At 63.3% G+C, this 54,848-nt stretch carries 55 protein-coding genes (1 of these 55 running past the window's edge); 20 read left to right on the top strand and 35 right to left on the bottom strand.

The window, feature by feature from the left end:
• Window positions 1–520, top strand: the 3' portion of a protein-coding gene (locus AC1DYW_RS26810) for an MBL fold metallo-hydrolase (RefSeq protein WP_457154591.1). It extends 119 nt beyond the left edge of the window; only the last 520 of its 639 coding nucleotides appear in the window; its start codon lies beyond the left edge, outside the window; the stop codon is at window positions 518–520.
• Window positions 521–690: 170 nt separating this feature from the next.
• On the opposite strand, the gene AC1DYW_RS26805 is transcribed toward AC1DYW_RS26810, so the two are convergent.
• From AC1DYW_RS26805 to AC1DYW_RS26795, 3 genes are all read right to left on the bottom strand, one after another.
• Window positions 691–1,119 carry a BA14K family protein gene (locus AC1DYW_RS26805; protein ID WP_477228198.1) on the bottom strand — a complete coding sequence of 143 codons (429 nt, stop codon included), beginning with the start codon at window positions 1,117–1,119 and terminating at the stop codon, window positions 691–693.
• Between the two features lie 188 nt (window positions 1,120–1,307).
• Entirely contained in the window at window positions 1,308–1,520 is a 213-nt protein-coding gene (locus AC1DYW_RS26800) for a cold-shock protein (protein WP_013530020.1), read from the bottom strand.
• Between the two features lie 343 nt (window positions 1,521–1,863).
• Window positions 1,864–2,076, bottom strand: a complete 213-nt coding sequence (locus tag AC1DYW_RS26795; RefSeq protein WP_006202520.1) for a cold-shock protein — start codon at window positions 2,074–2,076, stop codon at window positions 1,864–1,866.
• 510 nt (window positions 2,077–2,586) lie between these two features.
• On the opposite strand from AC1DYW_RS26795, the gene AC1DYW_RS26790 reads away from it, so the two are divergent.
• Window positions 2,587–3,000 (top strand): Kazal-type serine protease inhibitor family protein, encoded by a 414-nt coding sequence (locus AC1DYW_RS26790; RefSeq protein WP_477228197.1) that lies wholly within the window; start codon window positions 2,587–2,589, stop codon window positions 2,998–3,000.
• Between the two features lie 59 nt (window positions 3,001–3,059).
• Here AC1DYW_RS26790 and AC1DYW_RS26785 read toward each other — a convergent pair whose 3' ends face one another.
• The 5 genes from AC1DYW_RS26785 to AC1DYW_RS26765 all read right to left on the bottom strand — a co-directional run bounded on the left by AC1DYW_RS26785 (window position 3,060) and on the right by AC1DYW_RS26765 (window position 4,450).
• Complete coding sequence (locus tag AC1DYW_RS26785) at window positions 3,060–3,284, bottom strand: hypothetical protein (protein WP_095091701.1); 225 nt, start codon at window positions 3,282–3,284, stop codon at window positions 3,060–3,062.
• Between the two features lie 99 nt (window positions 3,285–3,383).
• On the bottom strand, window positions 3,384–3,521 hold the full coding sequence (locus AC1DYW_RS26780; protein ID WP_477228196.1) for a hypothetical protein: 138 nt from the start codon (window positions 3,519–3,521) through the stop codon (window positions 3,384–3,386).
• Between the two features lie 41 nt (window positions 3,522–3,562).
• Entirely contained in the window at window positions 3,563–3,829 is a 267-nt protein-coding gene (locus AC1DYW_RS26775; protein ID WP_457153413.1) for a hypothetical protein, read from the bottom strand.
• Window positions 3,826–4,095: a hypothetical protein gene (locus AC1DYW_RS26770; protein WP_095090880.1), complete on the bottom strand. Its 270-nt coding sequence runs from the start codon at window positions 4,093–4,095 to the stop codon at window positions 3,826–3,828. Before AC1DYW_RS26770 ends, AC1DYW_RS26775 begins: the two co-directional genes overlap by 4 nt.
• Before the next feature lie 148 nt (window positions 4,096–4,243).
• The gene (locus AC1DYW_RS26765; protein ID WP_023809797.1) at window positions 4,244–4,450 is read right to left on the bottom strand and encodes a cold-shock protein; all 207 of its coding nucleotides are present in this window, start codon (window positions 4,448–4,450) and stop codon (window positions 4,244–4,246) included.
• 784 nt (window positions 4,451–5,234) lie between these two features.
• Between AC1DYW_RS26765 and AC1DYW_RS26760 the strand changes: the two genes are divergently transcribed.
• Window positions 5,235–6,869 (top strand): tetratricopeptide repeat-containing sulfotransferase family protein, encoded by a 1,635-nt coding sequence (locus AC1DYW_RS26760; protein WP_477228195.1) that lies wholly within the window; start codon window positions 5,235–5,237, stop codon window positions 6,867–6,869.
• 232 nt (window positions 6,870–7,101) lie between these two features.
• Here AC1DYW_RS26760 and AC1DYW_RS26755 read toward each other — a convergent pair whose 3' ends face one another.
• The 10 genes from AC1DYW_RS26755 to AC1DYW_RS26710 all read right to left on the bottom strand — a co-directional run bounded on the left by AC1DYW_RS26755 (window position 7,102) and on the right by AC1DYW_RS26710 (window position 17,364).
• Window positions 7,102–7,455, bottom strand: a complete 354-nt coding sequence (locus AC1DYW_RS26755; protein ID WP_457153411.1) for a DUF1428 domain-containing protein — start codon at window positions 7,453–7,455, stop codon at window positions 7,102–7,104.
• Window positions 7,456–7,558: 103 nt separating this feature from the next.
• Window positions 7,559–7,981, bottom strand: coding sequence for a VOC family protein (locus tag AC1DYW_RS26750; RefSeq protein WP_457153410.1), 423 nt, complete (start codon window positions 7,979–7,981; stop codon window positions 7,559–7,561).
• A 157-nt stretch (window positions 7,982–8,138) separates the two neighbouring features.
• The gene (locus AC1DYW_RS26745) at window positions 8,139–8,321 is read right to left on the bottom strand and encodes a hypothetical protein (RefSeq protein ID WP_095091704.1); all 183 of its coding nucleotides are present in this window, start codon (window positions 8,319–8,321) and stop codon (window positions 8,139–8,141) included.
• Window positions 8,322–8,454: 133 nt separating this feature from the next.
• Window positions 8,455–8,754, bottom strand: a complete 300-nt coding sequence (locus AC1DYW_RS26740) for a HigA family addiction module antitoxin (protein WP_457153409.1) — start codon at window positions 8,752–8,754, stop codon at window positions 8,455–8,457.
• Between the two features lie 8 nt (window positions 8,755–8,762).
• Window positions 8,763–9,044: a type II toxin-antitoxin system RelE/ParE family toxin gene (locus tag AC1DYW_RS26735; RefSeq protein WP_095090884.1), complete on the bottom strand. Its 282-nt coding sequence runs from the start codon at window positions 9,042–9,044 to the stop codon at window positions 8,763–8,765.
• Between the two features lie 100 nt (window positions 9,045–9,144).
• The gene (locus AC1DYW_RS26730; RefSeq protein WP_457152797.1) at window positions 9,145–10,671 is read right to left on the bottom strand and encodes an ABC-F family ATP-binding cassette domain-containing protein; all 1,527 of its coding nucleotides are present in this window, start codon (window positions 10,669–10,671) and stop codon (window positions 9,145–9,147) included.
• Between the two features lie 253 nt (window positions 10,672–10,924).
• Window positions 10,925–11,830 (bottom strand): DMT family transporter, encoded by a 906-nt coding sequence (locus tag AC1DYW_RS26725; RefSeq protein ID WP_477228194.1) that lies wholly within the window; start codon window positions 11,828–11,830, stop codon window positions 10,925–10,927.
• 168 nt (window positions 11,831–11,998) lie between these two features.
• A complete protein-coding gene (gene uvrB, locus AC1DYW_RS26720; RefSeq protein WP_477228193.1) occupies window positions 11,999–15,022 on the bottom strand; it encodes an excinuclease ABC subunit UvrB in 3,024 nt (1,007 codons plus the stop codon).
• A 128-nt stretch (window positions 15,023–15,150) separates the two neighbouring features.
• Complete coding sequence (locus tag AC1DYW_RS26715) at window positions 15,151–16,797, bottom strand: DUF2778 domain-containing protein (protein WP_477228192.1); 1,647 nt, start codon at window positions 16,795–16,797, stop codon at window positions 15,151–15,153.
• Between the two features lie 213 nt (window positions 16,798–17,010).
• Window positions 17,011–17,364, bottom strand: a complete 354-nt coding sequence (locus AC1DYW_RS26710) for a hypothetical protein (RefSeq protein WP_457152802.1) — start codon at window positions 17,362–17,364, stop codon at window positions 17,011–17,013.
• A gap of 31 nt (window positions 17,365–17,395) precedes the next feature.
• Here AC1DYW_RS26710 and AC1DYW_RS26705 point away from each other — a divergent pair, with 31 nt between their 5' ends.
• From AC1DYW_RS26705 to AC1DYW_RS26695, 3 genes are read left to right on the top strand one after another with little or no spacing between them, the layout of a single operon-like run.
• Complete coding sequence (locus tag AC1DYW_RS26705; protein ID WP_457152803.1) at window positions 17,396–18,181, top strand: protein-L-isoaspartate O-methyltransferase family protein; 786 nt, start codon at window positions 17,396–17,398, stop codon at window positions 18,179–18,181.
• Between the two features lie 49 nt (window positions 18,182–18,230).
• On the top strand, window positions 18,231–20,933 hold the full coding sequence (locus AC1DYW_RS26700) for a spermidine synthase family protein (protein ID WP_477228191.1): 2,703 nt from the start codon (window positions 18,231–18,233) through the stop codon (window positions 20,931–20,933).
• Window positions 20,933–21,865: a hypothetical protein gene (locus tag AC1DYW_RS26695; protein ID WP_477228190.1), complete on the top strand. Its 933-nt coding sequence runs from the start codon at window positions 20,933–20,935 to the stop codon at window positions 21,863–21,865. The genes AC1DYW_RS26700 and AC1DYW_RS26695 overlap by 1 nt, the downstream gene beginning before the upstream one ends.
• Before the next feature lie 7 nt (window positions 21,866–21,872).
• Here AC1DYW_RS26695 and AC1DYW_RS26690 read toward each other — a convergent pair whose 3' ends face one another.
• Entirely contained in the window at window positions 21,873–22,799 is a 927-nt protein-coding gene (locus tag AC1DYW_RS26690) for a LysR substrate-binding domain-containing protein (RefSeq protein ID WP_477228189.1), read from the bottom strand.
• Window positions 22,800–22,900: 101 nt separating this feature from the next.
• On the opposite strand from AC1DYW_RS26690, the gene AC1DYW_RS26685 reads away from it, so the two are divergent.
• Entirely contained in the window at window positions 22,901–24,106 is a 1,206-nt protein-coding gene (locus tag AC1DYW_RS26685; RefSeq protein ID WP_477228188.1) for a clavaminate synthase family protein, read from the top strand.
• 16 nt (window positions 24,107–24,122) lie between these two features.
• Here AC1DYW_RS26685 and AC1DYW_RS26680 read toward each other — a convergent pair whose 3' ends face one another.
• Complete coding sequence (locus AC1DYW_RS26680; protein ID WP_477228187.1) at window positions 24,123–25,379, bottom strand: hypothetical protein; 1,257 nt, start codon at window positions 25,377–25,379, stop codon at window positions 24,123–24,125.
• A gap of 153 nt (window positions 25,380–25,532) precedes the next feature.
• On the opposite strand from AC1DYW_RS26680, the gene AC1DYW_RS26675 reads away from it, so the two are divergent.
• Together AC1DYW_RS26675 and AC1DYW_RS26670 are read left to right on the top strand one after the other, a co-directional pair.
• Window positions 25,533–26,591 (top strand): CapA family protein, encoded by a 1,059-nt coding sequence (locus AC1DYW_RS26675; protein WP_477228186.1) that lies wholly within the window; start codon window positions 25,533–25,535, stop codon window positions 26,589–26,591.
• A 65-nt stretch (window positions 26,592–26,656) separates the two neighbouring features.
• Window positions 26,657–27,628, top strand: coding sequence for a hypothetical protein (locus AC1DYW_RS26670; RefSeq protein WP_477228185.1), 972 nt, complete (start codon window positions 26,657–26,659; stop codon window positions 27,626–27,628).
• A gap of 14 nt (window positions 27,629–27,642) precedes the next feature.
• Here AC1DYW_RS26670 and AC1DYW_RS26665 read toward each other — a convergent pair whose 3' ends face one another.
• Entirely contained in the window at window positions 27,643–28,137 is a 495-nt protein-coding gene (locus AC1DYW_RS26665) for a YegJ family protein (protein WP_477228184.1), read from the bottom strand.
• Window positions 28,138–28,581: 444 nt separating this feature from the next.
• On the opposite strand from AC1DYW_RS26665, the gene AC1DYW_RS26660 reads away from it, so the two are divergent.
• The 3 genes from AC1DYW_RS26660 (at window position 28,582) to AC1DYW_RS26650 (ending at window position 31,291) form a co-directional block, all read left to right on the top strand.
• The gene (locus AC1DYW_RS26660; protein WP_095090895.1) at window positions 28,582–28,824 is read left to right on the top strand and encodes a DUF1344 domain-containing protein; all 243 of its coding nucleotides are present in this window, start codon (window positions 28,582–28,584) and stop codon (window positions 28,822–28,824) included.
• 202 nt (window positions 28,825–29,026) lie between these two features.
• The gene (locus tag AC1DYW_RS26655) at window positions 29,027–30,649 is read left to right on the top strand and encodes an FAD-binding oxidoreductase (protein WP_477228183.1); all 1,623 of its coding nucleotides are present in this window, start codon (window positions 29,027–29,029) and stop codon (window positions 30,647–30,649) included.
• Between the two features lie 18 nt (window positions 30,650–30,667).
• On the top strand, window positions 30,668–31,291 hold the full coding sequence (locus AC1DYW_RS26650; RefSeq protein ID WP_477228182.1) for a hypothetical protein: 624 nt from the start codon (window positions 30,668–30,670) through the stop codon (window positions 31,289–31,291).
• An 85-nt stretch (window positions 31,292–31,376) separates the two neighbouring features.
• On the opposite strand, the gene AC1DYW_RS26645 is transcribed toward AC1DYW_RS26650, so the two are convergent.
• The 4 genes from AC1DYW_RS26645 to AC1DYW_RS26630 all read right to left on the bottom strand — a co-directional run bounded on the left by AC1DYW_RS26645 (window position 31,377) and on the right by AC1DYW_RS26630 (window position 34,650).
• On the bottom strand, window positions 31,377–31,898 hold the full coding sequence (locus AC1DYW_RS26645; protein ID WP_457153642.1) for a hypothetical protein: 522 nt from the start codon (window positions 31,896–31,898) through the stop codon (window positions 31,377–31,379).
• Between the two features lie 165 nt (window positions 31,899–32,063).
• Entirely contained in the window at window positions 32,064–33,062 is a 999-nt protein-coding gene (locus AC1DYW_RS26640) for an alpha/beta fold hydrolase (RefSeq protein ID WP_477228181.1), read from the bottom strand.
• A gap of 15 nt (window positions 33,063–33,077) precedes the next feature.
• On the bottom strand, window positions 33,078–34,208 hold the full coding sequence (locus tag AC1DYW_RS26635) for a hypothetical protein (protein WP_477228180.1): 1,131 nt from the start codon (window positions 34,206–34,208) through the stop codon (window positions 33,078–33,080).
• A 7-nt stretch (window positions 34,209–34,215) separates the two neighbouring features.
• Window positions 34,216–34,650, bottom strand: coding sequence for a DUF4383 domain-containing protein (locus AC1DYW_RS26630; RefSeq protein ID WP_095792823.1), 435 nt, complete (start codon window positions 34,648–34,650; stop codon window positions 34,216–34,218).
• Window positions 34,651–35,495: 845 nt separating this feature from the next.
• On the opposite strand from AC1DYW_RS26630, the gene AC1DYW_RS26625 reads away from it, so the two are divergent.
• A complete protein-coding gene (locus AC1DYW_RS26625) occupies window positions 35,496–36,434 on the top strand; it encodes a diacylglycerol/lipid kinase family protein (RefSeq protein ID WP_477228179.1) in 939 nt (312 codons plus the stop codon).
• 80 nt (window positions 36,435–36,514) lie between these two features.
• Here the strand turns inward: AC1DYW_RS26625 and AC1DYW_RS26620 are convergent, their stop codons facing one another.
• From AC1DYW_RS26620 to AC1DYW_RS26610, 3 genes are read right to left on the bottom strand one after another with little or no spacing between them, the layout of a single operon-like run.
• A complete protein-coding gene (locus tag AC1DYW_RS26620) occupies window positions 36,515–37,432 on the bottom strand; it encodes an NAD(P)-dependent oxidoreductase (RefSeq protein WP_477228178.1) in 918 nt (305 codons plus the stop codon).
• On the bottom strand, window positions 37,429–38,643 hold the full coding sequence (locus AC1DYW_RS26615; protein WP_477228177.1) for a mandelate racemase/muconate lactonizing enzyme family protein: 1,215 nt from the start codon (window positions 38,641–38,643) through the stop codon (window positions 37,429–37,431). The genes AC1DYW_RS26620 and AC1DYW_RS26615 overlap by 4 nt, the downstream gene beginning before the upstream one ends.
• A complete protein-coding gene (locus tag AC1DYW_RS26610) occupies window positions 38,640–40,256 on the bottom strand; it encodes a GMC family oxidoreductase (protein ID WP_477228176.1) in 1,617 nt (538 codons plus the stop codon). The genes AC1DYW_RS26615 and AC1DYW_RS26610 overlap by 4 nt, the downstream gene beginning before the upstream one ends.
• A 202-nt stretch (window positions 40,257–40,458) precedes the next feature.
• Between AC1DYW_RS26610 and AC1DYW_RS26605 the strand changes: the two genes are divergently transcribed.
• A complete protein-coding gene (locus AC1DYW_RS26605) occupies window positions 40,459–41,400 on the top strand; it encodes a phosphoribosylaminoimidazolesuccinocarboxamide synthase (protein ID WP_477228175.1) in 942 nt (313 codons plus the stop codon).
• A gap of 91 nt (window positions 41,401–41,491) precedes the next feature.
• Entirely contained in the window at window positions 41,492–41,887 is a 396-nt protein-coding gene (locus AC1DYW_RS26600) for an acyl-CoA thioesterase (protein WP_095090906.1), read from the top strand.
• A 256-nt stretch (window positions 41,888–42,143) separates the two neighbouring features.
• Here AC1DYW_RS26600 and AC1DYW_RS26595 read toward each other — a convergent pair whose 3' ends face one another.
• Window positions 42,144–42,512 (bottom strand): winged helix-turn-helix transcriptional regulator, encoded by a 369-nt coding sequence (locus AC1DYW_RS26595; RefSeq protein ID WP_167392347.1) that lies wholly within the window; start codon window positions 42,510–42,512, stop codon window positions 42,144–42,146.
• Between the two features lie 89 nt (window positions 42,513–42,601).
• On the opposite strand from AC1DYW_RS26595, the gene AC1DYW_RS26590 reads away from it, so the two are divergent.
• Window positions 42,602–43,207 carry an NADPH-dependent FMN reductase gene (locus tag AC1DYW_RS26590; RefSeq protein WP_477228174.1) on the top strand — a complete coding sequence of 202 codons (606 nt, stop codon included), beginning with the start codon at window positions 42,602–42,604 and terminating at the stop codon, window positions 43,205–43,207.
• A gap of 56 nt (window positions 43,208–43,263) precedes the next feature.
• Here AC1DYW_RS26590 and AC1DYW_RS26585 read toward each other — a convergent pair whose 3' ends face one another.
• Window positions 43,264–43,776 (bottom strand): winged helix-turn-helix transcriptional regulator, encoded by a 513-nt coding sequence (locus AC1DYW_RS26585; RefSeq protein ID WP_477228173.1) that lies wholly within the window; start codon window positions 43,774–43,776, stop codon window positions 43,264–43,266.
• On the opposite strand from AC1DYW_RS26585, the gene AC1DYW_RS26580 reads away from it, so the two are divergent.
• Window positions 43,775–44,755 carry a quinone oxidoreductase family protein gene (locus AC1DYW_RS26580; protein ID WP_477228172.1) on the top strand — a complete coding sequence of 327 codons (981 nt, stop codon included), beginning with the start codon at window positions 43,775–43,777 and terminating at the stop codon, window positions 44,753–44,755. The genes AC1DYW_RS26585 and AC1DYW_RS26580 overlap by 2 nt on opposite strands.
• Window positions 44,756–44,794: 39 nt before the next feature.
• On the opposite strand, the gene AC1DYW_RS26575 is transcribed toward AC1DYW_RS26580, so the two are convergent.
• Window positions 44,795–46,876 (bottom strand): ABC transporter ATP-binding protein/permease, encoded by a 2,082-nt coding sequence (locus tag AC1DYW_RS26575; protein WP_477228171.1) that lies wholly within the window; start codon window positions 46,874–46,876, stop codon window positions 44,795–44,797.
• Window positions 46,877–47,300: 424 nt separating this feature from the next.
• Between AC1DYW_RS26575 and AC1DYW_RS26570 the strand changes: the two genes are divergently transcribed.
• Genes AC1DYW_RS26570 through AC1DYW_RS26560 form a run of 3 tightly spaced genes read left to right on the top strand, consistent with a single transcriptional unit; the run spans window position 47,301 to window position 50,546 of the window.
• Window positions 47,301–47,855 (top strand): winged helix-turn-helix transcriptional regulator, encoded by a 555-nt coding sequence (locus AC1DYW_RS26570; RefSeq protein WP_095090912.1) that lies wholly within the window; start codon window positions 47,301–47,303, stop codon window positions 47,853–47,855.
• Window positions 47,852–48,976 carry an HlyD family secretion protein gene (locus AC1DYW_RS26565; RefSeq protein WP_477228170.1) on the top strand — a complete coding sequence of 375 codons (1,125 nt, stop codon included), beginning with the start codon at window positions 47,852–47,854 and terminating at the stop codon, window positions 48,974–48,976. The genes AC1DYW_RS26570 and AC1DYW_RS26565 overlap by 4 nt, the downstream gene beginning before the upstream one ends.
• 7 nt (window positions 48,977–48,983) lie before the next feature.
• Window positions 48,984–50,546, top strand: a complete 1,563-nt coding sequence (locus AC1DYW_RS26560) for a DHA2 family efflux MFS transporter permease subunit (protein WP_477228169.1) — start codon at window positions 48,984–48,986, stop codon at window positions 50,544–50,546.
• A 55-nt stretch (window positions 50,547–50,601) separates the two neighbouring features.
• Here AC1DYW_RS26560 and AC1DYW_RS26555 read toward each other — a convergent pair whose 3' ends face one another.
• The 4 genes from AC1DYW_RS26555 to AC1DYW_RS26540 form a co-directional block, all read right to left on the bottom strand.
• On the bottom strand, window positions 50,602–51,912 hold the full coding sequence (locus AC1DYW_RS26555) for a hemolysin family protein (protein WP_477228168.1): 1,311 nt from the start codon (window positions 51,910–51,912) through the stop codon (window positions 50,602–50,604).
• A 157-nt stretch (window positions 51,913–52,069) separates the two neighbouring features.
• Window positions 52,070–52,777 (bottom strand): LssY C-terminal domain-containing protein, encoded by a 708-nt coding sequence (locus tag AC1DYW_RS26550; protein ID WP_477228167.1) that lies wholly within the window; start codon window positions 52,775–52,777, stop codon window positions 52,070–52,072.
• An 85-nt stretch (window positions 52,778–52,862) separates the two neighbouring features.
• Window positions 52,863–53,669, bottom strand: a complete 807-nt coding sequence (locus AC1DYW_RS26545) for an extensin-like domain-containing protein (RefSeq protein ID WP_477228166.1) — start codon at window positions 53,667–53,669, stop codon at window positions 52,863–52,865.
• A gap of 117 nt (window positions 53,670–53,786) precedes the next feature.
• Complete coding sequence (locus AC1DYW_RS26540) at window positions 53,787–54,818, bottom strand: extensin-like domain-containing protein (protein WP_477228328.1); 1,032 nt, start codon at window positions 54,816–54,818, stop codon at window positions 53,787–53,789.
• Between the last annotated feature and the right edge of the window lie 30 nt (window positions 54,819–54,848).

Here is a 54,848-nt window from a genome sequence, read left to right as displayed (position 1 = left end):
GGTGCTGGCGGCGCTGAAGGACAACGCGATATCAGCCGGGGCGATCTGGATAACGCATGGCCATATCGACCATGCCGGCGGCGCCATGGAGTTGAAGGAGGCGCTCGGCGTCGAGATCATCGGCCCGCATGAGGCCGACAAACCGTTGCTCGACAATCTGGAAAACCAGGGCAGGCGGTACGGCATCGCCGGCGCGCGCAACTGCGTGCCCGACCGGTTCCTGACCGAAGGCGAGACCGTGTCATTCGGCTCGCATGTGTTCGAGGTGTTGCATTGCCCTGGCCACGCGCCTGGCCATGTCGTCTACTACAACCGCGCGGCCAAGTTCGCCCATGTCGGCGATGTGTTGTTTCGCGGCTCGGTCGGCCGCACCGACCTGCCGGGCGGCGACCACGCGGCGCTGATCGCCTCGATTAAGGACAAGCTCCTGCCGCTCGGCGACGACATCGGCTTCATCTGCGGCCATGGTCCCGGCGGACGCTTCGGCGAGGAGCGGCGGACCAACCCTTTTCTGACCTAAGAGCGCCTGTGCTGCAGCCAATGGCTTCTCCCCGTACTTCACTGGAAAGGTGCCGGCAGGCTGATGAGGGGCGGCGCCGATCTCAAGAGAAATCCGGGACGATCAAACCAACAACAAAAAGCGCCGACCTTGCGGTCAGCGCTTTCGTTGGGGCAGGGATGCCTTAGGTCTTAGTTCGCCGTGCAGAAATGCTGTTCGCCGTCATTGCCGGTGAACGTGCCGGTGCGGTCGTTGAAGGTACGGTAGCGGTCCGAGCAATAGTCGTACCAGTCACGCGTCCAGGGCTGAGCGTAGCCTTCATTGTAGACGACCCTCGGTTCTGCATAGTAGCGGCGCACCGGTGCCGGGCGGACCACGACGTCACGCTCGTAGTAACCGTCATCATAGTAGCGGTCAGCATAGGGCGGGGGCCCGTCATTGGCCAACGCACCACCGATCAGCGCGCCGGCCGCGAGTCCGAGGACGCCGGCGGCGATTGCATCGCCGTTGTCGTGATGCCCGTGATGGCGCCAGTCACCCGCGTACGCAGCGGGCAAGGTCGCGAGCGTGGTTGCGACCACGGCAGCGGACAGGACAGCGGTCTTGAAAATTCGATTCATGTCGGTCTCCTTCGTGCCGGCCCGCGCAAGTTTCGGGGGATGCGGTCCGGCTTTACCAAAGACTAATACACGACCATGGCTGAACGGGGGCTGAACGGATTTCGACGCACAATATCCAAAACAGGCGTCAAGACCCCTGCAGGGAACAGGGGCTATTCAGCCGGAGCCGTCGCCGGTCTGGAGCCGGTTCAGCCAACCGATAGGTTGACGGCCTTCGGGCCCTTGCCACGTTTGTCCGGTTCCGTGTCGAAGGACACTTTCTGGCCATCCTCAAGACCAGGAAGGCCCGACGCCTGCACGGCTGAAATATGGACGAAAACATCCTTCGCGCCATCATCGGGCGTGATGAAGCCGAAGCCTTTGGCATGGTTGAAGAATTTGACGGTGCCGGTCTGCGGCATGGGAAGCTCCTTTGGTCCCATAAAGTCCAGTCTCGGGCCGGCAAATGCCCGAATGGAAATTTGTCCTTTATTTTAGCGCCATCGGCAAGAGAAAGTTTTTGGGGCTGCTAAAGTGCGTCGCGTTTGAAGGGATTCAGACGACGCCCGTTTAAGTCTTTGTTTTTATGAATGTCGTTTGTCTAAAGACCACCGCGCACTTTGAGCGACATGCATCTGGCAGACCTCGCGGCATGAAAAAGGCGCGACGAAAACCGCCGCGCCTTTCAAATTCAAATCCCTCTCCAAGCCAGGTCCAGGCATTGGAGCCTCCGTCATGCGTCAGGGACGCACGGCGCCCGATGGTTCAGGCAGCGCGGAGGTTGACCGCCTTGGGGCCCTTGCCCATGCGATCCGGCTCGACGTCGAAGGTGACCTTCTGGCCGTCGACGAGTGTGCGCAGGCCGGAGGCCTCGATCGCGGAAATATGGACGAACACATCCTTGGCGCCGCCATCGGGCGTGATGAAACCGAAGCCTTTGGTCGCGTTGAAGAATTTAACGGTGCCGGTCTGGGCCATTGGGGAAACTCCTTCACCCGTTCAGTCTGGTGGTCCTGCCCGCCGCCTGGCGCAATGGGCAAGTCCCGGTGGTTGCTTCGGCAGTCATGCATTGGCGCATGGTCAAACCCCCCGCCGAAAACGGGGCCGTCAGAGATTCACAGTATCGGGGAAAGGTCGTCCAAAACGTTCCGCTCTCCGGGTCGCAAATGCCCGAACACGGAATTTATCGCACGGAAACGTGAAGGTTGCAAGATAGCGCCGCGGGCCGCCACAATGGGCGCATCCCGACGCATGGATCGACTGACCTGAGCATCCGATGCGGCCCGACATAGGCTTGGTTGCCGGCCGGGTCATCGGCCCAGAGCGCGGCCACGAATGGGCCAGATGTCGTGGCCGCCAGCGGGATGGGGCTGATGGGTGCCATGGCTCCGCGCATCGTTTCCGGCGGGAGGCTGCAAACGGGGGTTGCATTTGGCAATGGAATGGCAAGGATCGTCTTCCCGGGACGGGATCGAGGGAGAGATCAACATGAAGTTTCTGGCGACAGTCTTTTCGCGGCAAGGTTTTGCCATCCTGTTCCTGTCGGCAATTCTTGCCGCCTGCACTGTCGTCGTCGATGAGGGACCAGGGCCGCGTCCGCATCCGCCCCGGCCCGAACCGCAGTATTGCAGCAGGCAGTACGAGCCGGTCTGCGCCCGGCGCGGCGGCGACCGGCAGACCTTTGCCAATGCCTGCCTTGCCGACCGGGCCGGCTACCGCATCGTGCGCGACGGTCCATGCCGCGACGGCGGCGGTGGCGGTGGCGGTGGCGAGGAGCAGACGTTCTGCACCCGCGAATATGCTCCCGTGTGCGCACGCCGGCATGGCGAACTGCGCACCTTCCCCAATGCCTGCGAAGCCCGCGCCGCGGACTATCGCGTCATCGACGGCGGACCGTGCTGACGGGAACTGGGCGTGTTTAGCGTTTTCCCACAATGGGAAGGGAAAACCGAGGCGTTCGCTCACACCTCCGCTGGATACGCCCCGTCGGCCGGGCCAGCGTAAAGCTCGCTGCCGTCCTCGTCGGAAATGCGCAGGCGATCGGGGATTTGCGGCATGGCCAGCGTGTGGAACAGCGCGGTTGCGCCCTGCAGGGCGGCGCGCAGGTTCGGCGCTTCCAGCGATACCTTGTCGAGCGTGGCTTCGTCGGCGTCGCGCGACCGGTAGAACTCGATGACGAAGTTCAAGCGCGCCTCCGTGTGCGGGGTGTTGCGCAAACGTGTCGTGTCAGTCCGTCGCCTCACAAAGTGGGCGACGGGGGGACGCACGAGGCGCCCCTGGGCTGGTCAGCCCTTCGACTTCGGCTTCAGGCTACTCTCTGCCTGCTTGACCGACGAGCCGAACGGGGAGGCTGGCTTGGCCACGACCTTGTCCTTCTTCGGCTTGCGCATTTCGCGATTGCTTCGCTGTTGACCTTTGGACATGTCGTGCTCCTGTTGCGTGTTGGCGTGGCTTTGCTGGGCGCTCAGACGACCGGGTTGTCAGTAACGACCGGGTTGTCGGCCGGTTCGAGATTGTCTTCCGTGGTGACCCGCTCATGGGTCTCCTGCTCGCTGCGGATGCGGTATTGCGGCGAGCCGTCCTTGACCGGCAGCCTGCTCTTGATCTGGAACAGTTCCGCGGTTTTCTGGACGAGGCCGGTGCGGCTCTTCATGCGGACAGTCTGACCGATCGCAAACTGGTGCGAGGGCGTGTCGGTGCGCGGGCGCGCATTCTGCTGGAAACGGATCATGCTGCATTCTCCCTGTCGCGCTTCAGCGCTGTTTCGAGTTCGAGGTAATCGATGGCGACAAGCTGGCTGGTGGTCGGGTTTTTCACGGCCCTTGCCGGCAGATGGATGAAGGTGGCGACGCGTCGCCAGGCAAGCCGCGACATGCCCTCGATCACCTCTTCGTCGTGATCGATGTCGTAGTCGCCGGCCGGCAGCTGTCCTTCCAGTCCGCCGAGCACGAAGGGTGCCGCGAAATGGGCGATGGAGTGGGTGGTGCGATCGGTCATTGTCTTGCCTTGATGCTTCCGCAGCGGCCCTGAAAAGCAAAAAAGCGGGGACGAGCCCCGCTTTCCTATTTCCGGCAATTGCTGGAAATAAGCCGCTTTCGAGAGCTGCCAGTACATCCGTGGTCAGCGTTCATCGAATTCGGCCGGATCAGATCAGTTGCAAATTGGCGGCCGATTCGCGGCCCTTGGTGTCACGCTCCAACTCGAACTGCAGCTTCTGGCCTTCGGCGAGGCCAGGAAAGCCGGCGCGCTCCAGCGCGCTGACATGGACGAAAACGTCCTTGCCGCCATCGGTCGGCTGAATGAAGCCGAAGCCCTTCTGGCCATTGTAGAACTTTACGGTCCCGGTGTTCATGTGGGTCTTTCGAGGGGTGAGATGAGGTCGCGAAACGCGGCCAGTATCGGTGATTTGGAATGAGATTGGCGGGTCGAGAACCTCTGACGCCGCGAGGTGCCAATTCTACCCAAAGCGATCCTGTACATATAGGCCTTTGCCGCAATTTAATCAAGGCGATTTAAAATAAAAATCGGGCTTCGCTCAGAAAATTGCTTTCTGTAACTTTCAGGAAAACGATGATACAAGCCCATAGATATCAAAAATTATTTGAAGTCTGGCGGGAACATTTCTCCCGGTATTTTTGTTTTATTTACGTATGAAAGGACGAGATTTCATGATTAACGAAACAACATCGGCAGGAGCTACAGTCGCGATCGGCCCATTGGCTAAACAAGCGACGGCAACGCCCATCCTGTCGCCGCGGCTGACCGTCAGGAGTGACGAAGCGGCAAAGCGAAGGGTCGCCGATACCGACGGAACGCTCCGGCGTGCCAGGCAAGTTGCGGAGGCCAACCGGCTGATTTGATCGCTTCTGCGCTGACGGATACCAAGCGAGCCTTGAACCTGAAGCGCCGATGGCCTAGATCGGTTCATCGTTTCACTGAAACGCCGAACCGATCTATCTCCTTGTTTGGCGCAATTCCGGACGGAAAACCGTTTCATACCTTTCCCGGAATTGCTTAGATCGCGGCCGGCGGAAAAACACGGCAGGTTTCCCATTAACAGAGATCAGAGAAGAGCGGCGGGCGCGGGAGCCAGATCTGGCGCTGGAGGACAGCCACCGCTGGGGCTGGACCAGTATGTGCAGCAGGCCCTGCAGCTGCACCAGGCCGGGCGACGGCAGGAAGCCGAGGCGCTTTACCGCCAGGTACTGGCGCGCAAGCCCAATCATGCGGCCGCGGCGCATTTCCTCGGCCTGCTGCTTCACCAGACCGGGCGCAGCGAAGAGGGGCTCGATCTCATCGAACAGTCGGTGAGCCTGCAGCCCACAAATCCTGATTTCCTCAACAATTTCGGCACGGTGATGCGCGATCTCGGCCGCATCGCAGCCGCCATCGATTTCTTTCGCGGTGCGGTGGATATCCGGCCGGACCAGCTCGCGGCGCGCGACAATCTTGGCTCGTCGCTGAAGCAGCTCGGCCAGTTCGAGGAGGCCGAAGCGATCTATCGCGGCACGGTCAGTCGCAATCCCTTCCATGTCCGCGCCCGCATCGGACTTGCCGAAACGCTGCAAGAAGCCGGACGTCTGGACGAGGCGCTCGCCGTCTTCCGCGAGGCGCTGACGATCCGGCCGAAGGACGCGGACCTGCTGCACGGGCTGGGCGTCGGGCTGATGGAAAAGGGCAAGCTCGATGAAGCCGCCGACCTGTTTCGGCAGGCGCTGGCGGTCGACCCCGGCATGGCCAGAGCCTGGCTGATGCTGACGCAGGTCAAGCGCCAGAAGGAGCGCGACAGCGAATTGACCGGCATGGAGGCTCAGCATGCCAAGGCGCCGCAGGATAGCCTGGCGCGCATGCAGTTGTCCTTCGGCCTCGGCAAGGCCAATGACGATCTGAAGGATTACGGCAGGGCCTTCGATTATTTCGCCGAAGGCAACGCGATCCGCCGCAAGGGCATCGACTACGATGCGGCCAGGACGCGCGCCGAATTCGAGGCCATGAAAGCAACCTTCGATGCCGGCTTCTTCGAGAAACACAAGCCCAGCTCGATTGCCGACGACACGCCGATCTTCGTCGTCGGCATGCCGCGCTCCGGCACGACGCTGATCGAGCAGATCATCGCCAGCCATCCCCAGGTCTATGGCGCCGGCGAGCTCAACATCCTGAAGATGGCGGTAGGCAAGCAGTTTCCGTTGACCATGAAGGGCGGCTTTCCGGCCGGGATCGCCGACATGCCCGACAAGGCTTTTGCCGAGGCTGGCGAAGCCTATCTCGACATGCTGCACGCCCGCTTTCCCGGCTTCAAGCATGTCACCGACAAGATGCCGGGCAATTTCCTGCTCGTCGGCTTCCTCCATCTGATGTTGCCGAAAGCCAAGATCGTCCATTGCGCCCGCGACGCGGCGGCGACGTGCCTGTCGATCTACAAGGTGCATTTCCGCGGCGACAGCCATCGCTACGGCTACGACCTCGGCGAACTCGCCGATTTCCACAACCTCTACACCGACATCATGGCGCATTGGCATGCCGTGCTGCCTGGGGTGGTGCATGATGTGCGCTATGAGGATTTCGTCGCCGACCAGGAAGGGCAGACGCGGGCGCTTATCGCCCATCTCGGCCTGCCGTGGAACGATGCGGTGCTGTCGTTCCACGAGACCGACCGGCCGGTGCGCACGGCATCCGCCGCGCAGGTGCGCCAGCCAATGTATCAGGGCTCGGTCGATCTATGGAAGCGCTATGGCGATCGGCTCAAGCCGCTGCTGGATAGGCTGGATTAGCGCGCGGGTGGCAGATTAACCCCAGCTTCGTCATGCACGGGCGGAGCAGCCGCGAAGCGGCGTCGCGCAGACCCGAGGATCCATTCCGGGACCTCGATCGAAGGATGCGGCGGAACGGAATTCTTCACCGTTTTCAATGCTTTAACGTGACGGCATGGATCCTATGGTCTGCGCCGCGTCGCTTCGCTCCTTGCTCCGCCATAGGATGACGAAGCGATGGGGGCTCAGTTGCTCAAAGCTCGATGAAGGGCTGGAAGCCGCCGAAGATCATGCGCTTCATATCGAACGGCATGGGGCCCCAATCGGGTGTCAAACGCGGGTCGGCCATCACCTTGGCCATCACCGTGTCTCGGCTTTGCCTGGATTCATAGACCGCCCAGGCGAAGACGACGATCTCGTCGTCAGTTGCCTGAACGGCACGCGGAAACGAGGTGACCTCGCCATAGGGCACGTCGTCGCCGATACATTCGACATAGGCGAGCGCGCCGTGTTCCATCCATATGGGGCCTGCGAGGTTGGCCAGCCTCTTGTAGTCTTCGAGTTTGGCCTTTGGCACGGCAAGCACGAAACCATCGACATAGGACATGGCATATTCCTCTTGCTGAAAATCGGGCGCCGGGCCGGCAGGGATGCGACCCGGCGCAGATGAGCGCATCACTCCTGGGGAAAGAGGTGCTGTTGCTCGCCTATTACTTCACCGGGGCGTTCATCGCCCAGGCAACACCAAAGGGGTCACGCAGTTGGCCCCAGCGGTCGCCCCAGAACATCACCTGCAGCGGCACCACTTCTTCGCAGCCGGCGTCGATGGCGCGCTGCCACCAGCTTTCGATGGTGTCGTCCTGGAGATGCAGCTGCATGGTGTAGCCCTGCGGGTTCTGATGCGGGTGGCCGTGCTCGGGGTAGGCGTCGCCCAGCATCAGCGTCGAGCCATTGATGTAGAGATGGATGTGCATGGTGCGGCCTTTTTCGTCCGGCGGATAGGCAAACACCTGCTCGGCGCCGAAGGCCTTCTTGTAGAATTCAGCGGCCTTGAAGGCTCCGTCCACCTGCAGATAGGGGGTTAATCCGCCGAGCACTTTCGGCGCGGGCTGAACGGGGGTCTGGTCAGTCATGTCTTGCTCCTCTTTGCGTTTGGCTTGGCCTTGCCAACCATAGGACGCATGAGGTGACGGCAATCCTACAGGGCCGCGAAATTTTTCTCGGCCGGGCCCGGACAGACCGGGCAACCGGCGGGATTGAGCGACAGAGGCAGAGGCAGGCTGGTCGCGGTCATATGACCTTGGCCGAGAAGGTGGCCGCGCGGCGGCTGTTCTGCGCGTCGAAGAGTTCCGGAAAGCCGATGTCCTTGCGCAATTCGGCGGGCAGCGAGAGCAGGATGCGTTCGCTGCGATGGCGGGCACGTGCCGCCGCATATTGGGTTGCGATGCGACCGATGGATGAAAGAACCGACATGACATGATCTCCCTGGGTTGGCGCCGACATCATCGTGTCGGCATCCCAAGGACGCGGCAGGCTGAGGCGATCCGACAGATCGTCGGAACCTTTTTTCGCTGCACCGTCGGTGGCTCGAGGCGGGCCGCCTACCTCAAGCCGCAGTCTCCAGGCTTTCGATCGTTTCAATATCTGCCTTCTTGGCCTCTCCCTCGACAGCAAGGTCGTAGCTCGCCTGCATGTTCATCCAGAACTGCGGCGTGGTTCCAAAGAACTTCGCGAGGCGCAGAGCGGTGTCGGGCGTTACCGGTGTCGTCTCGCTGGCCAGGCGCTCGATGCGCGTGCGCGGCACATGCAGCTTCTTGGCCAATGTGTAAGGCCTCAGGCCAAGCGGTACGAGATATTCCTCGCGGAGGATTTCTCCGGGATGGATAAATGGATTGATGTTCAGCATTTGAAACCTCAATGGTAGTCGGTTATTTCCACATCCTCGGCCTGCCCGTCCACCCAGCGAAAGCAGATGCGAAATTGATCGTTGATGCGGATCGAGTGCTGACCCGCACGGTTGCCTCTCAGCGGCTCAAGCCTGTTGCCTGGAGGCGTCTTCAGGTCTGATAGTTCGGCGGCATTGTCGATCATGAACAGCTTCCGCTGGGCTGATCGGACTAGGTCCGACGGGAAACCCTTCGGAGCCTTGCCGTTTGATACGGCCTCGCTGGTCTTGTCCTTGAACGAGCGTATCATCTGCCGTATCCGATATACGTATCTTTGCATGATACGTCTCGGAAGTCAAGAGAACGTCTCATGCCATGATACGATTGGCGTTTCATCCTGCCGCCAACCCTCAGCCACCCGCTTCGGCCACCGAGCGGAAGAAGTCCTCGGGATCCTCGACTTCGGTCAGCCGCCGCTTCTCGATCAGCCAGAAGCGGTTGCCGATGGCGCGGATGAAGGAGCGGTCATGCGAGGCGAGCACGCAACTTGCCTGATGCTCCAGCAGCTCCGCTTCCAGCGCTTCCTGGCCGTCTATGTCGAGATGGTTGGTCGGCTCGTCGAGCAGATAGAAATTGGGGTTGGCGAGCCTGAGCGCCAGCATCATCAGCCGCGTCTTCTGACCGCCGGACAGCACGCGGATCCGTCGCTCCTGCATATCGATGCCGACGCCGGCGCCGGCGAGCAGCGAGCGGGCGCGCTGTTCGCCAACATCGTAGCGGCGCGAGACCATCGCCAGCGGCGTGTCGTCGCCGCCGATGCCCGACAGCGCCTGGTCGCTATAGCCAAGCACGGTCGACGGCGTCACCTTCACGTTCTGCACCGCCTCTGGCTCGAGGATGGCGTTGCGGATCAGGGTGACGAAGCGCGACTTGCCGACGCCATTGCAGCCGAGCAGGACAATGCGATCGCCCTGGCAGATGTGGCGCTTGCCGGTCCTGAACAGCAGCGTTCCATCAGGGGTTTCCACTGCGGCGTCCTCGAGCGTGATTAGCACCTTTGCGTGGGTGCCCCGATTGGCGAGCTTGATCGCGCCAGCCGATTTCTCGCGATGCGCCGGGGCAGCCGCCTCTTCCAGGCGCTCGGCGCGTTGATTGAGCTGCTTGGTCTTGACCGTCAGCAAGTCACTGCCCGAATTGATGCCGATGTTGTTGAGCTTGGCGGCCTGCCGGCGCAATTGCTGCGCTACCTTCATGTCGCGCTGGAACTTGCGCTCGGTCGAGGCGTCGACGTCGTCGAGAGCCTGCCTTGCCCTGGAGTAGGGCAGGGCAAACACCGGCGACTGTTCCGGGCGTAGGAAGAGGGTCCGGTTGGTGGTGGCGTCGAGGAAGGCGCGGTCGTGGCTGGCGACGACGACGGGCACCTCGCGCGGCAGCGTGTTCAGCCAGGTTTCGAGCTGGCTGATCCTGGCCAGGTCGAGATGGTTGGTCGGCTCGTCGAGCAGCAGCACATCCGGATCGGTGACCCAGACGCGGGCGATCAGCGCAAGCCGCTGCCAGCCGCCGCTCAGCGCCTGCATTTGCCGTTCGCGCATCGGCTCGGGCACGTCGAGCGAATCGAGAACGACGTCGACGCGCCACATCTCGCTTTCGGCCTGCTCAGGCGGCAAGGCATCGGCCACCACCTGGTGGAACGTACGGTCGAGAAGGGCCGATGCAACGGACTGTTCGACATGGCCGACGCACAGGCCGCGCGTGCGGCTGATGTCGCCAAAGGTCGGCTCCATCTCGCCAGTCAAGCATTTCAGCAAGGTCGACTTGCCGCGGCCATTGGCGGCAACGATGCCGAGCCGGTCGCCGGTGCCGATGGTGAGGTCGAGATTGGCAAAGAGCGGCGCACTCATGGTGACGCCGAGGGATTTGAGGCTGATCAGGGCCATTTTGATTTCTCTGGTCTTGCCGGAGCCAAGTCCGGTTCAATGCACTTTGACGGTGCGCGTGCAGGCCATCAGGCTCGGCGTTGCAACACCACGAAGGGCAGACCAATAAAATCGAAGCGGGAAAAACCCGGACCGTCCCTGGTCAGCCCTGCAAGCTAGCTCGCAGGGCAGAAATCGGGCCACGCTGACGATGGTGACGAAAAAACGTAAACACGTGAGCCCTCCTTTCAAGACGTTCGAGTACGGGAGATGACTACACCAAGGGCGAGGCCGATGGCAAGGCTGCCGCTTTCATCCGGCGCGGGAACGGGTCCAGCACCAGCACGCAGCCGGCGATGATCGCCACCGCGCCGAAGGCCTGGATGAGGGTCAGCGACTCGCCGAGCATGACCGTGCCGACCAGCACGGCGATCACGGTCACGGCAAACTCGACGCTGATCGTCCTGGTGGCGCCGATGCTGGCGACCAGGCGGAAATAGACGACATAGGTCATTGCGCTCATGACGCAGGCAAGGATGGCGAGATAGAGGAAGTCGATGGCGCGCGGCATCGCCGGCACCGGCACGGCCAGTAGGAGCGGCAGCGTCATCAGCCCGCCGAAGAGGAAGGCGGCGCTGGTGAGTTCGAGCGAGCCGGCCGAGCGCAGATGGCGGTTGGCATAGTTGCTGCCGAAGGCCGCCGAGAAGGAACTGAACAGCGATGCGGCACAACCTAGCGCGAAGGATGTCGTGACGGGCACTGCCGGGAAGCCGACGAGAATGATGATACCGGCGGCACCGAGCAGCAGCCCGGCAAGCCCGCGGACGGTGATGCGCTCAAGCCCCCACAACTGGCCGATGATCATCGAGAACAGCGGGATGGCGGCAACCAGGATGGCCGCCATCGCCGTGCCGATGCGCGGGGTGGCATAGGACAGGCCGATCAACTGTGCCGCGACCGTCGTCGCGCCGACAATGGCGAAGTGCGACCAGCCGGCGCTGAAGTCGAGCCGGCGCCTCGTTGCCACCGCCAGCAGCAGAAGCGTGATGCCGGCGATCAGCGAACGCAAGGTCACCGCACCGATCCAGCCGAAGGCATGCACCACCTTGAGCAGCACCAGGAACGACAGCCCCCAGGTGATGGCCAGGAAGACGTAGGCAGCGATGTCCTTGGGCTTCATTGTGTGGAGGGCCGTGGGGCTTGCAGGTGGAAGGAGAGAAGCTGCCACGGCCCGTATCGTTTCGACCGGCAACTGACAAGGGCAGGCGCATGGTCCAGGAAAAGAGTTGCCGATAGAAAGACTTGTGTTGGGCGGACAGCCCTTCTGTCAAAGGGGCGCGAAGGATCGCTACCGTCCCGGCCTGCCCGTCTTGCCTGGCCGGCGCTTTTCGCGGCGGGCGTCGCCGGGATCCTCATAGGAGCCAATGCCGGCGCGCTCGCGCTTGACCGGTTTGTCGCCCTCGATGGGTGTCTCGGTCCGCCGCACCGTCATCTCATCCAGCGAGTTCTTCTTGAACAGCGGTTTGGTCGTGTCACCGGGAATGCCGAAATCAGAACCGTGCGCCTCTTCGGCCGACTGCTTCTTGAACAGCGAACGGGACACCGCGCCTGCGGGCGTGGGCATGTCGGTGCCCGGACCCATGGCGTCGAGCGACGGCTTGCGGAAGAGGTTGGGCCGGGCAGCCTTGGCCGCCTCTTCGGCGGCACGTGCTGCGTCGAGCTTGCGGAAACGCTCCTGTTCCTCCGTCGTACGATGTTTGGCCACGCCCTTGTTGTGCTTGCCCTTTTCGCGGCCCGAGGCGGGACTTTGGCCTTCCATCTCGCGCGCCAGCGGGTCTTCGGAGATCGACAGTTCCATCTCGCGCAGCCGCTTGATCTCGTCGCGGATGCGGGCCGCCTTCTCGAAATCGAGATTGGCGGCGGCGTCGCGCATCTGCTTGTCCATGGCGTCGAGATGGGCCTTGAGATTGTTGCCCATCATGGCGCCGGCGCTGTCGGTGAACTGCGAGATGTCGGCGCGGACATGGTCCTTCTCGTAGACCGAATCCAGGATGTCCGAGATGCGCGACTTGACCGATTCCGGGGTGATGCCGTTGGCCGCGTTCCACTCCATCTGCTTTTCGCGGCGGCGGCCGGTTTCGGCCATCGCCCGTTCCATCGAGCCGGTGACCTGGTCGGCATAGAGGATGACCTTGCCGTCGACGTTTCTGGCGGCGCGGCCAATGGTCTGGATCAGCGAGGTTTCCGAGCGCAGGAAACCCTCCTTGTCGGCATCGAGAATGGCGACGAAGCCGCATTCGGGAATGTCGAGGCCCTCACGCAACAGGTTGATGCCAACCAGCACGTCGAAGGCGCCGAGGCGCAGGTCGCGCAGGATCTCGATGCGCTCCAGCGTGTCGATGTCGGAGTGCATGTAGCGCACGCGGATGCCTTGCTCGTGCAGATATTCGGTGAGGTCCTCGGCCATCCGTTTGGTCAGCACGGTCACCAGCGTGCGGTAGCCGGCTTTGGTGGTGTCGCGGATCTCGCCGACGACATCGTCGACCTGGCTCTTGGCCGGGCGCACTTCGACCGGCGGATCGATCAGCCCGGTCGGGCGGATGACCTGCTCGGCGAAGACGCCGCCGGCCTGTTCCATCTCCCAGCCGCCCGGTGTTGCCGAGACGGCGACGGAGAGCGGGCGCATGGCATCCCATTCCTCGAAGCGCAGCGGCCGGTTGTCCATGCAGGACGGCAGGCGGAAGCCATACTCTGCCAGCGTCGCCTTGCGCCTGAAGTCGCCGCGATACATGCCGCCGATCTGCGGCACGGTGACGTGGCTTTCGTCGATGAAGACCAGCGCATTGTCGGGAATGTATTCGAACAGTGTCGGCGGCGGATCGCCCGGCTGGCGGCCGGTGAGATAGCGCGAATAGTTCTCGATGCCGGCGCAGGAGCCGGTGGCTTCGAGCATCTCCAGATCGAAGCGGCAGCGCTGTTCCAGCCGTTGAGCTTCGAGCAGCCGGCCGGCGCGCTCAAGTTCCACCAGCCGGTGCTTGAGCTCTTCCTTGATCGACTTGATCGCCTGGTTGAGGGTCGGGCGCGGCGTCACATAGTGCGAGTTGGCGTAGATCTTGACGCTCTTCAACTCGCCGGTCTTCTGGCCGGTCAGCGGGTCGAACTCGGTGATCTGCTCGATCTCGTCGCCGAACATCGAGATGCGCCAGGCGCGATCCTCAAGGTGGGCCGGAAAGATCTCGATCGTATCGCCGCGCACGCGGAACGAGCCGCGGACGAAGTTGACGTCCTGGCGCTTGTACTGCTGCGCGACGAGGTCGGCGAGCAGCGCGCGCTGGTCGAGCCGGTCGCCGATCTGCATCTGGAAGGTCATTGCCGTGTAGGTCTCGACCGAACCGATACCGTAGATGCAAGACACCGAGGCAACGATGATGACGTCGTCGCGCTCGAGCAGCGAGCGCGTCGCCGAATGGCGCATGCGGTCGATCTGCTCGTTGATCGAGGATTCCTTCTCGATGAAGGTGTCGGTGCGCGGAACGTAGGCCTCCGGCTGGTAATAGTCGTAGTAGGAGACGAAATACTCGACGGCGTTTTCCGGGAAGAATTTCTTGAACTCGGAATAGAGTTGCGCGGCCAGCGTCTTGTTCGGCGCCAGGATCAGGGCAGGACGCTGCGTCTCCTCGATCACCTTGGCCATAGTGAAGGTTTTTCCGGAGCCGGTGACTCCGAGCAGCACCTGCGTACGATCGCTGTTGTCGACGCCCTCGACCAGGTCCTTGATCGCCGTCGGCTGGTCGCCGGCCGGTTCGAAATCCGACACCATCTTGATGGCGATGCCGCCTTCGGATTTTTCCGGGCGGGCAGGGCGGTGCGGCGTCCACAACACGCCATCCTTGTGCAGGGGATTGCCGGATTCGATCAGCGCTGACAACGCGGCCACCGTAGCGGTGACGCCGCTCGAGGTCATCGTCTCGGCTTCTTCCAGCGAGATGTCGAGGCCGGCGACCGGGTTGAGGCCGGCGGCCGTGCGCTCTCTTGCTGTTGCCGCGCCACCCATCGAGGTGCCGCGCGCGGTGCGGCCGGGCGACGACGAGCGCTCGGGAATCTTTTTCGATGGCTTCGGCGATTTGCCGCCGTCGCTCCTGCTGCCGAGGCGCCCCTCTTTCTCGGCTTCCTGCTCGATCTGCTCGGCCCAATCGGCGATCGAACCAGCCAGCGGCGTGCCCGACAGTTCGGCCTGCGGGATCTCGGCAAAGCCGCCCTTGTGCAGCGGCTCCGAGGCGTCGAGGAAATCGGTCAGCGGGCTGCGCCGCTTCGGGGCGGCGCGGTCGTCACTCGCCGTCGGCGGCGTTTTTTTGTCGGGGGATTTGGCCATGTCCCGAATATGGGATTTCCCGGCCAAAATGGAAAGAGCGCGATGGGGAGAGGCGTATTGGACAACGCTGCTCCTGACAGTAGGCTGTCAGGAGCAGGGCAGAAAGTGCGGCCGAATGCTTCTTGGTATTACGCGCCCCTGGCGGCGGATGCGACCTGCGTCGGCGAAGACGACAGGCGCGGCACCACAACGAGGCGCTTGATTTTGCCCTTCTTGAAGGCGGCGAGGAAGCGCGCATAGTCCTTGAAGGCGACGCAACCGCTCGACTGGGCGTAGCGGCCCCGAAGCAGGTAGGTATGGGCCAGCAGGCCGTCGCGATTGTATTTGTTGCGGCCATCGACCGGTGTCAGGCGCAAAGCCTCCACACCATGAAAGCGCGACTCGCGCAGCGACAGATTGTAGGTGTTGGGCGGTGTCGGTCCGCGGTTCTTCTGATCGGCATAGCGCGGCTGGTCCGCCATGGCGCCGACGCCCGAATGCGCCTCGAGCCTCGAGCCGTCAGGCATGTAGACGGTCTTGGCGCTGATATCGTAGACGGCGACGCCATTGCTGGCTCCGCTCGTGGAGCCCGGCGAGTTGAACAGGTTCTTGAATGCCTGGCCAAGGCCGCCGGAAGGTGTGTCGGGCTTGGCATAGGCCAGCACGTCGCCCTCGCCGGACCTGCCTTGCCGCGCCGGCCTGGAGGGCTGGGCCTGTTGAACCATCTCACGGGCGGGCTTCTGCTGCTGGACGGGCTTCGACTGTTGCTGGATGGGTTTCGACGGTTGCTGGATGGGTTTCGTCGACTGCTGTACGACCTTGGGCTGCTGTGGCGCGTCGAATTGCGGGCGCCGGGTCGGCAACGGCACGTCGTCGGTCAGCGCATCCGGCAGGGAAGCTGCATCGCCGGGCTGTGCCTCCTGGGTTTCGACAGGCGAAACCGCGACATCGGCCGAGGACTCGGTCATAGGTAGTGGCGAGGCGAACGCCTCGTCGTCGACCGGCAGCGACTGGACGAGGGCAAGCGCCAACTGTGCGTTGTCTGGCGTCTGTGCGTCCGACTGGGCAAAGCCCATCGGCTGCGGCGCCGTCTGCACGACGACGGAGCCGGTATCCATCCGGGCGAAGCGTTCGGCCGCTGGAGCCGGCATGTCATCCGACAGGCTGGCCATGACCTTGACGGACGGGACCAGGGACGCTTCAGCAATTTGCGGCGCAAGGGTGGAAATGACCGGGCGCGCGGATGCGTCGGCCGCGACGACAGGTTTTCCGGCCCCGGCAAAGGCAACGGCGAGTTTGGCCGGCGACAGCGACGCCTCCATGCGCTCGAAACGCTCTTGCGATTTCGACTTTACAACCATCGGGGCTGGCTTTGCCTGCACCACGAGGCGAGCGGATTTCTCAGCCTGCGGGTTTAACGCAGCCAGCTTGAAGCAACTCGCGCCGCATTGCACGGAATGATCGTGCAGCGCCTGCGTGCCGCCATGGGCACTGGCCAGCACGAACGGCGCCGAAGATCTCAGAAAGCGCTGCTTCAACGGATCGGCAAGGGCAAGCGCCCCCGGCATCGAAAGCGTCTGCGGCAGGCCGCCTGATGTCGCCGACAGCGAGGCGCCGACGGAACTCAGGCCAGCCATGGTACCGACCAGCCACAGGCCAATGGCCGCGCTGACACCGGGCACCGCGACCCAGCGGACGATCCGTTCAGGGTTGAAGGAAGAGGACCGTGGCGCGTCGCAGGCGGTCTCGCCGTCCCAACGCTCGTCCCCGCCAATTTTTTTACTCAAGAACGCCATGCACCAATCTTGCTCCAATCGGCTCCCACGTCCGCGGCTGTCATAGCCGCGACGACCATTCTGTGAGTGATCCCAGGTGGTCCCCGACGCGTTTATCGCGCCTGTCGTTAGTTGCCGATTGCTTCAAAATATGGACAAAGTTGGTTAATCAATCCCTCTCAAAACCAAACGAACGACGTGGACTTTTTGCCTCAAAAGGCTTGTCCACGACCATCAACGCGGCATTGGAGCCCCTCCAATCCTGTTTTGCTGCCTGTTTTTGCCGCCCAAGTCAAGCAAAACAGCCTTTGCTAATTTACCAAAAAGGCCGTTCAGCGAGTCATGCGACAATGTCGCGCGCCATTGAGTGCTGCTGAACAGGCCGTCGGCATCGGCAAAACTGTTGCCCGCCTGCCACAAATTCATCGCCCGGACGGTCGCCCCTCGACGGCCATTGACTCGTTTTGGGAGGCAGTGCAATCGGATTGAAATGCTTGGGTTTGAGGTGGCAAAGGCCACTTTTGGAGGCTTTTTAATGAAGCGTCGGGACTTCTTGACGCTGTCGGCGGGGGCGGCGGCATTTTCCATTCTTCCTGGCGCCGCTAGGGCTAGTGTGCCGGTGCCGTATGATCGCAACGCCGAAGTGCCGGTGAACGACAAGAAGGCGTTCATCGAGTGGATGGTGGCCAATCGAGGCGAGGACCCGAAGTTGCTGGCCGAGCGCTTCGATCGCTTCCAGATCATGGTCTACAACAAGGACGTGCTGGACGACCGCAACAAGCGCGCCTTCCTGTTGACGCCGCGCGAGGAGTTCGTCCTGCCGCAGAATCTGGCGCGTGCCTATGATCACGCCTTCCTCGACATCGGCTATGGCGTGACCATTTCCGGCCCGCATCTGGTCGGACGCATGACGACGGCCATCGACGTCAAGCTCGGCGAATCCGTGCTCGAGATCGGCACCGGCTCCGGCTACCAGTCGGCCTATCTGGCCAATTTGACCGACAAGGTGCACACGATCGAGATCATCAATCCGCTGGCGCAGCGCACCCGCCGCACCTATGACGCGCTGATCGAGCGCGGCTACAGCGAGTTCGGCTCGGTCACCAGCCGCAACGCCGATGGCTATTACGGCTGGGAAAGCGTTGGGGCGTTCGACAAGATCATCGTCACCTGCGGCATCGACCACATTCCGCCGTCGCTGTTGCAGCAGCTCAAGCCGAATGGCGTCATGGTCATCCCGGTCGGTCCGCCAGGCGCCCAGCATGTGCTCAAGGTGATCAAAGAAGAGCTCGCCGACGGCACGTTCAACATCGTCCGCTCGGACATCTATAATGGCAAGGTGGTGCCTTTCGTGCCCTTCACCAAGATGGAAGGCGACCAGATCGTCGGCACGCACAACAGCTGAGCCGGCCGTTTGGTAAGGCCTTGCTGAACCGCCAGATAAAAAGGCCCGCATGGCAGCCGTCGCACCGATCTCCCGACCAAGCATCGCCTCACTGGAGGCGCCTGGTCTCGCGCATTACCTCGCAATCGGGCTGATTGCCGGCGCCATCATCGCGCTGCAGATATCGGTCATGCGGGTGTTCGCCGTCGGCAGCTGGTCGCATTTCGGTTCCCTGGTGGTCAGCCTCGCCATGCTTGGCTTCTCGCTGTCCAGCGTCGTGATCTTCGCCGGCAAGGACTGGTTCGACAGGCACTGGCAAGGGGCCGCCACGGCGGCGCTGCTGCTGGTCGGCCCGCTTGTCGTCGCCTCCAACCTCGCTGCCCAGACGGTGCCGTTCAACGCCATCTTCCTGGTCTCCGATCCCGAGCAGAAATGGCGGCTGCTGGCCAATTTCCTGCTCTATCTCCTGCCGTTCCTGGCCGGCGCGTTCTTCCTCGGCATCGTCTTCCTGAAAAGCCGCACCGCCTTCAGTCGCGTCTATTTCGCCGACCTCACCGGCTCCGGGCTCGCCGGCCTCGTCGTGCTGGTGTCGATGTATCTGTTTTCGCCTGAAACCATCATCGTCGTGCCGCTGCTGTTGTGGGCCGCCGGTTCGCTGCTGTGGTTCTTCGCCTTCGGCGCCTGGAAGCGTGTTGTCGCCGGCGCGGTTGTCGCGGCGCTGTCGATCGCCGGCTACCTGATGCTGCCCGGCCTGCTCGTCATACCCGACATCGCGGTGTCGCAATACAAGGGCGTCGCCTATGCCCGCAACTTTCCGGACGGCAAGCGCATCTACCGCAGCGTCTCGCCGTTCGGCGACCTGCAGGTCTATGCCAGTTCCTACATGCATTTCGCGCCGGGCCTGAGCGACAATGCCGCCTTCGGCATGCCGGAAGTTCCGGCCAACACCTATGTCGGCATGTATCGCGACGGTGACGGGCCGGAAGGCATCATGCGCAATCTGGCGCCGGCCGAGCAGGTCTATTTCCGCTATCTGCCGATGCACTACCCCTATGTCATCAAGGCGAAGCCCAGGACGTTCGTCGTGCAGTTCGGCGGCGGCATCTCCACCCAGGCCGCGCTCAATGCCGGATCGACCTCGGTGACCGTCGCCGAGAGCAATCCGATGACATTGCGGGCGTTCCGCGACCCGTTGCTGAAGGATGTCACAGGCGACATCCTGGCCGAGCCGCGCCTCAAGGTGATCGACTATGACGGGCGTCTGTTCCTCGCCAACACCGGCGAGCGCTACGACGTCATCGACCTCAGCCTCGCCGACAGTGTCGGCCTGTCCAATCCGGGCGGCTTCGCCATCTCGGAGAAATACGCCTACACGCACGAGGCGATGCTGAGCTACATGCATGCGCTGGCCGATGGCGGCGTGCTGTCGGTGACCCTGTGGAACAAGGAAGAGCCGCCGAAATCGGTGCTGAAGCTCTATTCCACCATCGCCGAGGCGGCCCGGATGTTCGACCGCCAAGGTGCGGCCAATGATATCTTCGCCGTGTCGAGCTATCTCTCGACAACCACGGTGCTGTTCAAGCGCGGCGGCTTCAGCGCGGCGGAAATCAAGACGCTGCGCGACTACACCAAGTCGATGTCGTGGGAAGAGGTCTACTACCCCGGCATGCCTTATGACGGCTCGACGGCGCAGAAAATCCTCGACGACTATCGCGCCTCGATCTTTGGCAGCGGACAGGACGCGACGCTGACCCAGCCCGCCGCGGATGCGACGGCGCCGGCCGACCCGACCGCTCCCAACGCAGCCTGCGACCCGACCGCGCCGGCCGATCCGACCCTCGATGCCTGCGCCGATGCTGGCGGCGATGCCGGCCCCGACGTGCTGCCGGCCACCGCGCTGCAGCGCATGACCTGGCACGCGCTTTTGACGGGCGGCTGGGCGAAGCTTGCCAGCGACTATGTCTTCGACGTGCGTCCGCTGAGCAACGACCAGCCCTACTTCGCCGCTTATGTGAAGGTCGCCGACCTGCCGCTGACGCTGGACCGGCTCGACCTGTTCCAGGACGACTGGGGCTATCTGCTGATCTGGGCGACGCTCGGCATCGCCTGCATCACGGCGGCGTCACTGGTGCTGCTGCCGGTCATCTTCGGCTGGCGGATCGTGTTCTCGCGCTCGCGTGGCAAGCTCGGCACCATCCTTTACTTCGCTTGCCTCGGCCTCGGCTACATCATGGTCGAGGTCGGGCTGATCAGCCGCTTCACCGTGGCGCTCGCCAATCCGACCGTGTCGGCCTCGGTGCTGATCTCATCGATGCTGGTGTTTTCCGGTCTCGGCAGCCTGTTTGCCGAGCGCATCTTCAACCGTGCCCGGACACTGTTGCCTGTCCTGCTGCTGGCGATCTGCGTGCTGCTGCTGGCCTACGGCTTCACTCTGTCGCCCGTGCTCGACTGGATCGGCGCCTATCCTTATGCCGTCCGGCTGCTGCTCTGCTTCCTTCTGGTGTCGCCGCCGGCCTTCCTGATGGGCATGCCGATGGCCACCGCCATGACCTGGCTGGCGCGGCTGGGCAAGGAGCATCTGTTCGTCTGGGCCTGGGGCATCAACGGCTGCTTTTCGGTGATTGGCTCCGCCGCCGTGCCGATCGTCGCCACCAGCTTCGGCCTCGGCGCCGTGCTGCAATGGGCGGCGATCGCCTATCTCGTCGCCATCCCGGCCTTCTTTGCCGTGCTGTTGCCGTCGAAGGCACCAGCCATCCGGCTGGTGACGGCCTGATGCCCGACCGGCGCGCCATCGTCGGAGGACTGCTGGCCGCGGCGGCGTTTCCAGCGTCGGGCGAGGGCGCGCGCTTGCGCAAGGCCATGTCGGCCATCGTGCCGTTCAAGACGTCGCCCTTTCCCTACGGGGGAAAGCTGCCCGATGGATCCGGGCCTTTTCTCGACGTGACGGCCAACGGCCGGCGCGGCCACACCTCGCCGCGTGGTGGCATCTACTGGGAAGACGAGACCTATTCGGACCGCAGCACGCTGCTGGCGGCGCCACGAGGGTTCGATCCGGCTAGGCCGGCGGTCATCGTGGTGTTCTTCCACGGCAATGGCGCCACCTTGCAGCGTGATGTCGTCGGCCGCCAGCGGGTTGTCGCGCAGGTCGAAGCGTCCGGCCTCAACGCCGTGCTGGTGGCGCCGCAATTCGCCAGCAACGCGCAAGACTCGAGCGCCGGCAATTTCTGGACGCCCGGTCACTTCGCGATGTTCATGGCCGAGGCAGCGCAAGGCCTGGGCAAGTTGACCGGCGCCAAGGCGACTAAATTCGACGCTATGCCGGTGGTGCTCGTCGCCTATAGCGGCGGCTACAATCCCGCCGCCTTCGTGCTCAGGAATGGCGACATCGGCGATCGTCTGCTCGGCGTCATCCTGCTCGACGCCGTGTTCGACGAGGCCGACATTTTCGCCAGCTGGGCCGGGCGCCACAGGAAGGGCTTCTTCGTCAGCGCCTATGGCAAATCTTCCGCCTCCGGCAATGCGCAAATCAGACAGTTGCTGGCGGGCCAGGGCATCGACGCCAGTTCGGATCCGCCGCGCCGCCTCGAAGCCGGCACCGTCGCCTTGCTCGCCTCGGACGCCGCCCACGACAGTTTCGTCACCCGCGCCTTCGTCGCCAATCCATTGCAATGGTTGCTCGGCCGGCTGCACGGATTTGCGCGTTAAGTCGGGCTCACGCGGGCAGGGCGCCATCGATGCCGATATCGGCAATTGCTGCCAGTTCGACGGCGACGGCTGCGGCGCGGCGCGCCTTCGGGCTATGCTGCGGCCAGACGAGGCGGCGCCTGATCATCAACGCCGGCACATCCCTTGCAATCTCGATGAGATGGCCGGGATCGAGATGACGCCGCAGCACCAATTCGCTGGCCAGCAATGCGCCCATGCCGGCAATCGCCGCCTGTGCCGCGACGATCGTTAGCCCAAAACGTGGGCCCTGGTCGATGTCTTTCCGTTGCTGGCCGGCGGCGTTGAACCAGTCGCGCCAGGCCGGGTAGACGTCGTCGCCCATCGTCGGATCGATGTGCAACAGCGGCATGCTGTCCAGCACCTCGGCCGCATCCGGCCTGATATGGCCGCGAACCAATGCAGGCGCGCAGGCTGGGATCACCCGTTCGGTGAACAGGTCGAGCGATGCGAGATCCGGTGTTGCGCTCTTGCGATAGCTGATGGCGAGGTCGACACCTTCCTCCAGCATGGTATCGAGCGCAACGGACGCAACGATGCGCACGTCGAGCTTGCCCAGCGCCGCGCGCACTCTGCTAAGGTGGGGCGCGAGCCAGAGCGAGGCGAAGGACGGATCTGCTGAGATGGTGAAGGTCTCGGCCCGTCGTTCGAAGCGCAGCCGCCGCATGCCGGAGGCCAGCGCGTCAAAACCGCGGTCGATGTCGGGCAGGGCGGCCTCGGCGGCGCGGGTCAGCACGACGCCGTTGCCTTCGCGCCGCACCAGTTTGACGCCCAGCCGCTCCTCCAACTGCCGGATCTGATGGCCGATGGCGCCTGGAGTGACGCCCAGCTCCTCGGCAGCGCGCGTCAGGCTACCAGCCCTGGCGGCGGCGAGTAGCGCCCGCAAGGCGGATAGGGGAAGATCCCGGAGTGTCATGGATTGAGTTTAACTCAAAAGTCAGCGAAGGGAACTCGTTTGAATCACTGTTTTCAGGGATCTAAGATCGTTTAAGAAATTCAATCGTGGGGACCGCTGCAATGCTTGACACGCCAAAGCACCCATCAAGGCATTCAACTTCGACCGCGCCGATCCGCGCCATGCGTGCCGAAGGCCAGCGCGTCGTCGTCGACCTGGCGGACGGCCGAACTGGAAAGCTTTCGACGCGCTGGCTGCGGCTGGCTTGCGAATGCGATGACTGTGGCAACACTGCCTCCGGCAAGAGATGGCTGACACCGGCCGATATTGCCGCAAGCGTTCGAGCCAGCTCAATCAATGTCACGGCGGGCGAGGTGGGTGTCGTCTGGGATGATGGCCATGTCTCGCACTACGGAGCTGAATTCCTGGCAGGCGATGCCGGCGCTGGCTCAGGCCCGCCCCGGTTCCAGCCGCAATTGTGGAGCAGCGACCTGACCGCGCGGCTTGGCCGCTTTTCATTCGACGCGGTTGTCGAGGACGACGAGATGCTGTTCCATTCGCTGCGGGCGTTAAGCGATCACGGCATCGCGATGCTGACCGGGGTTCCCGCAGAAACGGAAGCGACGGCGCGGGTCGCCGGCCGCTACGGGCCGATCCGCGAGACCAGCTACGGCAAGGTGTTCGACCTGATCTCGCGGCCGGATGCGCGGGTGGCGGGAGAGACGGCTCGGGCGCAGATCCCGCATACGGACGAGCCGTTCCGTTATGCGCCGCCGGGCTTCATCTTCTTCCACGCCATCCGCACCGGTGCGGGCAGCGGCGGCACCTCCCTGATGGTTGACGGCTTCCATGTTGCCGCGCTGATGCGGACGCAGACGCCGGAACTGTTCGATCTGTTGACGCGGCACGGCGTCACCTTTCATCGCGAGCATGCGGGCGAGGTGTTCTTCAGTGCCGAGGCACATGTCATCAGCCTCGATGCAACCGGGGTCGTCACCGGCGTCCGCTACAACGACCGCTGCCTGGCGCCACAGACGGCCTCAGAGGATGAAATCGATGGCGTGATCGAGGCGCTGGCCGAACTGACGCGGCTGATCTGCGATCCGCAAAACCAGTTCCAGCACCAGCTGCAGCCGGGCGAGGTGCTGGTCTTCGACAATCAGCGTGTCATGCATGGCCGCAGCGCCTTCGATCCGACGCTGGCGGTGCGGCATCTCAGAAGCTGCAACATCGACCGCGACGGCGTGCACAGCGCGTTTCGCACGCTGGCCCGCCGGTTTACGCCTGAAGAGGCCGAGACGGTGCTCTATCAGGGCGCGATTTTCTAGCGTCCTGCCGTTGCCCTTAGTTGAACCACAGGGCAAAAGTCAGAAAACCGCTACCGCCGAACTGGCGCTGGATCTGGTTGAATTCGTCGCTGGTCAGGATCTTGCCGCTTTCGAGATAGGGCGCGATGGCCGGGCCGGTGATCGACAGCACCAGGTCGAAGGGTTTTGGCTCGTCGAAGAAGCGCTTCATGTTGATGCCCTTGCCGGTGATGCGGAAATGCGGCAGCAGCAAGCGGCCTTCCAGGAGATCCTCGGCCATGGTCAAGGTGGCGAGCCAGGCCTCGACCTGTTCTTCGCCGACTTCAAGGCCGGTGAGCGGGTTCTCACCCTTCTGCTGCGGTCCCGGCAGCCATTCGCGGTCGTTGTCGGTCTCGGCGCGGATCGCCTTCCAGTCCTCGCGCGACAGCCGGATCATTTCGAGCAGGTGGCGACGCGCCGCTTGCCGGCGCTCGGGTTCGACAACCGGCCAGTTGACCAGATGCACCAGCGAGATGAAATCGGCGATGCGCCATTCCGACGTGAAGATGCTGCTGCCCATGTCGCTGCTCGGCGGCACGAGAATGTCCTGCAACGGCAGTTTGGCGCGCGGGAACAGCATGTGGAATGAGCCGTCGAAGGTGCTCCTGAAATCATGCGCCAGCCAGAAATCGGCCTGCGCCATCAGGAATTCGGCATAGCCCTGCAGCCAATAGCCGTCGGCGCGGTCGAAGCGGAAGGTGAGCGCGGGTACTGCTCCGTCCGGTGCGCTGCCGCCGCGCGACAGCGAGGCCATGATGGCGGCCATGCTCTCATCTGGCGTGATCGCGCCGTCCTCGTTGAGGTCGATGCCGACATGGGTGAGATCGAGCACCATGCCGATATCGGCATCGGCCGGGACCGAACCCAGCGTGGCGGCGGATTTCTCCAGCCGGTCGCGGAAGCCGACCAGGATGGCGCGGAACTGTTCATAGGTCAGCGGCTCGGGGTTGGGATTGTCCGGCACCGGCAGCCGCATCAATGGCAGCATGAAGGATTGCGGGCTTTCGAAACCATGGCGGTGCAGGCCACTGGCCAGCAGTTCCAGCGCGGTGAAGAACTCGCCGGCGCCGGCCGCGTAGGCTGACGCCGGATCTTTTGGCGCGGCGGCCTCCAGCGTCGACAGGGCGGTGTCGCGCGCCGCCACGGTCTTGGCCTCGAACAAGGCGGTTGCCGCTTCGGGCATGGCGGCGCGCGCGGACGACAACGGCACCAGCAGAATGAAAGCGGATGCCAGCAGGCTTGCTGTTCGTGTCATCTTTTCCCCCATGCGTTGGTCGCGTCGGCGAACATACACGCATTTGCAGTGCCGCGCCTCTCAGCGCCGAGGCGCAGACGCACGATTGTCGACGGATGCGCTTCAACCCTCGAGCCCGACGGTCTAGACAGGGGCAAACGATTGGGCTTGGGCGTGTCGAACTATCCGCTTTCCTACAAACTGTCGTGGCTTCCGCGCTTTCTGAAGCCCTCGCTCGGCGGTGATGCCAATGGTTTCGCGCCGATGGCCGCGACGATGTTGACTCCGCCGCCGAAGCGGGCGGTGCGGCTCGCCTTCATCGGCGACATCTCGGCGGTGGCCAACCGCGGCGCGCCGGACTGCGATCCGGCGATCAAGGCGTTGCTCGGCGCTGCCGACCTGGTGATCGGCAATTGCGAAAGCCCGATCGTGGACGGACCAAATGCGGTGCTCGGGACCAAACTCGGTACGCATCACGCGATGAGCGAACGCTTTCTGGTCGAGACGTTGGCGGCCGTTGGCATCGCACACGAAAGGCTCGTGCTGTCGCTGGCCAACAATCATGTACTCGACCAGGGCGTCGCCGGTTTCGACGCGACGGTGGCGGCGCTGAAGCGGCTGGGCATCCGCAGCATCGGCCTGGCAGCCAATGGTGCGTTGGTGCCTGTCACCGTCGGCCCGCTGACATTCGGCTTCGCGGCCTTCACGCTGTGGCGCAACGCCGATGAAAACCTGTTCGCTGGCCGCGTGTCGATGGATAGCGATCCGGCGCACTGGCCGCGCGAAGCCGTCGATCTTCTCTGCGCGGTGCCGCACTGGGATTGGGAGTTCCGGCATTTTCCGCGCGCCAAGACGCAGGCGCTGGCCAGGCGGCTGGCCGGGCAGGGCGTCGGGCTGATCGCCGGCCATCATGCCCATGTAGTACAACCGGTGGACCGCATCGACCGGACGCTCGTCGCCTATGGGCTCGGCGATTTCCTCGGCACGGCCCTTGCCCGCCAGCCATGGCCGGGGCGCATTGGAGGCATATTCATCGTCGATGTCAGTGCCGATGCCGGCACGCGCGGCGCGATCGCGTCTTACCAGTTGCATCCCTTTGTGCGGCTGCGCGCCGGTGATCATGAGCGGCTGCTGTCAGTCGAAGGGTTGAAGGGGCGGATGCACAACAAGGTCAAAGGCCGGCTGGGGGCAATTTTTCCTTCCCCTAGAAGCGAGGACGGGGGCACCGCCTAACCGTCTGGCGGCCCCGGTAAAACCGACTATCATGCGCCGGCAGCGGCAGGCTTGCGGGGGTGGCGATGGAAACAGCGGATTTCATGCCGAGCGAGGCGGTCACGGCCGGCATCCGGAAAGACATCGAGACCTATGAGGCGGCGAGGGCTTCGGCGGTTCGGCAGGTGCGCTGGCGGGTGCCGCTGTTCGTCGGCCTGGTGCTGGTGTTCGTGGTGCTGGTCGCCTGGCTGTTCAACAAGGTCGCCGACCCCAACGAGCAATGGTTCTCGACGCCGCATGTGTTTCTTTATGTCATCGGCTTCGCGGCTTCGATCCTGCTCTACTTCCAGGCCATGAAACCGGCGACGCGGCTGCAGCAATCGTTCCGCGAGACGCTGCTGCCGATCATCTTCGGCTTCATCGCGGACATGCGTTACCAGCATGGGGGGAGGCCGAACTCCTTCGACCGGCTGCCGCGCGAGGCGGTCGGGCCCTTCAACCGGCAGTCGTTCGACGATGTCGTTTCGGGCCGCTACGAAGAGTTTCCGTTCGAGCTTTACGAAGCAGAATTGCGGGAAGGGTCTGGCAAGGGTTCATCGACAGCCTTCAAGGGTGTCATCGTCGCTTTCGAAGCGATCGAGCCGTTCCCGGGAATATTGGTGGCGACGCGGCGGACCAATGCGGTCGTCGGATTCTTCCGCGGCATGTTCGCCAGCAAGATGCAGGACTTGTCGTCCGGTGTGCCCGAACTCGACGCCGCCTATGAATTCCGCACCGACAACATCGAGGCGGCGCGGCCGCTGGTGACCGGCCGGCTGGCGCAGGCGCTGAAATGGCTTGGCGAAACCTGGCCGGACGATCCGGCCCGCGTCGCGCTCAACGGCAGCGACGGTTTCCTGCTGCTGCCGCAGACGAAGAATTTCTTCGAGCTGCCAGCTATCTCGGTGCCGCTCGACTATTCCAGGCATGTCGCGCCGATGATCGCCGACATGGGCGCCATGCTGGCGACGGCAGCGCTGGTGCGCAAGATCGGCGCGAGGGATGGGGAGACGGGTTAGTCAGGTGACGCGCGTCAGCAGTCGAAGCCATAGTTCTGGCGGTAATAGTCGACGTCTTCCTTCGACATGGTCTTAAACAACACACAGACGGTGAAGCTGCCGACTTGACGGCCGTTTCTGGTGTAGCCCCAGTCGGAAATATCTTCCCGGGTGAATTCGAGTTCCTGGCCGGCTACGACGTTGTGCACGCTCTGTGGCTCGTTCGCCAACGTACCTGCAAATCCGGTTGCGGTGCGGTGGAAGGGTATGATCCAGAAATGTTCCGCGGCGTCTCCGTCCCTGAACTCGACCTTCAATTTGAAGTCTGATGTCAAAGGTGGGGGAGCCTCCGACAATGTCAGGAATTCATCCAGGCCTGCGCGAGCCTGCGCTATGGCCGCCGCCATATCCGGATCGTCCCTGGGGACGCTGACAACTTTGTCGCCGCCCTGATTAGAATTTTGCGCCTCGGCCAATCCCGGAGCAAACGCCAGCATCAGGAATATCATGGTCCGGACTGCAAGCTTCATGGACGGTCCCCTTCATCGCGACGGTCGACACCATCCTGCATCCATTCCGGGTTTGCAACCAGAACGCGAGTTCCATCCGTTTTTGGGTCGGTTTCAACTGATCCATGAAACAAAAATTGTACCGATGACCGCTCAGCAATCTGTTTCGTGATGCCGCTGGAGGTGGATTGCGGCGGCTGCGTGGTGATCGAAAGCCGCCCGCCACAATCGGCCAAGTGACTCTTTTCGTGGAAAGAAGTGCACTTGCTGGAGGGGACCGAAGCGGCCGGCAGTTGCATCGACGGCAGGCAATGTGTCGGAATTAAGCCTATGATATCGTTTGCGAAATTTCACTCAACGTGATTTGCGGAGGGCGCACTTTCCGGTCCAGTTTCGGGCCGTTCGGTGCTGTCGCTTCTCAAGCTGGCAGCCCCGGAAAACCGAAACAGCACGGAGTGCTTACCGATGAAGAAGACCCTCGCAACCACCGCCGCCCTGCTCGCCTTCCTCGGCACGGCCTATGCCGCGACCGTTCAGGGCACCATCCAGTCGGTCGATCCGACGACCAAGTCGATCACCCTCGACGACGGCAAGATCTACCAGCTGTCCCCGGAAGCGGCGGTCGGCAAACTGAAGGTCGGCGCCAAGGTGGCGGTGACGGTCGATGACAAGACCGGCATGGTGACGTCGATCAAGAAGTCTTCGTAAGCCCAATCTTTGATGGGTACGGCGCTGTCCCTCATCGCCAGGCAGGCGGATGAGGGGCAGCGCAACTCTTCGAGATCACCTTTGTGACGCCTGAACCTCATTGCTGGCCGCCTTGATGCCGTAACGGCGCCTCGGCTCCGCCATGCACCGCTATGGTTTTTGTCAAAGAGCCGCGCTATCCCTTGGCCAACGGGGGATATCCATGGCCGAGGAACAAGAAGGGTTTCGCCTGTCGCGGCGATTGCTGCTGGGTGCGGCCGTCTTCGGCGGCGCGGTGCTGTGGGGCGGCACCACTGTGGCGCGGCTGGCACGAGGGCCTTCGGGACCGAAGAACGCCGGACGCATCGCCGATGTCGACGGCATCGCACTGCCGCTGAAGCCGATTGCCAGCCCGCCGGCCTTCGATCCTTCGCTGCCCTGGTCGGCAAAAGGCGGCGACATCAACGATGCCAGCGGCCTGTCGAAGACGCCGGTCTATGGCGTGGTCGAGGTCAGCGAGGAAGACCACATCGCCAAGGCGCTGGCCTTCGCGCGCGCCAACGGGCTGAAAATCTCGCTGGCCGCCATCCGCCACTCGATGGGCGGGCACGCCTTCGACGACAACGCGCTGGTGCTCGATCTCAGAAAGTTCAACAAGGTCACCGTCGATGCCGCGGCCAAGACCATGACCCTGCAGCCGGGCGCGCGCTGGCACGATATCCAGAACCTTTTGCATCCGCGCTTCGCGGTGAAGGCGATGCAGTCGACCGACATCTTCTCGGTCGGCGGCTCGCTGTCGGTCAACGCGCATGGCATGGACCATCAGGCGGGTTCAGTTGCCGGCTCGATCCGCTCGATGCGGGTGATGTTGGCCGATGGTTCGGTGACGACCTGCTCGCCGACCGCGAACACCGACCTGTTCCGCCACGTCGTCGGCGGCTACGGCTTGTTCGGCGTGGTGCTGGAGGCGACGCTCGATATCGTCGACAACACAGTCTACCGCACCTCGCGCGAGATCATCAAATCGGACGATTTCCCGAAATTCTTTGCCGACGTGCTGGAGCCGAACAAGGAGATCGGCCTGTTCTACGGCCATCTGTCGACGGCGCCGGGCAATTTCCTCGAGGACATGATCGTCTATCGCTACGACAAGGTGGCCGACCAGCCGCCGGCCGACCAGCCTGAGATCGGCGAGCCGGGTTCGGTGGGGCTGAAGCGGGTGCTCATCAATCTGGCGAAATGGGGCAGCCTGTTCCAGGAGCTGAAATGGTTCACCGAAAAGACACTGGAACCGAAATTCGAAAGCTGCACGGTGGCGCGCACTTCAGCCATGGCCGAAGGCGAGGCCTGTCTCGTCACACGCAATAACCCGATGCACGATTCGGTGCCCTATTTGTTCAACGACCTGATGGATGAGACCGACATCCTGCACGAATATTTCATCCCGCGCGCCGCCTACATCGAGTTCATTTCGGAAGCGCGCGAAATCCTGCGCAACCAGCCGCTGCCGGTGCTCAATGCCTCGGTGCGCATCGTCCACAAGGAGGATGTTGCACTGACCTACGCGCCGGAGCCGGCCTATTCGCTGGTGCTCTACATCAACCAGCCGACCGATGCCGACCGCAATGCGAAAATGCGGGCGCTGACGCGGGCGCTGATCGATGTGACGATCAGGCATGGCGGGCGGTTCTTCCTGCCCTATCAGCTGCATTACACCGCCAGGGAATTGCTGGCCTCCTATCCCGAATTGCCGGCCTTCCTGGCGGCGAAGCGGCAATATGACCCGACGGAACTGTTTGCCTCGACCTTCTACCGTGCCATCAAGGCGCTGAGCGGGGTGGTATAGACGTCAGGAGAACAACCAATGCGGATGGTATCAGCGGCGGCACTCACCCTCATCGCGCTGTGTGCTGGACCGGCCGGAGCCGAGGATCTCAAGGCTTTCAAGCTGACGATCGACGGCGTGACGGTCGATATCGATCCGGGCGAGAGCACAGATGTGACGCTGCCCGGCGGCAAACAGAGCAAGGTGACGCTCGAGCGCAACGACTTCGCCACCTTTTCCGGCGGCAGTTTCTCCTTCGTCCATCCGAGCGACATCTCGGTGACCAAGACCGATCTCGGCGAGAACATCACGCAGTATCTGATGGCGTCGGCGCTGGGCACGATCGTCGTCGTGCAGGAATACGGCAAGATGAATCCGGTGTCGCTCAACCAGCTGATGCTGCAGGAAATGACCAAGGAATCGGTGCAGGCTGGTGCGAAGCTGACGCAGGAGCCGACAACGCGCAAGCTCGCCGACGGCAAGGAACTGACCGGCATTCTCGCCAAGGTGAAGACACGCACCGACACCGCCGATTTCGAGATCGTCGGCTTCGGACTTGCCGATCAGGGGTTGTTGTTCATCACCCGCGTCGCCGGCGAGGATGCGGCCACCGAAAAGCCGCTGATCGACAAGTTCTGGCAGAGCCTGAAGGTCAAGCTGTAGGGGCGTTGTTTCGGCGCGATCCCCTGAGGTAAAGCGCCATGCGCTCTTCCCGGGAAAACCGCTTCACACTAGCCCTGGAGTTGCTCTACAGGCCCTTCGGCACCAGTCCGGCCAGCCAGTTGGCCGACCGCTTCGCCGCATCGGCGGTCGCCGACACGGCGCGGCCAAGATCGGTCTTGACCACGGCGTAGCCGTTCTTCGTGCGATAGAGCACGCCGGTTCCGCCATCGACCACTTGTTCATAGGCGACGGGCCGGGCGGCCTCCGCTTCCACGGCCGTCGTCGGCGCGCCGACAGGAACACTCGGTCGGCGGCTCAATTCCGGCGGCAGCGGGCTTTCGGTTTCAACGACCCTGCTGGCGGGCGTCAGGTCCGGGCGCGACGCGGTCGCGGCCAGTTGCGAGGAGGACGACGAGCCTTTCGCGCGGCAGATGCCGGAGATGAGCGGATAGTTGAAATTGCGCTCGTGCAGCATCTGGCTCTTCATCGCCGCTTCGCATTCGGCGATCGTCGACCACTTGGCCGGCGTCTCGCCGATATATTCGCAAAGCTTGGCGTCGCAGTCGCAGCCGACAATGGTCATGGCGACAAGGGCGGTCTTGATCACGGTCTTGTCCCTTCGAGATGCCCCCCGGCAGCCCATTTCGGTGCATGTCGCGGTCCCAAACCCGGTTTCCGCTTTTGGGCGAGGTGCAACAATCCATCGCGCGTGAACAAGGCGGGATTTGGCCTCGATTGTGGAATGAGCGTGGCGAAGCGCCGAACGGTCGATCTATCGAGCGGCCGGCGCGATTCGTTTGAGGAAATTCGCGATCAGCCGTACCACATCGTGCGGACGTTCGACCTGCGGGATGTGGTTGACGCCATCGAGAACCGCCAGTTCGGCGTGCGGAAACAACGCGGCAATCTCTTCACCCTGTGCCAGGGGCGTGGTCGTATCGTCTCGCCCCCAGACGACGAGGACGGGCGGCGTGAAGACGCGATAGTTCGCGGGGTTGGCGGCAAGGGATTTTCGTTCGTCGTTGAACAGGCCGTTGAACAGCCAATGGCCGACTGCATCGGTGGTGCCTTCGACATTGAGGGGCCGCGCGTAGATAGCGATGCGTTCAGCGGTGACTAGGTCGTCGTTCTCGATGAACGAGCGCAGACCCGGTCCGACCATCAGCGGATTGGTGAAGGTCGAGGCAGTGAGCAGGTCGCGAGGCCATCGCAGGTTCAGGAGAGCGGCAAATGGCATTGTCGGCGCCTCGGTCCGGCCGAGGCCAAGTGCCACGTCGAGCAGGATCAGAGCGTCGATGCGGTCCGGAGCCTCGAAGGCGGCTTCGATCACCCCACCGCCGCCATAGGAGTGGACGCCGACACTGAAATGGCGCAGGCCGAGCGCGTCGGCGAAACCGAGGACGCGTTTTGCGTGGGCAGCGCGCGAATAGTCCTGGTCGACCGGTCTTTGCGAATAGCCAAAGGGAGGCATGTCGGGCGCTATGACGCGAAAGCCCTGTTCTCCCAATGGCGCGGCGATATCGCGGTAGGTCTCCGCCCAGGAGGCCGTGCCGTGGAACAGCAGCAGCGGCGGCCCGTCCTGCGGTCCCCAGACCTGGTAGTGGATCTTCAGGCCATCGACGGTGGCAAACAGCGCTCCCGTCGGCGCGGCCTCCTCGGGTGACAGGTTCTCCCGCAGCGCCGCCGCGCCGCGAAAGCCGACAAGCGTGACCACAATGAGCGCGACCAGCGTGAGCGCAAGCCAGCCGACGATGCGGATCAGTCTGCGCATTGCCAGGCTATCGTCTCAATAGTCATAGACGTGTTCGAGCCTGGCGCCTGACTTGATCAGAGCCGGCAGCACGAGATGCAATTTGCGCACGGCGACGGTCAGCCCGGTTCGGCGCGTCGCCGGGTCGGCCGGCAGCGGATAGCTGAACAGGATGCGGATGCCTTCGGGCACAGCGATCGAGTCGGTCGAAAGCACGGTGACCATGATCTCGTCATTGCCACCGATTTCGACGAAGGAGACGCCCTTGTCGATCAGGCGCGGAATCATCTCGGTAAAAACCTGGTAGCGCTTGGTGACGAAGACAGCGCCGTCGGCGCCGTAGTCGCGCTCCAGCAAGGTATCGGGCTCGTTGCGCGTCGCTTCGCCGACCGGCCCTTTGGCCCAGACATGGATGTCGAGGAAGGCGGGTGGGGATGTGGCCGCGAGTGCCTGCTTGATCAGGTCGGCGTAGCCCTGCTTGATGGTGTCGGCAAGGCCGAAGGCAAGCTTGCGTTCGCTGGTGCGGATGGAACTGTCGCCTGGCGCCGGCTGCACGGCAAACAGGCCGGCGCGCTTCTGCGCATAGGGAAATTGATACCACGGCACCTGGTCGAGGAAAGCGGCATAGTCGGCCGCCACCTTGGCCTGATAGATGTCGGCGGCGGTGCGCTTGCCGGCGGTCGCCTCGGTTACGCGACCGACCGTGTTCTCATAGGCCCATTGCAGGATGTGTTCGATGCTGTGGCTGGTGCCGATGATGACCAGCATCTGGTGGTTGGCGAAGTTGAAATTGTAGGCAGAGCTGGCGCGGATCACCATGGCGTAGTCCTGCCAGAAGCGACCGACATAGGACCAATAGGGAAAGCCGCTCGGCTGGTTCTTGTCGACGAAGCCGGCATACTCGCGCGCGGCGTAGACGATCGCCCATTCCGGGTAGGTGAGGAAGGTCGATTCCTCCGGCCGCTTATAGCCGGGGATTTCGGCGCGAACCTTGTCGGCCAGCGCCTTGGGCGGCGCGCCGTCGGCAATGCCGGGCAGCGGCGCCTTGTCGAGTGACGACGTCGTCAGGAAGCCATAGCTCAGCCCGACGACCGGGATCAGGACGACGATGACGATCAGCCACAGGATCGCCTTGACGATGCGCTTCAGCCAGCGAAACAGGAACATTGCCGGATCAGGCCGTGGCGAAGTGGTCGTGTATGCGCTTCGACAGCCAGAAGCCGACATAGACGGCGAAGCCGCCAATGACGATATGCGGCAGGTTGGCGAAGAAGCGGGCGGGGAATTCGATGTCGTTGAGGGAGCGGAAGCCGTTGATGAAGATGCCGGCATCGAGGCAGCCCGAACCGGTGATCAGGCCAAGCACGCCGTCGAACAGATAGACCGAGCCGAACAGCTTGAAATAGAACACCGCCTGGCGATGCGAGATGAAGGCGGCGGCCAGCGCCCAGACGCCGGAGAAGGCGTGCAGCAGGTCATCATACCATTGCAGCGAGAACAGGCCGAACAGATTGCCGTTGGCATCGTTGAACGCCGGTATGTAGCCGATGGCAACGACGGCGAAGAACAGGAACGCATAGGCAACGGCAAGCTTCTGGATCAACGTCATGAAGTATCCCCCTTCAGGGAGCCCATTCGCTAACGCTACTCTGCCGGACGACTGACGCGGTTTTCTGCGCTTCCGATGCTCACGGACCCAAATGTCCGCTGCGCTTCGGTTCTCGAAACCCACGCCATGCGCCTCTGCAGAGCGCGTTATCAAACGGACTCCGACGACGCCGGACGTTAGCTGATTTTAGAACCGGTTGCAGCCATATCCGGAAACAGCGTAAAAATTGTAGGGGATAGCCAAAAAACGACAGTCGGCGCCGGGATCTCTCCCAGCGCCTCCCTGTCAGATCAGGACACGGTCGCGGCAGCAACTTCCCTAAAGTCGTCGCGCCATGCCGGCCTTGATTTTGACGGTCCTGCCAGCCCGCCACCCGAGAGCAGCGCCCGTTCGGGACCACGCCGGTCTCCGCCCTTGCGGGCTTTGCCCTGCGCACCATCGAAGGTTTTTGCCGTCCTTCATGGCAGCATCGGTCCGCCGTCGGCGTTGGCACGCTTTCCGCGGCCCCGTAGGTCTCGGCATCCGTCCCTCCAACAGGCAAGCCTGCTCTCGCTCAGGGCCGTACGGGCCTCAGGAAATCCGCCTTTCACTTCGCCTTTCGGCTGGACGATCGGTAGCCGCCTGAGATGGGTTCAATGTACGCCGGGTAAGTGGTCGGCGACACTGCGGCAGGCCTGTGGATAGCGGGATTATCGGGGATCAAGCAAGGACAACGGATTTTCCGGTCCGCCATGACGGGCGGCAGCGGTGGACATTCGCCCTTGCCCTGTCGGCGGGCGCGGGTTTCAATGCCGGCAAAGGATTCGAGGCGCCGGGCGCCTTGATGTCCTTGCGGGAGGGTGTGCTTGAAAGTCGGAGTGGTCCTCAATCCGATTGCCGGTGGCGGCCGGTTGAAACGGCATTGGCCGGAGGTCGCCGCGTCGCTGAAAAAGCATTTCGGCGAATTCGAGCTGCGCGAGACGCAGGCCGAAGGTGACGCCGAAAGGCTGGCGCTCGATCTCGCGGCAAACGGTTTCGACCTGGTGATCGCGGCCGGCGGTGATGGCACTGCCAGCGAGGTGGCCGACGGGCTGCTGCAGGCGTCCAAGGAAGGCCGCAGGACAACCGAGCTTGGCCTCTTGCCGTGCGGGACCGGCATCGATTTCGCGCGCGGGCTCGGCCTGCCGCGCGAGGTTGATGCGGTGCTGAAGCGGCTCGCCGAGACCAAGCCTCGGAAAGTCGATGCCGGGCGCATTTGCTACATCGACGACCATGGCGCGCTGGCGAGCCGGCATTTCATCAACATCGCCAGCCTCGGCCTGTCGGGCGCCACCGACCGCGCCGTCAACGCCGACAAGCGCAAGGGCAAGATGTCGGCCAGGTCGCTGTTCCTGTGGCGCACCGTGGTCGAATTCATCCGCTACCGCTTCCAGCATGTCAGGATCACGGTCGACGACGGCACGCCGGTCGAGGCGCGCATGGCGCTGGTGGCGGTCGCCAACGGCAAGTTCTTCGGCGGTGGCATGATGATCGCGCCGGATGCGGAACTGGCCGACGGGCAGTTCGACATCGTCATCCTGCGCGCGGCCGGCAAGCTGAAGCTGATCTGGGATATCCGGCTGCTCTATGGCGGCCGGCACCGCAACCATCCCGCGATCACCATCCTGCGCGGCCGGAAAGTGGTGGTCGAGCCGCTCGGCGATGTCGAGACGAACGGCGCGATGGTCGACATCGATGGCGAGTCGCCGGGACGCATACCGGCGACCTTCGAGATCCTGCCCGGCGCGCTGACGCTCAGATATTGAATCAAGTCGTTAACAGATCGATTCAGGTGAGTTCGGAGATGGGTCCAACCAACTGAAATCGCTTGATTTCTTGCCTGGTGTCAGACTTCGAGCTTGGCTGGAAACCCGGGCGCGCGCAGGTCAGTGCCAACGGCATCTTCCAGCAGTTTGACGATCTGGGTCGACCACGCGGCGCCGCCATAGGCAGCCTTGCCTTGCTCAAAAATCGCGTTGACCCGCGTGGCAAGCTCAAGCGGCACGCCAGACTGTTCGCCCATGGCGAGCGCGAAGCCGAGATCCTTCAGCGCCAGGTCCATGGTAAAGCCGATGTCGTAGGAGCCGTTGAGAATGAGCTGGCTTTCGGTCTCATGGACGAAGCTGTTGCCGGAGGAGGCGACGATGGCGTGGTAGGATTGGGCGAGGTCGAGCCCGCCTTGCCTGGCCAGCATCAAGGCCTCGCCGGCGGCGACAAGATGGATGAAGGCGAGCATGTTGGTGATCACCTTGATCACCGCCGCCGAACCGACCGGACCCATGAGGAACGACTTCGCGCACATCGCTTCGATGGCCGGGCGATGGCGCGCATAGAGTGCCGCATCGCCACCGACCAGTGCGGTGATTTTTCCGACCGCCGCCAGATGCACGCCGCCGGTGACCGGGCATTCCAACGTCTCGATGCCCTTGGCCGAGGCGAGGGCGGCCAGACGCACGATCTCGTCGCGGCCGTTGGTCGACATCTCGATCCAGGTGCCGCCTTCGGGCAGGCCCTCGAGCAAGCCGCCTGGACCGGCCAACACCGCTTCGCTGACTTTGGGCGAGGGCAGGCAGGTTACCGCATTGCCGGCTCGCGAGGCGGCCTCGGCGGGACTGTTGGCGGCGGTGGCGCCCAGCGCAACGAGGCGCTCGACAGCAGCGGGCTCGCGGTCGAAGACGGTGACCGCGAAGCCGTTGCGGATCAGGCTGGCGGCAAGATTGCCGCCGAGATGGCCAAGGCCGATGAAGGCGTAGCTTTCGCTCACGGCATCAGCGGCGTCTGCATCATCTGCAGATGCAATTCCTTGCCGGTGTAGGGATGCGCATCGCAGACCGCTTCGTTGAGTTCGACACCGAGGCCGGGCTCCTTCGACGGGATGACATTGCCGTCCTGCCACTCGATCTTCTTCGTGAGCAGCGTCGCGTGGAACCCATCCCACTGCTTCAGCGATTCTAGGATGAGGAAGTTGGGCAGCGTCACCGCCAGCTGGATGTTGGCAGCACCGACGATCGGCCCGCAATAGCAGTGCGGGGCGACCTGGATGTGGTAAGCCTCGGCCATGGCGGCGATCTTCTTGGTTTCGAGGATGCCGCCCGAGCGGCCGAGGTCGGGCTGCAGGATGGTCGCGGCGCGGTTCTCGATGACGCGGGCGAATTCGAACTTGGTCGTCAGCCGCTCGCCGGTGGCGATCGGGATCGACGTGCCTCGCGCCACCTGCGCCATCACTTCAGGCATGTCGGGCGGCACCGGCTCCTCGAACCACAGCGGATCATAGGGTTCGATGGCGCGGGCCATGCGCAGCGCGCCGGAGGCGGTGAATTGGCCGTGGGTGCCGAACAGGATGTCGGCGCGGGTGCCGACCGCCTCGCGGATCGCCTTGATCATGCGGGTGGAGACATCGATGTCGACGAGACGCGGCTGATGGCCGTCAAAGGCAGTGTAGGGACCGGCCGGGTCGAGCTTAACGGCGTTGAAGCCCTGCTCGACATATTCGAGCGCGCAGGCAGCCGCCATCTCGGGGTCGTTGTAGACGTTCCTGCCGTCCGGAGCGTCCTCCGAATGGACGCTGCCGGTGTGCGGGTAGAGATAGGTGTAGGAGCGCAGCGTCTCGTGCACCTGGCCGCCGAGCAGTTTGTAGACCGGCTTGTTGGCCTCCTTGCCGACGATGTCCCAGCAGGCCATTTCCAGCGCCGAGAAGCACCCCATGCCAGACACGTCCGGGCGCTGGGTGAAGCCGGAGGAATAGGCGCGGCGGAAGAAGTTCTCGATGTCGTGCGGATCGCGGCCGATCAAATAGCGCTCGGCCATATCCTCGACCATCTTCGCCGTGACATGGGCGGAGAAGGTGGCGTTGTAAGCCTCGCCATAGCCGACGACACCGCCATCGGTGGTCAGCTTGACGAAGATGAAATACTTGCCGCCGATGCCGGGCGGCGGGTTGCCGACAACCCAGGTCTTGACGTCGGTGATTTTCATTTTTGGTCCTCCAGAACCAGTTCGGCGCCCTTCCAACCGGTCATGATCGAGGCGGCGTTGGTGTTGCCGGTGATGTTGTCGGGAAAGATCGAGGCGTCGATGACACGCAAGCCCTCGATACCGTGCACCTTGAGGCGCGGATCGACCACGGCGCGGGAGGGATCAGGCCCCATGCGGCAGGTCGACACCGGATGATAGACGGTGCCCGAGCGCTTCCGGAAATCCTGGATCAGATCGGCGTCTGAAGTGATCGACGGCCCCGGCAGGACCTCTTCCTCGATGATCTCGGCCATTGCCGGCATCGAGGCGATCTTGCGCACGAACTTCACCGCGTCGAGCATCTCGGCGACATCGGCCTCGGTAGAATAGGCATTGGCCGATATCCTGGGATAGTCGCGCGGATTGCTGGAACGGATCATGATCTCGCCGCGGCTCGACGGACGGCAATTGGACAGGCCGATGGAAAAGCCCGGCCACGGGTCGGGTGTCAGGATCGGACGCTCGCCGCTTTTGGGAATGACGGTCGAGAAGGCCTGGAAATAGAGCTGCATGTTGGGGCGGGTCGCCGCCGGGTCGGTGCGGAAGAAGCCACCGGCATTGTTCATCGACAGCGACAGCGGGCCGGAGCGCGTCAGGATGTATTGCATGCCGACCAGGAGCTTGCCCCACCATGGACGCAGCGTCTGGTTGAGCGTCGGCAGCCTGCCCTTGAAGGTGTAGTTGATGCCGACATGGTCCTGCAGATGCGCGCCGACATTCTCGTTGGCATGGACGACGGCGATGCCAAGCCCCTTGAGCAGCGCCGAGGGGCCGACGCCGGACAGCTGCAGCAATTGCGGCGAGTTGACCGAACCGCCCGACAGGATGACCTCACGCCCGGCACGCGCCGTCTTCGTCTCGCCGTTCTGGAGATATTCGACGCCGACGGCGCGCCTGCCTTCGAACAGCACTCTGGTCGCCTGCGCGTTCATCTCGACGCGGACGTTGGCGCGCTTCATCGCCGGGCGCAGGAAAGCGCGCGCCGCCGACATGCGGCGGCCGTTCCTGGTCGAGATCTGGTACACGCCAACGCCTTCCTGGGCAGCACCGTTGAAATCCGGGTTAAGCGGCAGGCCGGCCTGCTGGCCGGCGGCGAGATAGCGCTTGGTCAGCGGGTGGACGGCGTCCGAACAATCGGTGACATGCAGCGGGCCGCCGACACCGCGCCATGCGTCGGCGCCGGCCTGGTTGTCCTCCAGCGCCTTGAAGGCGGGCAAGATATCGTCATAGCCCCAGCCTGGGTTGCCGGCGGCTGCCCAGGCATCGAAATCTTCGCGCGCGCCCCGGATCCAGACCATGGCATTGATCGAGCTCGAGCCGCCGAGCAGCTTGCCGCGCGGCCAGTGGTCGGCGTTGCCCGCTAAGCCAGGGTCCGGCTCGGCCTTGTAGTTCCAGTTCACCGCCGGATCGAAGAAGGTCTTGCCGTAGCCGAGCGGCATCTGCACGTAGAAGCGGCGGTCGGTGCCGCCGGCTTCCAGCACCAGCACGGAAAAGCGGCCGGAGGCCGACAGTTTGTCGGCCAGGACCGAGCCGGCCGAGCCGGAGCCGACGATGATGAAGTCATAGGTCTGCATGATTGGTGGGCGGCTCCGGAAATCTGGCCACAGCCTAGACGCGGCGGGTCGGCCGCGTCGCCGCGCCTTCCGGCATCGGTTGTGAAAAAAGCGACCGGGATGCCAGGTCGAGTTGCGGGGAATCCCGACAATCGCGCTTGATATGCATGGGGTCGACAGCTTATGCGATGATATCAGCCAATCTGCGGAAGGCAGGAATCATATGCGAACCTTGCCTGATGCTTTCATTGCCGAATTGCCGGGCCACTACAGCGGCAAGGTCCGCGAAAACTACGACCTGCCGGACGGCAGGCGCATCATCATCGCCACCGACCGTCTCAGTGCCTTCGACACCATCCTGACCTCGATCCCGTTCAAGGGGGAGATCCTCACCCAGACGGCGCGGTACTGGTTCGAGGAAACCGCCGATATCTGCGCGAACCATGTTCTCGAATATCCCGACCCGAACGTTGTCGTCGGCACAAGGCTGGACATCCTGCCGGTCGAGATCGTCGTGCGCGGCTATCTGGCGGGAACCACCAGCACCTCGATCCTGACAAGGTACCGGCGCGGTGACCGGGACATGTATGGAATGACCCTGCCGAACGGCCTGCGCGACAATGAAAAACTGGCCGAGCCAATCATCACGCCGACCAGCAAAGCCCAGCACGGTGGCCATGACGAGCCGCTGTCCAAGGCCGAGATCCTTGACCAGGGCCTTCTCACCCAGGCGCAGTGGGATACCGTGTCGGGCTATGCCTTGCGGCTGTTCGCCCGTGGACAGCAGCGCGCCGCCGAACGCGGCCTCATCCTCGCCGATACGAAGTACGAATTCGGCACCGACAGGAACGGGACCATAATCCTTGCCGACGAAATCCACACGCCGGACAGCAGCCGGTACTGGATCGCCAAGAGCTATGAGGAAGCCCTCGCCAGCGGCAGCCGGCCGGAGAGTTTCGACAAGGATTTCATCCGGTCGTGGGTCTCTGCGCGATGCGATCCTTACAGCCAACCGATACCTGACATACCCGACGAGATTGTCGAACAGGCATCCCGGGTCTATGCACAGGCTTACGAGGCAATCACCGGCAGGGAATTCTCTCCCGACCTGTCTGGGCATAGCGTCCTGGACCGCATTCGCTCGAACCTCGCGCGTTACTTCTAGCGGCCAACCGAGACTTCGGTGGGTGGCGCGTTGACCTCTCTGCGCCATGACGCTACGGGATCGAGGGCATTGACCTCGAAGGATTTCCCCCATGGTGCACTACGCTGAAGGACGGCCGCTCGGCGATCTGACGCTGCGCACGCTGGCCATGCCTTCGGACGCCAATGCGGCCGGCGACATCTTCGGCGGCTGGGTGATGGCGCAGATGGATCTTGCCTGCGGCATCCGTGCGGCCGAGCGCGCCAAGGGCCGCGTGGTGACGGCGGCGGTCAAGGAAATGTCCTTCGCCAAGCCGATGAAGATCGGCGACACGCTGTGCATCTACACCCATGTCGAGCGTGTCGGCCGCACCTCGATGACGCTCAAGGTCGAGGCCTGGGCGCAGCGCTATCTCTCAGACCTGATGGAGAAGGTCACCCATGCCGATTTCGTCATGGTGGCGCTGGATGGCGAGGGCAAGCCAAAGGCGGTTCCGGCGGAAGCCTGACCGGGGGCTTCGGCGCACAGCCATGCCGGGGTGAACACGCGGCAGATGCGAAACGGGCCGCGCACGGTCTGTTGATGAACGAAGACAATCAGTCAACGATTGCTGAACGCCGCGCTGGCAGGTGCCGCCGCGGCTTTGTCCTTGTCCGCTGACGGCGTTCGTCTGAAAGCCAGACCCGAAACCGGGTCAACAGCCGCCGACGGAATGCGATGTCGCTAGCGCAGCCATCGGCAAAAACCATTCCAATACAAAGGCTTCAGGCATGCGTCGCGTCGAATTTCTCACGTGCTGCCCGCACGCGCGTGGTGTTGACACGGGCCCATTCACCGAGTGCGCTGACGGGGATCAGCAACTCATGGCCGAGTTCGGTCAGCTCATAATCGACGCGCGGCGGTATGGTCGGGAACACCGTGCGGGTGACGAAGCCGTCACGCTCCAATCCGCGCAAGGTGGTGGTCAGCATCTTCTGCGAGATGCCGCCGACAGCAGCGCGTAACTCATTGAATCGCAACGGTCCTTGGCCGAGCTTGCCGACCACCAGAACGGTCCATTTATCGCCGACGCGCTGCAGGATTTCCGAAACGGCGCGGCAATCTTCGGTGTTGAGCGGGTTCCTCAGTAACAAAAAGGTGCCTCCTTGCGCCGCGAGTTGACAGTATCTCATATAGCGCCGGTATCCAAACGATACCAGCTTTACTTGCAAGGAAGAGCCCCATGTCAAAACCTAAGATCGCCATCGTTGTCGGTTCGACGCGCGCCGCCCGTTTCGCCGACGTACCAACCCAGTGGATTGCCAAGATCGCCAAATCGCATGCCGATATCGACGTCGAGATCGTCGACCTGCGCGACTTCCCACTGCCGTTCTTCGACGAGGTCGCATCCTCCGCCTGGGCACCGTCCCAGAATGAAGTGGCGAAGCGCTGGCAGAAGAAGGTCGCCGAATTCGACGGCTTCATCTTCACCGCCGCCGAATACAATCATGGTCCGACGGCCGTGCTGAAGAACGCCATCGACTACGCTGCCAACGAATGGAACAAGAAGCCGGCCGGCTTCGTCGGCTATGGCAGCGTCGGCGGCTCCCGCGCCGTCGAGCAACTGCGCCTTCATGCGGTCGAATTGCAGATGGCGCCGGTCAAGTCGGCCGTCCATATCGCCTGGGGCGACTTCCTCGCCGTCCGCCAGGGCGAGAAGAAGCTCGAAGAGCTCGAGCACCTGAACCAGGCCGCCACGGCGCTGGTCAACGACGTCTCGTGGTGGGCCAAGGTGCTGAAGGCAGCACGTCAGGCCGACGCCGTCGCCGAGGAAGTCAAGGCGGCCTGACCGCCGGTTCGAATTATCCTCCCAAGGATCCGGGGCGGCGCTAGCGCCGCCCTTTTTCAATTGTGGGAGGCGTGCGTCTCCCGCGCCGGCCTTGGGCGGATGATGCAATCGGCGAGGCGATGCATTTCGTTGAGTTCGTCGGCGTGGTGCTGGCCCCATTGGCAAAGCGCAAGCAGGATCGGCTCGAGGCTGAGGCCGAGACTTGTCGCGGAGTATTCGACGCGCGAGGGGACTTCGGCAAAGATCTCGCGGCTGACGAGGCCGTGCTCCTCCATTTCGCGCAGCTGCTGGATCAGAACCTTCTGGGTGATGCCGGGCATCATCGCTTTCAGCACCGACAGTCGTCGCGGGCCGTCGAAGAGATGGTAGAGGATGACCGCCTTCCAGCGCCCGGCGATCACTTTCAGGGCGCGTTCCGCCGGCAGCATCGGCAATCGCTTGATGGGCAGTCTCTTGCCTGGATTGGCCATGGTCACCTCCTGGTCAGCAGGGGACAAATGAGTGTGTAGTCGAGGCTGCGCAGATAGTGGCAAACCGTGGCCGATGCCATAGCGATCGGAGTTTGCCATGAAAGCCATTCAACTCAGCCGCTTCGGCGGTCCCGACGTACTGGAGGCGGTCGACCTGCCGTCGCCAGTGCCGCAGGCCGGCGAGGTGCTGATCCGCGTCCATGCCGCCGGGATAAATTTCTTCGAGGTGCTGATGCGCAGGGATGGCTACGCGGTGACGCCGCAACTGCCGATGATCCTTGGGGTCGAGGCCGCGGGCTTCGTCGAGGCTGTTGGACACGGGGCGGATGCGTCGCTGCTGGGAGCCCGTGTCGCCGCGCCTTTGTTCGTTTCAAAGCATCCTCACAGCGGCTATGCCGAGGAGGTGACGATCGACGCCGATCTCGTCGTGCGGCTGCCGGATGCCCTGTCGTTCGAGGATGCCACAGCGTTGATGGTACAGGGGCTGACGGCCCTTCACCTGCTGCGGCAAAGCCCGCCCGGCGGCAAGTCTGTGCTGGTGCCGGCCGCATCGGGTGGCGTCGGTTCGCTGCTTGTCCAACTGGCCAGGCTAAAGGGCGCACGCAAGGTGATCGCGGCCGCCGGCGGCAAGGCCAAGCTCGATCTCGCTTTGTCGCTCGGCGCCGATGCCGCCGTCGACTATCTCAAGCCGGAGTGGCCCGCTCACCTCGGTGACGTCACCGACGGGCAGGGCGCCGATATCATCTACGACACGGTCGGCGGCCCACTGACGGCTGCGTTGCTGCAGGCTCTGGCACCCGGCGGCGAACTGGTGTTCGCCGCACTTGGCCGCTACACGCTTGCGGCTTCCGACCTGGAAGCGATGATCGGCCGCAACCAGTCTTTGAGAGGTTTCGCGCTGCTGCCGCTGCTGTCCACGGACGTACTGAAAGCCAGCCTGTCCGAACTGTTCCAACTGGCGGCAGGCGGTCGGCTCCAGGTTGCGATCGGCGGCCGCTTCCCGCTCGACCAGGCTGGCGAAGCGCACCGCTTGCTCGACGAGCGCCGCTCGACGGGGAAGGTGGTGCTGATGCCCTGATATTGTTTGTCGATTAATCGCCTTCAGACCGGGCGGACTTCAAATTTTAGTCTGGGACTGCGTCGCCTTACTTGAAGTCACGCTGCCCTTCGATCGGAGCCCACCGGAGCCCCACAAGGCGCGCCCGATCAAGTTGCGTCTGCCCTTGCGTGGGACAAGATCGATATCGCTGACAAGCTTTGCACCGCCCTCGCGCCGCTCCAGCGTGATCTTGCGGCTATGGAAGGCCTCCAGTTCGGCACGATGCGCAACGCTTATGATGGTGACCTTCGGCAATTCTTGGATGAGCACCTCCATCATCTTGCCCTGGCTCTTCTCATCGAGCGCCGCGGTTGCTTCATCCAGCACGATGATGTCGGGGCTGTGCAGCAGGAGACGCGCGAAGGCGAGCCGCTGCTTTTCGCCACCCGACAAGGTCTGGTCCCATGGCGCGTCGTCCTCGATCCTGTCGGCGAGGTAGGCGAGGCCCACCCTATCAAGCGCAGCCTTGATCTCTTTGATCGTCCAGTTGTCGGCGGCGGCGGGATAGGCGACTGCGCGGCGAAGCGTGCCTGAGGGGATGTAGGGTCGTTGCGGCAACATGAACAGCCGCCTGTCGGCGTGGAAATTGACGCTGCCGCCACCCCATGGCCAGAGACCCGCGACGGCCCGCACCAGCGTGCTCTTGCCTGAGCCAGATTCGCCGGCGACCAGCACCCGCTCGCCCGGTTCGATCACGACCTTGGTTTCCTTGACCACGGACGTGCCGTCGTCGAGCGTCACGGAGAGATTGTCGATGCTGAGCATCGCGCCGTCTTCGGTTTCGCCACGCTGGATGCGTCCCAGGGCGTCGCTCTGCTCGGCTCGCTCGAGCCCATCGAGCGACATCATCAGCGAGGCGATGCGCCTTGCCGAGGCGTTCCAGTCGGCGAGACGCGGGTAGTTGTCGACCAGCCATCCGAATGCGCCCTGCACGATGGCAAAGGCGGAGGCAGCCTGCATGACCTGTCCAAGTGTCATGTTGCCTTCGAGAAACTTTGGAGCACAAAGCAGAATCGGCACGACCGGCGCAAACAGGCTCGACCCCTGCGACACCAGTGCGGTGCGCATGTGCTGGCCTGTGAGGAGCGCCCATTGCCTGAGCACATGCGCGAACCTCTTGTCGATGCCGCTGCGCTCCTCCTCCTCGCCGCCGAGCAACGCGATACTCTCGCCGTTCTCGCGCACGCGCGTCAGCGTGTAGCGGAATTCGGCTTCCGCCTGGTTCTTTTCCTCGGAGAGGTGGACGAAATGGCGGCCAATCACCGCCATCGAAGTGGACGTGATCGCGGCATAGATGATCGCCGTGATGACGAGGAAGCCGGGAACCGTGATGGTCGAACCCGAGACTGTGAAGCTCAGGGCTCCGCCGATCGTCCACAGCACCACGATGAAGGTCGAGGCCGACAGAAACGCGTTGATGACACCGGCGGTGAAGTCGACCGGGGATTCGGTGGCAATCCGCAAATCCTCCGAAACGCGGGCTTCGGGGTTCTGGTGGTCGCCGCCGACGAGGTTCAACTGATAGTAGCGGCCGTTCGCGAGCCAGCGCGCGATGACCGCGGTGGTGAGCCAGGAACGCCAGCGGCGCTGAATCGTCATGCGAAGGAAGACTTGCGTAACGACAAGGCTTCCGCTTCCGAGCACCAGCGGCACGAAAACGACGCTCAGGAAGTACACGGTGTGGGCGTCGCGTTGCTCAAGGGCGTCGAAAATCGCCCGGTTCCAGCGATTGATCCCATACTGGAAGCCGACGTTCACGCATATCAGGATCAACAGCCCGATCGTGAACGGCCAGGCGAGCCTGTCGCCGCCGCGGCCCCAGTAACCGCGCGCACTGATCCAGAAGCGCTTCAACAGATATCTCTTGCGCGCCTGCTCGGCCTTTTCTGGCGTCAGTTCCGGATCGGGTTCGATGACATCGGGCGGCGGCGCGGCCTGGCCGTTGACCTCGGGCGCGGCATGCCCGTCGACCTCGGGCGCCGCATGCCCGTCGGCCTCGGGCGCGGCTTCGACAGTCGATGCCTTTTCCTGGCGCGACTTTTCAGCTCCGCGTGGTTTGGCACCGTTGACAGATTTCGGCTTGGATTTGACCCCGGACATAGGCCGACAACGGCTTAAAAATCAAAAGGTTTCATGGATGTCAGCGCTTCTCGACAATTATCAGCGCGGCTTGGCAGGCGGGTGGCGAGGAGCTTGTCGATGAAACGCACGCGGGCCGGCATGGGGCCGGCCCGCCGCGGCCATTCAGGCTACCGCCGGGATGTGACGCGGGCCGGTGAGCATGCCGAGGCCAAGGCCTTTGGTCGAGCACATGACCCTATCATTTTGACGTGACGTCGTCGCGATCCGTATCCACAGCGTAGTGCACGGCGCTGCCGTCCATCCGATGGGCGGAATCGACGTCTTGGTGTTTTAGCCGATCTCCGTTGAAAACCGGGTTCCAGCCCTCGATCCTCACAAGTCACTTGCATAATGCAATCCACTAGGCTATGAGTCACTTTCATTTTGAAAGAGACCAGCGACAATGGTTGCCAAAACAAGCTTCGAAACCCGCCCATGCCCCATCGCGCGCAGCCTCGACGATGTGGGCGAGTGGTGGAGCATTCTGCTGCTGCGGGATGCGTTCCAGGGCCTGACGCGCTTCGACCAGTTTCAGAAGAGCCTGGAGATTGCGCCCAACATTCTGACGCGGCGGCTGAACAGCCTGGTCGAGCGCGGCCTGTTTGAGAAGCGCGTCTACTGCGAACGGCCGCTTCGCCATGAATATGTGCTGACCTCCAAGGCGCGCGATTTCCGCCCGGTCCTGCTTTCCTTGCTCGCTTGGGGCAACAAGCATCTGGCGCCCGAGGGCCCCAGCCTCGTCGTTGTGGACAAGGCTGACGGGCGCTGGGCCGAGCCGGTGCTGGTCGATCGCCAGACCGGCAAGGAACTCGACAGCGAGGACTTCGCCATGGCAACGGCACCCAAGGCCACCGATCGCATGCGGCGGCGATATCGCTTCAGCAGCGAAGGCTCAGGCCTTCCGCTGGTCGACAACGCGTTGCTTCAGCACAGCCAGGACGAGGGGCGCGGCAGATGAACAAGGTTCTTTCGCCGGCCGAATTGCAGCCATCGGTCGCCCAAAATCTCACGCCTGCCATTTCCGTTGCCGCCACTCCCATGCCCGCCAGGAAGCGTCGCAGGCCGCTGCTGATGTTGGCAGGCCTTGTCGTGATCGGCGTCGCCGGCTGGTACGGCGTCCAGTGGTGGCAGGCCGGCCGCTTTCTCGTCTCGACCGATGACGCCTATGTCGGCGGCAACGTCACGCCGCTGGCGCCACGGGTCGCCGGTCATATCGACCAGATCCTTGTCGAGGACAACCAGCATGTCGAGGCGGGTCAGCTCGTGATCCGCATCGACGACCGGTCCTTCAAGGCGGCGCTGGAGCATGCGCAGGCATCGGTCCAGCAGCAGCAGTCGGCTCTCGACAACCTTCATGCCCAAATCTCGCTGCAGAATTCGGTGATCGAGCAGGCCGAGGCCGATCTCGAGGCCAAGAGCGCGGCCGCCGTTTTCACCGCTCAGGACGCGAAGCGCTATGAGGTGCTGGCCAGCACCAGGGCCGGTTCCCAGCAGGACGCCGAGAGAAGCTTTGCCGCCGATGGCCAGGCCAAGGCCTCGGTCGCCGCCTCCCGTGCGGGACTTGCGGCGGCGAAGCAACAGCTCGACGTCCTCAACACCCAGATCTCGGAAGCAACCGCCGCGGTCGCGGCAGCCAAGGCCGATGTCGACACCGCGCAGCTCGATCTCGGCTTCACCGAAATCCGCTCGCCCATCGATGGGATCATCGGCAACAGGCTGGCGCAGGTCGGCACCTATGTTTCACCCGGCAGCTATCTCCTGACGATCGTTCCGGCATCGGGGCTGTGGGTCGACGCCAATTTCAAGGAAGATCAGCTGCGCCACATGGCCGACGGGCAGCCGGCGACGGTCTATACCGACATTGCACCCGACGAGCCGCTCAAAGGACATGTCACCAGCCTGGGGCCCGCAACCGGGGCCATCTTCAGCGTGATCCCGCCGCAGAACGCGACCGGCAATTTCACCAAGATCGTCCAGCGTGTTCCCGTCAGGATCACGATCGACCAGGACCAGGCGCAGAAAGTTGCGCTCAGGCCGGGTCTGTCGACCGCCGTGACGGTCGACACCGCGTCGCACTGAGAACGCCATGTCAGAGCGTGCCGTCCCGCAGTCCTTCTTCGCGAGCATCCTGCCGTTCATGGTGATGTGCGTGGGGATGTTCATAGCACTTCTCGACATCCAGATCGTCGCGTCCTCGCTCCAGGATATCGGCGGCGGCCTGTCGGCTGCCCAGGATCAGATCGGCTGGGTGCAGACATCCTACCTGGTGGCGGAAATCATCGTGATCCCGCTGTCGGGCTGGCTCACGCGCGTGTTCTCGACCCGGTGGCTTTTCACCATCTCGGCCGCTGGCTTTACCCTGGCAAGCATGCTTTGCGGATTGGCCTGGAACATCGAAAGCATGATCGCTTTCCGCGCGCTGCAGGGGCTGCTCGGCGCGTCGATGATCCCGACGGTCTTCACCTCGTCGTTCCACTATTTCCAGGGTCCGAGGCGGGTCTATGCGGCCGCGGTTGTTGGCAGCATCGCTTCGATCGCGCCGACGCTCGGCCCCGTCATCGGCGGCTGGATCACCGATACGCTGAGCTGGCATTGGCTTTTCTATGTCAACGTCATTCCCGGCACCATCATCACGATCCTCGTCGCCGTCCTGGTCAAGATCGACGAACCCGATCCGTCCCTTTTGAAGGGCGCCGACTACATCGGCATCGTCCTGATGGCGGTCAGCCTGGGCACACTTGAATATGTTCTTGAGGAGGGTTCGCGCTGGAACTGGTTCGATGATGCGACAATCCGCAATGGCGCCATCCTCGCCGGGGTCACCGGAGTACTGTTCGTCGTCCGTAGCCTCACCTATTCGCAGCCGGTGGTCGATTTCCGCGCCTTCGGCAACCGCAATTTCGCGATTGGCTGTTTTCTCTCGTTCATCACCGGCGTCGGCATCTTCGCCACGATCTTCCTGACGCCGCTGTTTCTCGGTTACGTGCGCGGCTACGACGCCCTGCAGACCGGGCTGGCGGTCTTTTCCACCGGTGTCGCTTCGATGGTCGGCGTCCCCGTCTACATCTTTCTCGCCAAGCGCTTCGACACGCGCTGGCTGATGATGTTCGGGCTTGCCTCCTTCGGCGCGTCGATGTGGAGCTTCAGCGCGATCACCAGCGAATGGGGCGCCGCGCAGCTGCTTCTGCCGCAAATCTTTCGTGGCTTCCCGCAGGTCTTCGCGGTCGCGCCGAGCGTCAATCTCGGCCTCGGCAGCCTGCCGCCCGAACGGCTGAAATATGCCAGTGGCCTGTTCAACACGATGCGCAATCTCGGCGGCGCGGTCGGCATCGCCGTTTGCGGCGCCATCCTGAACGACCGCACCAACTTCCATTTCCTGATGATCGCATCGCACCTGACGCCGCAGAATGAGGCGGCCATGCGCCTGGTCGACGGCGTCGCGCAGCGCTATGGCCAGATCCCGGGCGCAGTGGCCGACGGTCACACTGCTTCGCTGAAACAGCTGTGGCAGCTGGCTTATCGCGAGGCATCCACGATGGCTTACGCGGATGCGTTCCTGGTGATCATGATCGCGTTCGTCATCGCGACGGCTCTCGTACCGTTCCTGCGCAACGTCACACCTAAGGCGCCGCCTCCGGACGCACATTGAGGCGGGATCAAAGCGACGATCGAACGAATCAGACAGGGAGCCGGAAGGCCATTCGTTAGCGCACGGCTTCTCGGTGCGAGCCGGGCAGGCGGGTGGCGATCAGCTTGTCGATGCGGCGGCCGTCGAGATCGACCACCTCGAAGCGCCAGCCCTGCGCGTCGACGCATTCGCCGGTCGCCGGCAGATGGTGCATGTGCGCCAGCACGTAGCCGGCGACGGTCTCGTAGTCGCGGTTTTCCGGCAGGTCGAAGCCCAGAATCTCGGCCATTTCGTCGGCCTGCATGTAGCCGGCGAGCAGCCATGAGCCGTCCTCGCGCTTGACCGCGTTTTCCTCGTCGCCGGCATCGATATCCGCCCGGAAGACGCCGGTGATGGCTTCGAGAATGTCGGCCGGGGTGACGATGCCTTCGAAGTGGCCGTATTCGTCATGCACCAGCGCCATCGGCACGTCGGATTCCTTGAGCTTCTGCAACACGTCCAACGCGTCGGCCTGGTCATAGACGATGGGAGCGGCGCGCACATGCCTGCGCGGGTCGAGCACATGGCCGGCAAGCAGCGCGGCAAGCACGTCACGCGTCTGGACCACGCCGACCATGACGTCGACGCCACCGTCGCCCGCCGGCAGGCGCGAATGCTGGGTCTCCATCAAAAGCTTGCGGATGGTGCTCTCGTCGGACTGCAGATTGATCCAGTCGACCTCGGTGCGCGGCGTCATCACGGCGCGAACTGCGCGGTCGCCAAGCCGCATGACACCTGCAATCATGCGCCGCTCGTCGGATTCGATGGTGCCGTGATGCTCGGCCTCGGCGACCAGCATCTTGATCTCCTCGTCGGTGACCTTCTCCTCACTTTCGCCGCGCTGGCCGAGCAACCACAATATGGCGCGGCCGGAAATGTCGAGCAGGAAGACCAGAGGAGCCGAGACGGTGGCGAGGATGGTCATTGCCGGGGCCGCCCGCGCGGCCACGCGCTCGGGATCGCGCAAGGCGATCTGCTTGGGCACCAGCTCGCCAACGATGAGCGAGAAATAGGTGATAATGGCGACGACGATGCCGACGCCGACCGGATCGGCGACGTTTTCGCGCATGCCGGTCGAGGCCAGGAAGGTGGCCAGCCGGTCGCCCAGCGTGGCGCCGGAAAACGCGCCAGAGAGAACGCCGACCAAAGTGATGCCGATCTGCACCGAGGACAGGAACTTGCCGGGATTGGAGCCAAGCTCAAGAGCCCGGCCGGCGCCGTTGACGCCGCGGTCGATCATCGCCTTGAGCCTGGCCGGACGCGACGAGACGATGGCGAGCTCGGACATAGACAAAAGGCCGTTCACACAGATGAGGACGACCACGATAGCGATTTCGACGTATAGCATGAGCGGTCAATAGCATTGCGGCGCGGCTTTCGAAAATAGTCCGCCAAGATTTTTAGAAAATGACAGTGGCAGCTCTCAACCGATGTCGTCCGCGGCATCGGGGTCACGGCCAATTTTCAGGTCGATCCCGGACCATCTGGTCTCAGAACACATGATCTCACGGCAGTTGCTTCAACACGCCGACAACGGCCTCGCCGTCGGTAAAATAGGGATCGCCGCCGCCATTGCGCCCGCTGCTGGTGGCGCCGATGCCCGCCATGTCTCTGGTCGAGATCAGCGTGCCGGCGGTGGCCAGATCGCGCATCAGGAAATTGCGTTCGGCATCGATGTCGGGGCCGATGTGATGGGTGATGGCGCCGGTATCGTGGCTCAGCCCCACGCCGCGATCGAAGCTGGCCGAGCCAAGCCACAGCGGCCGGCCGTCATCGCCGCTCGCGCCTGTCTGCCAGAGGCGGACATGATGGCGCCTGTCGGCGCTTGCGCCCACCGGCTTTTCGAACGCAAGATCCTGGGCGCGGCCGTCGAACAACAGCCGGCTGACCGGCGCATCGGGATAGGGATGGTCGAAGAGCACGCTTTCACCGATCTCGATCGCGGTCGTCAAGGTCACGGCATCGGCAGTGTCCCAGCCGGTGACGGCGAAGGCATGGACCACTTCCTTCTTGGTGCCGACAAGGCCGACATTGATTGGATCACCCGGAATGCCTTGCGGCGTGTGCGTCACCATCTCGAAACGCTGGGTGCGAAAGCCGCGATCCCGGAATGTCCAGAATTCCGGCGCGGCGAAATAGGCGAGCGCCAGATAGGCGGCCAGGAAGGCCGTCATCCAGATTGCAATGCGTCGCTGAAAACTTCGCTGGCTCATCACCGTCGCCCGAACGTTCCGGCATCACTCTATGCGATGTCGTGTTTCGCCGGCAAAGGGTGTCGACATGCTGTTGTCCGACACTCTAGCGGCAGGCGCGATAACCGTTCCTGCGGTTCTTGATGTCGAAGTGGAAGTGGTTGCGGTGGTCGTAATTGTAGCCGGGGCCAAGCACGGTGGTGAAATACTGGCAGCCGTCGGCGCGCACATTGTTGAGGAAACCGCGGGTGCGGAAGGCGAACAGGCCGGGCTTGCGCACGTCGATGTCGTCGCCATTGTTGAGCTCGATGCTCATCACGTCGAGCGCGTTGCCCTTACCGTGCTCCGACAGCACACCTTCGCCGGCAATGTTGCGGCAGGAATAACTGGAACCCTGGTGGATGGTCTTGACGCCGGAGAAATAGCGCCAGCGGGCGGAGGGAACGAGTTCGTTCTTCGTCCAGCCCGCGAAGGTCGCGGCCATGTCGCAGGTCAGCGTGGCGGCAGGCTTCATCTGGATGCTGCCGATGGCCGAGACCTTGACCGGATAATCGATGCCGCACTGACCTTCATGGATCGGCGCCAGGTCGGTGTAGGCGACATCGAGGCGCTTCAACTGCTGGCGGCAGTCGGTTTCGCTGGCCGGCATCTGCTCGACCGGCGACATAGGCTCATCCATGCGCGGATAGGCGGCGCTCGTCATATAGGGATTGGACGGAACAAGCTTCTGCATGCCCGTGTATTGCGGCACGGCAGCGGTCTGCGAGCCGACATCGACGGCCGGTTCAAGTGACAGCACGCTGCCGGTGTTGCAGGCCGAAACCGCCGCGAGGGCAAGGCCGGCGGCGACCATCGCAGCGCGTTTCGATTGGCGCGCGGCGGTGGAAAACACGACGCGAAATTTGCCGGCCATTGGCGGAAATCCCATTCACGGATATCCGGCATTTTAACGATCAAGGGTAAAGGAAAACTCAGCGCCCGTGTTCATGCCTGCGGCCGAATTGCGGCATGCAGTGTCGGCCCACCAGGCTCACTGGCAGAAGGTGCCACCATGCCGGCGCGGTTCGAGATCAAGATGGAAATGCAAGGCATGGTCGGGGTCGGCGCCTGGTCCGAGCACGGTCTTGAACGGTCCGCAGGCGGCCTTGCGCACGGCGTTGAGGAATTTCGCGTCCTTTTCCGGCGGCGCCGGGCCGACTTCGATCTTCTTGCCGTCCGACAGCGTGAAGCTGGCGATGTCGAGCGCGTTGCCGAAGGCGTGTTCCGACAGTTTTCTCGTGCCGTGGCGCGGCCGGCAGACAAAGGCCGATGCCTGGCCGATCGATTGCAGATCCGCGCCGAATTCGGCTTTCGCCGCCGGCTGGATGACGTCAGCGGCGAAACGTGCCGCAGCTTCGGCCATCGGGCAATTGAGCTCGGTGCCGGGGCCGATGGCGATCGACTTGCCGATTGTCTTCAGCACGATCGGGTAGGGGATCGAGCAGCCGATGTCGGGATTGCGTTCTGCCTTGTGTTCCTCGAACTCGACACCGAGCGTCTTCAGCCGCTCGCGGCAAGAGACTTCCTCGTCGGGCATCTTGTCGTCGGGGAGATCGGCCGAGCGCGGGTCGGGCAGCATTTTCTCGTCGCCCGCATCCGCCGGCTTTTGCGGCGGCTGCGGGGCGACAGCCGGCGGCTCAACCTCGGGCTCCACGGTCCCAGGCTTTGGTGGTGGCGTCGGCGCCACGGAAGGCGGCTCCGGTTCGTTTTCCGTATCGGCCGATGGTTCGGGGCGGGGCGGCTTTTTTTGATGCGACTTTTCTTCATTGAGCCGGTCAACCGCTCCGCCGGTCTTTGGAGCTTGCGTCTTCAGCTCGTCCTTCTTTGAAACGTCGGCCTTCTGCGCGTCTGGGGGACGTGGCTCCGGCACCGGAACCTCGGCTGGTGATGCCAGCGGATCCTGCGTTTTCTGCTGTATCTGTGTCGGGCCCGGCGTGACGTGCTGAGAGCCCCGCCGTTTCAGCCGATGCTTGCCCCGCGGTTCCAGCGGTTGGTCGGCCCGCAGCGACATCGGCTGCTCCACCTGGGGCTTGTGGTGCCGATGGCGATGTCT

It is taken from the genome of Mesorhizobium sp. P2_D5 (assembly GCF_056404355.1).
Note: the sequence above shows the minus strand (reverse complement) of the source record. Positions and strands in the feature narration are given on the sequence as shown.

Bases quoted from the DNA above. Each gene is read 5' to 3' on its own strand.
- AC1DYW_RS26805 (WP_477228198.1), bottom strand. From the start codon at position 1,119: ATGAATCGAATTTTCAAGACCGCTGTCCTGTCCGCTGCCGTGGTCGCA.
- AC1DYW_RS26800 (WP_013530020.1), bottom strand. From the start codon at position 1,520: ATGCCGCAGACCGGCACCGTCAAATTCTTCAACCATGCCAAAGGCTTC.
- AC1DYW_RS26795 (WP_006202520.1), bottom strand. From the start codon at position 2,076: ATGGCCCAGACCGGCACCGTTAAATTCTTCAACGCGACCAAAGGCTTC.
- AC1DYW_RS26790 (WP_477228197.1), top strand. From the start codon at position 2,587: ATGAAGTTTCTGGCGACAGTCTTTTCGCGGCAAGGTTTTGCCATCCTG.
- AC1DYW_RS26780 (WP_477228196.1), bottom strand. From the start codon at position 3,521: ATGTCCAAAGGTCAACAGCGAAGCAATCGCGAAATGCGCAAGCCGAAG.
- AC1DYW_RS26775 (WP_457153413.1), bottom strand. From the start codon at position 3,829: ATGATCCGTTTCCAGCAGAATGCGCGCCCGCGCACCGACACGCCCTCG.
- AC1DYW_RS26770 (WP_095090880.1), bottom strand. From the start codon at position 4,095: ATGACCGATCGCACCACCCACTCCATCGCCCATTTCGCGGCACCCTTC.
- AC1DYW_RS26765 (WP_023809797.1), bottom strand. From the start codon at position 4,450: ATGAACACCGGGACCGTAAAGTTCTACAATGGCCAGAAGGGCTTCGGC.
- AC1DYW_RS26755 (WP_457153411.1), bottom strand. From the start codon at position 7,455: ATGTCCTATGTCGATGGTTTCGTGCTTGCCGTGCCAAAGGCCAAACTC.
- AC1DYW_RS26750 (WP_457153410.1), bottom strand. From the start codon at position 7,981: ATGACTGACCAGACCCCCGTTCAGCCCGCGCCGAAAGTGCTCGGCGGA.
- AC1DYW_RS26745 (WP_095091704.1), bottom strand. From the start codon at position 8,321: ATGTCGGTTCTTTCATCCATCGGTCGCATCGCAACCCAATATGCGGCG.
- AC1DYW_RS26740 (WP_457153409.1), bottom strand. From the start codon at position 8,754: ATGCTGAACATCAATCCATTTATCCATCCCGGAGAAATCCTCCGCGAG.
- AC1DYW_RS26735 (WP_095090884.1), bottom strand. From the start codon at position 9,044: ATGATACGCTCGTTCAAGGACAAGACCAGCGAGGCCGTATCAAACGGC.
- AC1DYW_RS26730 (WP_457152797.1), bottom strand. From the start codon at position 10,671: ATGGCCCTGATCAGCCTCAAATCCCTCGGCGTCACCATGAGTGCGCCG.
- AC1DYW_RS26725 (WP_477228194.1), bottom strand. From the start codon at position 11,830: ATGAAGCCCAAGGACATCGCTGCCTACGTCTTCCTGGCCATCACCTGG.
- uvrB (WP_477228193.1), bottom strand. From the start codon at position 15,022: ATGGCCAAATCCCCCGACAAAAAAACGCCGCCGACGGCGAGTGACGAC.
- AC1DYW_RS26715 (WP_477228192.1), bottom strand. From the start codon at position 16,797: ATGGCGTTCTTGAGTAAAAAAATTGGCGGGGACGAGCGTTGGGACGGC.
- AC1DYW_RS26710 (WP_457152802.1), bottom strand. From the start codon at position 17,364: ATGGAAAATGCCGCCGCCCCCGCCGACAGCGTCAAGAAGTCCCGACGC.
- AC1DYW_RS26700 (WP_477228191.1), top strand. From the start codon at position 18,231: ATGGCAGCCGTCGCACCGATCTCCCGACCAAGCATCGCCTCACTGGAG.
- AC1DYW_RS26695 (WP_477228190.1), top strand. From the start codon at position 20,933: ATGCCCGACCGGCGCGCCATCGTCGGAGGACTGCTGGCCGCGGCGGCG.
- AC1DYW_RS26690 (WP_477228189.1), bottom strand. From the start codon at position 22,799: ATGACACTCCGGGATCTTCCCCTATCCGCCTTGCGGGCGCTACTCGCC.
- AC1DYW_RS26685 (WP_477228188.1), top strand. From the start codon at position 22,901: ATGCTTGACACGCCAAAGCACCCATCAAGGCATTCAACTTCGACCGCG.
- AC1DYW_RS26680 (WP_477228187.1), bottom strand. From the start codon at position 25,379: ATGACACGAACAGCAAGCCTGCTGGCATCCGCTTTCATTCTGCTGGTG.
- AC1DYW_RS26670 (WP_477228185.1), top strand. From the start codon at position 26,657: ATGGAAACAGCGGATTTCATGCCGAGCGAGGCGGTCACGGCCGGCATC.
- AC1DYW_RS26665 (WP_477228184.1), bottom strand. From the start codon at position 28,137: ATGAAGCTTGCAGTCCGGACCATGATATTCCTGATGCTGGCGTTTGCT.
- AC1DYW_RS26660 (WP_095090895.1), top strand. From the start codon at position 28,582: ATGAAGAAGACCCTCGCAACCACCGCCGCCCTGCTCGCCTTCCTCGGC.
- AC1DYW_RS26655 (WP_477228183.1), top strand. From the start codon at position 29,027: ATGGCCGAGGAACAAGAAGGGTTTCGCCTGTCGCGGCGATTGCTGCTG.
- AC1DYW_RS26650 (WP_477228182.1), top strand. From the start codon at position 30,668: ATGCGGATGGTATCAGCGGCGGCACTCACCCTCATCGCGCTGTGTGCT.
- AC1DYW_RS26640 (WP_477228181.1), bottom strand. From the start codon at position 33,062: ATGCGCAGACTGATCCGCATCGTCGGCTGGCTTGCGCTCACGCTGGTC.
- AC1DYW_RS26635 (WP_477228180.1), bottom strand. From the start codon at position 34,208: ATGTTCCTGTTTCGCTGGCTGAAGCGCATCGTCAAGGCGATCCTGTGG.
- AC1DYW_RS26630 (WP_095792823.1), bottom strand. From the start codon at position 34,650: ATGACGTTGATCCAGAAGCTTGCCGTTGCCTATGCGTTCCTGTTCTTC.
- AC1DYW_RS26615 (WP_477228177.1), bottom strand. From the start codon at position 38,643: ATGAAAATCACCGACGTCAAGACCTGGGTTGTCGGCAACCCGCCGCCC.
- AC1DYW_RS26610 (WP_477228176.1), bottom strand. From the start codon at position 40,256: ATGCAGACCTATGACTTCATCATCGTCGGCTCCGGCTCGGCCGGCTCG.
- AC1DYW_RS26605 (WP_477228175.1), top strand. From the start codon at position 40,459: ATGCGAACCTTGCCTGATGCTTTCATTGCCGAATTGCCGGGCCACTAC.
- AC1DYW_RS26600 (WP_095090906.1), top strand. From the start codon at position 41,492: ATGGTGCACTACGCTGAAGGACGGCCGCTCGGCGATCTGACGCTGCGC.
- AC1DYW_RS26590 (WP_477228174.1), top strand. From the start codon at position 42,602: ATGTCAAAACCTAAGATCGCCATCGTTGTCGGTTCGACGCGCGCCGCC.
- AC1DYW_RS26580 (WP_477228172.1), top strand. From the start codon at position 43,775: ATGAAAGCCATTCAACTCAGCCGCTTCGGCGGTCCCGACGTACTGGAG.
- AC1DYW_RS26585 (WP_477228173.1), bottom strand. From the start codon at position 43,776: ATGGCAAACTCCGATCGCTATGGCATCGGCCACGGTTTGCCACTATCT.
- AC1DYW_RS26575 (WP_477228171.1), bottom strand. From the start codon at position 46,876: ATGTCCGGGGTCAAATCCAAGCCGAAATCTGTCAACGGTGCCAAACCA.
- AC1DYW_RS26570 (WP_095090912.1), top strand. From the start codon at position 47,301: ATGGTTGCCAAAACAAGCTTCGAAACCCGCCCATGCCCCATCGCGCGC.
- AC1DYW_RS26565 (WP_477228170.1), top strand. From the start codon at position 47,852: ATGAACAAGGTTCTTTCGCCGGCCGAATTGCAGCCATCGGTCGCCCAA.
- AC1DYW_RS26560 (WP_477228169.1), top strand. From the start codon at position 48,984: ATGTCAGAGCGTGCCGTCCCGCAGTCCTTCTTCGCGAGCATCCTGCCG.
- AC1DYW_RS26555 (WP_477228168.1), bottom strand. From the start codon at position 51,912: ATGCTATACGTCGAAATCGCTATCGTGGTCGTCCTCATCTGTGTGAAC.
- AC1DYW_RS26550 (WP_477228167.1), bottom strand. From the start codon at position 52,777: ATGAGCCAGCGAAGTTTTCAGCGACGCATTGCAATCTGGATGACGGCC.
- AC1DYW_RS26545 (WP_477228166.1), bottom strand. From the start codon at position 53,669: ATGGCCGGCAAATTTCGCGTCGTGTTTTCCACCGCCGCGCGCCAATCG.